The sequence below is a fragment of the Halanaerobium congolense genome (assembly GCF_004366375.1).
GTDB classification, from domain to species: Bacteria; Bacillota; Halanaerobiia; order Halanaerobiales; family Halanaerobiaceae; genus Halanaerobium; species Halanaerobium congolense.
Window position 1 is genome coordinate 1 of record NZ_SOEF01000001.1, and the last position, 57671, is coordinate 57671.

Annotated in this window: 51 protein-coding genes, 9 tRNA genes, 1 riboswitch and 2 other annotated features (1 of these 63 running past the window's edge); of the genes, 4 read left to right on the forward strand and 56 right to left on the reverse strand. The window is 33.7% G+C overall.

Annotated features, from left to right (window positions below; translation table 11 throughout):
• Positions 1-69: 69 nt before the first annotated feature.
• From C7954_RS00005 to C7954_RS00070, 14 genes are all read right to left on the reverse strand, one after another.
• Positions 70-480 carry a type IV pilus biogenesis protein PilM gene (locus C7954_RS00005; protein WP_134058348.1) on the reverse strand — a complete coding sequence of 137 codons (411 nt, stop codon included), beginning with the start codon at positions 478-480 and terminating at the stop codon, positions 70-72.
• 25 nt (positions 481-505) lie between these two features.
• Positions 506-2230: a pilus assembly PilX N-terminal domain-containing protein gene (locus tag C7954_RS00010; protein ID WP_114474590.1), complete on the reverse strand. Its 1725-nt coding sequence runs from the start codon at positions 2228-2230 to the stop codon at positions 506-508.
• 5 nt (positions 2231-2235) lie between these two features.
• The gene (locus tag C7954_RS00015) at positions 2236-3009 is read right to left on the reverse strand and encodes a type IV pilus modification PilV family protein (protein WP_134058351.1); all 774 of its coding nucleotides are present in this window, start codon (positions 3007-3009) and stop codon (positions 2236-2238) included.
• 1 nt (position 3010) lies between these two features.
• Positions 3011-3514 carry a type II secretion system protein gene (locus C7954_RS00020; protein WP_089716656.1) on the reverse strand — a complete coding sequence of 168 codons (504 nt, stop codon included), beginning with the start codon at positions 3512-3514 and terminating at the stop codon, positions 3011-3013.
• A 17-nt stretch (positions 3515-3531) separates the two neighbouring features.
• Positions 3532-4275 (reverse strand): prepilin peptidase, encoded by a 744-nt coding sequence (locus C7954_RS00025; RefSeq protein ID WP_114474592.1) that lies wholly within the window; start codon positions 4273-4275, stop codon positions 3532-3534.
• Positions 4276-4309: 34 nt separating this feature from the next.
• Entirely contained in the window at positions 4310-4747 is a 438-nt protein-coding gene (locus C7954_RS00030; RefSeq protein WP_089716654.1) for a prepilin-type N-terminal cleavage/methylation domain-containing protein, read from the reverse strand.
• Between the two features lie 19 nt (positions 4748-4766).
• Complete coding sequence (locus C7954_RS00035; RefSeq protein ID WP_134058354.1) at positions 4767-6518, reverse strand: O-antigen ligase family protein; 1752 nt, start codon at positions 6516-6518, stop codon at positions 4767-4769.
• A 54-nt stretch (positions 6519-6572) separates the two neighbouring features.
• Positions 6573-6968, reverse strand: coding sequence for a prepilin-type N-terminal cleavage/methylation domain-containing protein (locus C7954_RS00040; protein ID WP_134058357.1), 396 nt, complete (start codon positions 6966-6968; stop codon positions 6573-6575).
• Positions 6969-7052: 84 nt separating this feature from the next.
• Positions 7053-8297: a type II secretion system F family protein gene (locus tag C7954_RS00045; protein WP_134058360.1), complete on the reverse strand. Its 1245-nt coding sequence runs from the start codon at positions 8295-8297 to the stop codon at positions 7053-7055.
• 30 nt (positions 8298-8327) lie between these two features.
• A complete protein-coding gene (locus C7954_RS00050; RefSeq protein ID WP_089719195.1) occupies positions 8328-9389 on the reverse strand; it encodes a type IV pilus twitching motility protein PilT in 1062 nt (353 codons plus the stop codon).
• Positions 9390-9412: 23 nt separating this feature from the next.
• Entirely contained in the window at positions 9413-11113 is a 1701-nt protein-coding gene (locus C7954_RS00055) for a GspE/PulE family protein (protein WP_110301362.1), read from the reverse strand.
• A gap of 192 nt (positions 11114-11305) precedes the next feature.
• Positions 11306-11391, reverse strand: a riboswitch (cyclic di-GMP riboswitch).
• A 76-nt stretch (positions 11392-11467) separates the two neighbouring features.
• Positions 11468-12358 carry a shikimate dehydrogenase gene (locus C7954_RS00060; protein WP_134058362.1) on the reverse strand — a complete coding sequence of 297 codons (891 nt, stop codon included), beginning with the start codon at positions 12356-12358 and terminating at the stop codon, positions 11468-11470.
• Positions 12359-12480: 122 nt separating this feature from the next.
• Complete coding sequence (locus C7954_RS00065) at positions 12481-13173, reverse strand: Crp/Fnr family transcriptional regulator (protein WP_089716647.1); 693 nt, start codon at positions 13171-13173, stop codon at positions 12481-12483.
• A gap of 80 nt (positions 13174-13253) precedes the next feature.
• A complete protein-coding gene (locus C7954_RS00070) occupies positions 13254-13682 on the reverse strand; it encodes a Fur family transcriptional regulator (protein ID WP_089716646.1) in 429 nt (142 codons plus the stop codon).
• A 201-nt stretch (positions 13683-13883) separates the two neighbouring features.
• Between C7954_RS00070 and C7954_RS00075 the strand changes: the two genes are divergently transcribed.
• Positions 13884-14138 (forward strand): AbrB/MazE/SpoVT family DNA-binding domain-containing protein, encoded by a 255-nt coding sequence (locus tag C7954_RS00075; RefSeq protein WP_073155909.1) that lies wholly within the window; start codon positions 13884-13886, stop codon positions 14136-14138.
• A gap of 128 nt (positions 14139-14266) precedes the next feature.
• Here the strand turns inward: C7954_RS00075 and C7954_RS00080 are convergent, their stop codons facing one another.
• The 10 genes from C7954_RS00080 to tyrS form a co-directional block, all read right to left on the reverse strand.
• Positions 14267-14956 carry a cell wall hydrolase gene (locus C7954_RS00080; RefSeq protein ID WP_089716645.1) on the reverse strand — a complete coding sequence of 230 codons (690 nt, stop codon included), beginning with the start codon at positions 14954-14956 and terminating at the stop codon, positions 14267-14269.
• A 255-nt stretch (positions 14957-15211) separates the two neighbouring features.
• Positions 15212-15433, reverse strand: a complete 222-nt coding sequence (locus C7954_RS00085; RefSeq protein ID WP_089716644.1) for a DUF4911 domain-containing protein — start codon at positions 15431-15433, stop codon at positions 15212-15214.
• Position 15434: 1 nt separating this feature from the next.
• Positions 15435-16664 carry a peptidase U32 family protein gene (locus C7954_RS00090; RefSeq protein WP_089716643.1) on the reverse strand — a complete coding sequence of 410 codons (1230 nt, stop codon included), beginning with the start codon at positions 16662-16664 and terminating at the stop codon, positions 15435-15437.
• Complete coding sequence (locus C7954_RS00095; protein WP_073155918.1) at positions 16657-17301, reverse strand: O-methyltransferase; 645 nt, start codon at positions 17299-17301, stop codon at positions 16657-16659. Before C7954_RS00095 ends, C7954_RS00090 begins: the two co-directional genes overlap by 8 nt.
• Before the next feature lie 51 nt (positions 17302-17352).
• Positions 17353-18375, reverse strand: coding sequence for an endolytic transglycosylase MltG (gene mltG, locus C7954_RS00100; protein ID WP_243833625.1), 1023 nt, complete (start codon positions 18373-18375; stop codon positions 17353-17355).
• A gap of 72 nt (positions 18376-18447) precedes the next feature.
• Entirely contained in the window at positions 18448-18714 is a 267-nt protein-coding gene (locus tag C7954_RS00105; protein WP_073155923.1) for a DUF1292 domain-containing protein, read from the reverse strand.
• Between the two features lie 104 nt (positions 18715-18818).
• Positions 18819-19226 (reverse strand): Holliday junction resolvase RuvX, encoded by a 408-nt coding sequence (ruvX, locus tag C7954_RS00110; protein ID WP_073155926.1) that lies wholly within the window; start codon positions 19224-19226, stop codon positions 18819-18821.
• Between the two features lie 159 nt (positions 19227-19385).
• On the reverse strand, positions 19386-19646 hold the full coding sequence (locus tag C7954_RS00115) for an IreB family regulatory phosphoprotein (protein ID WP_089655012.1): 261 nt from the start codon (positions 19644-19646) through the stop codon (positions 19386-19388).
• A 120-nt stretch (positions 19647-19766) separates the two neighbouring features.
• Positions 19767-22403 (reverse strand): alanine--tRNA ligase, encoded by a 2637-nt coding sequence (gene alaS, locus C7954_RS00120; protein ID WP_134058364.1) that lies wholly within the window; start codon positions 22401-22403, stop codon positions 19767-19769.
• A 384-nt stretch (positions 22404-22787) separates the two neighbouring features.
• A complete protein-coding gene (tyrS, locus tag C7954_RS00125) occupies positions 22788-24008 on the reverse strand; it encodes a tyrosine--tRNA ligase (protein WP_073156326.1) in 1221 nt (406 codons plus the stop codon).
• Positions 24009-24157: 149 nt separating this feature from the next.
• Between tyrS and C7954_RS00130 the strand changes: the two genes are divergently transcribed.
• Positions 24158-26614, forward strand: a complete 2457-nt coding sequence (locus C7954_RS00130) for a penicillin-binding protein 1A (protein ID WP_110301168.1) — start codon at positions 24158-24160, stop codon at positions 26612-26614.
• Positions 26615-26756: 142 nt separating this feature from the next.
• Here the strand turns inward: C7954_RS00130 and C7954_RS00135 are convergent, their stop codons facing one another.
• The 22 genes from C7954_RS00135 to C7954_RS00240 form a co-directional block, all read right to left on the reverse strand.
• Positions 26757-29132 (reverse strand): endonuclease MutS2, encoded by a 2376-nt coding sequence (locus C7954_RS00135; RefSeq protein WP_073155936.1) that lies wholly within the window; start codon positions 29130-29132, stop codon positions 26757-26759.
• A 27-nt stretch (positions 29133-29159) separates the two neighbouring features.
• Positions 29160-30899: a DNA polymerase/3'-5' exonuclease PolX gene (gene polX / locus C7954_RS00140; protein ID WP_133618190.1), complete on the reverse strand. Its 1740-nt coding sequence runs from the start codon at positions 30897-30899 to the stop codon at positions 29160-29162.
• A 62-nt stretch (positions 30900-30961) separates the two neighbouring features.
• Positions 30962-31453 (reverse strand): CvpA family protein, encoded by a 492-nt coding sequence (locus C7954_RS00145; RefSeq protein ID WP_073155940.1) that lies wholly within the window; start codon positions 31451-31453, stop codon positions 30962-30964.
• Positions 31454-31804 carry a cell division protein ZapA gene (locus C7954_RS00150; protein WP_133505329.1) on the reverse strand — a complete coding sequence of 117 codons (351 nt, stop codon included), beginning with the start codon at positions 31802-31804 and terminating at the stop codon, positions 31454-31456. It lies immediately after the preceding gene.
• Between the two features lie 72 nt (positions 31805-31876).
• Positions 31877-34306 (reverse strand): phenylalanine--tRNA ligase subunit beta, encoded by a 2430-nt coding sequence (gene pheT, locus C7954_RS00155; protein ID WP_089655006.1) that lies wholly within the window; start codon positions 34304-34306, stop codon positions 31877-31879.
• Between the two features lie 104 nt (positions 34307-34410).
• Complete coding sequence (pheS, locus tag C7954_RS00160; RefSeq protein ID WP_073155949.1) at positions 34411-35436, reverse strand: phenylalanine--tRNA ligase subunit alpha; 1026 nt, start codon at positions 35434-35436, stop codon at positions 34411-34413.
• 68 nt (positions 35437-35504) lie between these two features.
• Positions 35505-35725, reverse strand: a binding site (T-box leader).
• Between the two features lie 62 nt (positions 35726-35787).
• Positions 35788-36597, reverse strand: coding sequence for a TrmH family RNA methyltransferase (locus C7954_RS00165; RefSeq protein WP_134058367.1), 810 nt, complete (start codon positions 36595-36597; stop codon positions 35788-35790).
• Between the two features lie 4 nt (positions 36598-36601).
• Complete coding sequence (gene rplT, locus C7954_RS00170; protein WP_073155954.1) at positions 36602-36961, reverse strand: 50S ribosomal protein L20; 360 nt, start codon at positions 36959-36961, stop codon at positions 36602-36604.
• Positions 36962-37067: 106 nt separating this feature from the next.
• Positions 37068-37262, reverse strand: coding sequence for a 50S ribosomal protein L35 (gene rpmI / locus C7954_RS00175; protein WP_073155957.1), 195 nt, complete (start codon positions 37260-37262; stop codon positions 37068-37070).
• A 77-nt stretch (positions 37263-37339) separates the two neighbouring features.
• Positions 37340-37897, reverse strand: coding sequence for a translation initiation factor IF-3 (gene infC, locus C7954_RS00180; protein ID WP_134058370.1), 558 nt, complete (start codon positions 37895-37897; stop codon positions 37340-37342).
• A gap of 375 nt (positions 37898-38272) precedes the next feature.
• Positions 38273-40273, reverse strand: coding sequence for a methyl-accepting chemotaxis protein (locus tag C7954_RS00185; protein ID WP_089719212.1), 2001 nt, complete (start codon positions 40271-40273; stop codon positions 38273-38275).
• A gap of 1 nt (position 40274) precedes the next feature.
• The gene (locus tag C7954_RS00190; protein WP_134058373.1) at positions 40275-40961 is read right to left on the reverse strand and encodes an aspartate/glutamate racemase family protein; all 687 of its coding nucleotides are present in this window, start codon (positions 40959-40961) and stop codon (positions 40275-40277) included.
• A gap of 123 nt (positions 40962-41084) precedes the next feature.
• Positions 41085-43010, reverse strand: coding sequence for a threonine--tRNA ligase (gene thrS / locus C7954_RS00195; RefSeq protein WP_073155965.1), 1926 nt, complete (start codon positions 43008-43010; stop codon positions 41085-41087).
• A gap of 78 nt (positions 43011-43088) precedes the next feature.
• Positions 43089-43331: a binding site (T-box leader), on the reverse strand.
• A 165-nt stretch (positions 43332-43496) separates the two neighbouring features.
• A tRNA-Leu gene (locus C7954_RS00200) sits at positions 43497-43585 on the reverse strand.
• Between the two features lie 12 nt (positions 43586-43597).
• Positions 43598-43674: transfer RNA gene (locus C7954_RS00205), tRNA-Val, on the reverse strand.
• Positions 43675-43775: 101 nt separating this feature from the next.
• A tRNA-Leu gene (locus C7954_RS00210) sits at positions 43776-43864 on the reverse strand.
• A 66-nt stretch (positions 43865-43930) separates the two neighbouring features.
• Positions 43931-44005: transfer RNA gene (locus tag C7954_RS00215), tRNA-Cys, on the reverse strand.
• A 16-nt stretch (positions 44006-44021) separates the two neighbouring features.
• Positions 44022-44096: transfer RNA gene (locus C7954_RS00220), tRNA-Gly, on the reverse strand.
• 6 nt (positions 44097-44102) lie between these two features.
• Positions 44103-44178 (reverse strand) — tRNA-Phe (locus C7954_RS00225).
• Positions 44179-44183: 5 nt separating this feature from the next.
• Positions 44184-44260 (reverse strand) — tRNA-Asp (locus C7954_RS00230).
• Positions 44261-44349: 89 nt separating this feature from the next.
• Positions 44350-44425: transfer RNA gene (locus C7954_RS00235), tRNA-Val, on the reverse strand.
• Positions 44426-44609: 184 nt separating this feature from the next.
• Entirely contained in the window at positions 44610-45464 is an 855-nt protein-coding gene (locus C7954_RS00240; protein WP_073155969.1) for an LCP family protein, read from the reverse strand.
• Positions 45465-45655: 191 nt separating this feature from the next.
• On the opposite strand from C7954_RS00240, the gene C7954_RS00245 reads away from it, so the two are divergent.
• Positions 45656-45742: transfer RNA gene (locus C7954_RS00245), tRNA-Leu, on the forward strand.
• A gap of 204 nt (positions 45743-45946) precedes the next feature.
• Here the strand turns inward: C7954_RS00245 and C7954_RS00250 are convergent.
• The 10 genes from C7954_RS00250 to C7954_RS00295 all read right to left on the reverse strand — a co-directional run bounded on the left by C7954_RS00250 (position 45947) and on the right by C7954_RS00295 (position 57446).
• Positions 45947-47299: a radical SAM/SPASM domain-containing protein gene (locus C7954_RS00250; RefSeq protein ID WP_134058376.1), complete on the reverse strand. Its 1353-nt coding sequence runs from the start codon at positions 47297-47299 to the stop codon at positions 45947-45949.
• Positions 47300-47371: 72 nt separating this feature from the next.
• Complete coding sequence (locus C7954_RS00255) at positions 47372-47923, reverse strand: TetR/AcrR family transcriptional regulator (RefSeq protein ID WP_166667660.1); 552 nt, start codon at positions 47921-47923, stop codon at positions 47372-47374.
• Between the two features lie 154 nt (positions 47924-48077).
• A complete protein-coding gene (locus C7954_RS00260; protein WP_134058382.1) occupies positions 48078-49418 on the reverse strand; it encodes a phenylacetate--CoA ligase family protein in 1341 nt (446 codons plus the stop codon).
• Between the two features lie 254 nt (positions 49419-49672).
• A complete protein-coding gene (locus C7954_RS00265) occupies positions 49673-49852 on the reverse strand; it encodes a hypothetical protein (protein ID WP_073155981.1) in 180 nt (59 codons plus the stop codon).
• 133 nt (positions 49853-49985) lie between these two features.
• The gene (locus C7954_RS00270) at positions 49986-51113 is read right to left on the reverse strand and encodes a YibE/F family protein (RefSeq protein ID WP_073155984.1); all 1128 of its coding nucleotides are present in this window, start codon (positions 51111-51113) and stop codon (positions 49986-49988) included.
• Between the two features lie 92 nt (positions 51114-51205).
• Positions 51206-52723: an alkaline phosphatase gene (locus tag C7954_RS00275; RefSeq protein WP_081374478.1), complete on the reverse strand. Its 1518-nt coding sequence runs from the start codon at positions 52721-52723 to the stop codon at positions 51206-51208.
• Positions 52724-53127: 404 nt separating this feature from the next.
• On the reverse strand, positions 53128-54450 hold the full coding sequence (locus tag C7954_RS00280; protein ID WP_134058385.1) for a sigma-54-dependent transcriptional regulator: 1323 nt from the start codon (positions 54448-54450) through the stop codon (positions 53128-53130).
• Positions 54428-55813 carry a sensor histidine kinase gene (locus C7954_RS00285; protein WP_073155989.1) on the reverse strand — a complete coding sequence of 462 codons (1386 nt, stop codon included), beginning with the start codon at positions 55811-55813 and terminating at the stop codon, positions 54428-54430. Before C7954_RS00285 ends, C7954_RS00280 begins: the two co-directional genes overlap by 23 nt.
• 68 nt (positions 55814-55881) lie before the next feature.
• Positions 55882-56733, reverse strand: a complete 852-nt coding sequence (locus C7954_RS00290) for a phosphate/phosphite/phosphonate ABC transporter substrate-binding protein (RefSeq protein ID WP_073155992.1) — start codon at positions 56731-56733, stop codon at positions 55882-55884.
• A gap of 191 nt (positions 56734-56924) precedes the next feature.
• Complete coding sequence (locus C7954_RS00295) at positions 56925-57446, reverse strand: peptidylprolyl isomerase (RefSeq protein WP_134058388.1); 522 nt, start codon at positions 57444-57446, stop codon at positions 56925-56927.
• 221 nt (positions 57447-57667) lie between these two features.
• Here C7954_RS00295 and C7954_RS00300 point away from each other — a divergent pair, with 221 nt between their 5' ends.
• Positions 57668-57671, forward strand: the start of a protein-coding gene (locus C7954_RS00300; protein WP_089722678.1) for an ABC transporter substrate-binding protein. Its footprint extends 971 nt past the window's final position; 4 of the gene's 975 nt are visible here — the first part of the coding sequence; the start codon lies at positions 57668-57670; its stop codon lies beyond the right edge, outside the window.

Sequence of the window (57671 nt, forward strand, 5' to 3'; positions counted from 1 at the left end):
GTTTATTCCTTTCATATTTGTTGTAGGTAACAAATATTATATCAAAAGAAGGAATAAGTCGCCAATTTTTTATCTAATTTTTTTGTAAAGTGGTGTAATATAATCTAAAGCAATTTTTTCCACCTCAATATCCATAAAATCCTGAACCTCCCAGACCAAGGCCTCTTTTAACTCATCTTCAGGCATTTTAGGCATTTTAAGATTTCTAACAAACTCCTGTCCAGAAGCTGGTGTAACCAATAAAACACCTGGTTTCATATCTTTTTCATTAAAAATATCTGCAATAATTTTTGTTAAAAGATGAGTATCGATAATCTTACCATCTTTAATTGTTCCAGGAGGTAATTCTCTCCTACCAGATGCAAGCAGCTTTAGCTTGCCATTTTTTGCTCTGCTGCTTAAATATTTAATACTATTGTGTCCAAAATCAAGACTAACATACTTTATTCCTTTGATTAAAGATAATGGACTTACTGCCATATAATTCATCTCCCTTCTATTTTATTTATCTAATTACGCTCCAGTCTAATCTGATAGGACCAGTTTTATCACTATTATAGCTATAGTTACCACCATGAACTCTTGTTAAATCTGCTATACCAGGATCTATACTTCCCCTTAGAGGATTATCTTCAGAGTAAGTTTTAACACTTGAAATATCCTGATCTGTATAATTTATTTCATTAAATATCATTGAAGAAGCATAACCACCACTAAAATCATTACTTGTATAAGTTGCAAAAGGAGCAAAATATGCTAAATTAATATCAGATTCCCAAGGCATAGTAATATGACCATTTTCAAACGAAACTGTCTCAGCAGTTGTATAAAAAATTATATTTGCATTTCCATCAAGAGAAAGATTTGCATAAGGACTTATTTCTCCATCAACTAAAATATGAAGTACATCATCTGCTTTTGAAAAATCCATACTTGCTGCTACATTAGGTGTCAAATCTCCATCAATGTAAATATAATTTCCATCATTGTAAAATTGGTTATTGTCATCTATAAAAGCCTGACCTGCATTCATTTCTACCCAATAATCTCTCCAACCATTATAATCCTCTGAATCAGGTTCTAAATCAGGTTGTGGTTCAGGCTGAGGAATTTTATATATCGGTATTCCAAAAACAGTACGATAATTATCTTTAGCAACCTTATACACTTTACCATTATAATTAATTTTTGTACCAACAGAATAAGATTGATTACTCCAATTACTATAACTTCCCTGATCATCTTCATAAGTGTAGCCGCCTTCTTCATCTAATCTTCTCTTAAATTCTTCTACAATTTTTTCTTGATAATCATAATCTTTCGGATCAGGAAGTGATGTTTGATTATAATCAACCTTTCCCTTAGCAAGTCCTACTTTTGATATATCTGGATCATTTATTTCCCAATAATCATTATTAGGATTATCAGGATCCGGTTGTGTTTCATTATCATTAACTTTACTTGTATAAATTTCGTTATCATAAATCACTTTTTCTCGTGATCTATAAATCTTATCATTATTCCATTCTTTAAAAGAATTATCAATCATCCAGTTATCCTGCCAGTTATCTTCTCCAGGTTCTACTGCTTCACCTGCAGAATAATCACCTTTGCTGACATAAACCTTATTATCATGGACTACTAATTCTCCCTCAAAATAAGAGGAACTGTTAGACCATTTACTATATAAAACTTCAGCAGTTCCAAAACTGTGATCATCTACATTATAAAATCGATTATACCCATTGAGATTAATTTTATTTGCAAATCTAGAATATTTAAAATAATCAATTAAATGCTCAATTAAATATTCAACTCTAATAGTCTCACTTTCATTACCATTATCAGCTGTAATTTCATAGATATAAATATTATTTTCTTCATAATTAGAATGTGGATTAAATTCAATAGTAATACCATAACCCGCAATATTTAAATCATCTTCAAATTGGCTTTGCAATTTCTGCAGCTCTTTATAAATTTTTTCAGCTGAAAAAAAACCTTTACCAGCAATATTATCTTGATAAAATTTATTTAACTTTAAATCAAGATAATTTGCTCCACCTTCAGCTGCATAAAATGCCTGACTGCGTGCAGCTGCATCCTGTACTAAACCTATATTTGAAGAATACATAAGCATCATAGCAGTAGCTAAACTTCCAACCAAAGCTAATAATAAAATAACCATTACTAAAGCTATACCGTCATTATTTTTAATATTTTTTTTCATAATGATCACCTCCAGAAACTAAAGTTACGAGGATATACAGTTTTTAATTCTTCAATAACATTACCATTTCCTAAATCTACTCTTATCTCAAATTCAAATGCATTGTTATTAAAATCAATTTCTATACCATCAACAATAATTTTTCTAACATTATCTCGATTTATTTTTGTGTTATCTTCCAATCTTATCTCATTACCTTCAATAAGCCTTATTTCGGTACCACCTGTAAAAGTTTTTTCTTTATTATTACCACTACTATCTACATATTTTATTTTAATATCATCAGTGAATTTTATCTTGTCATCTTCAAAAACTATTGTGGTTCCATTTTTAAATTTGATTATACCAGTTCCATCTTTGTATCTTTTATAAAGAATAATTTTCTCACCTGCATAATTTTTTAACTTAAATTCTACTAAATTGGTTAGAGCCCTTTCTTTATTTAAAGGTAGATTTTCAGCTACTTTCTTTTTTAATTCTAATTTATTAGTATTTTTTAGAATTACAAAATCTGCATTTTCAGCATCTTTATCAATTTCATCATACCAAAATTTCCAAGTATCAGGAGTAGTAAAATCAAAATATTTATATTCTCTAATATTCTGAGTAATATCTTCAATCATAATTTGGGTTAAACGATTATTACTAACCCGCTCTGTGCTATCTCTAAAAATATCAAATGACTGAACTAAAATAGCAGCCATCAAAGTCAGAACTATTAATAAGATTGTAAAGGTAATTAACACTTCAACTAAAGTAAACCCTCTATTATTTTTCATTTTAATCAGCACCCATCATTGTTTCGATTTCGTATGTCCCTTCCCCCTGCTCTTCCTCCCAAAAAATAGTTAATTTAATGTTATATAAATCTAAATCATCAGAAACTTCTGATTCAGAAATTTCTATTTCTGATTTTTCTAAATAATTAAATCTATTATTAGCTATATGATCATCAAAAATATCTGAAAGTTGTTGCTGTATTATAGAAGGCGAAACAGTATCTAAATCATCTTCTATAAAACTCCTTATATCACTTGAATAACTTCCACTGATTAGATCAACTCCATCTGAATTTATAATATTTTTCAGATTTTTAGAGTTAGCTAAATAATCAAGTATACTTGCAGACATTGAAGAAGCCAGATCTATATTTCTGGTAGTTCTTTCACTTCTAAATCCAACAAGAACAGCCCCAGCAAATGTTGTAATTAAGAGAATTATTATTGTAAAAGCTAATATAACTTCTACTAATGTAAATCCTTGATTATTTTTTAAAATCTTCATTTAGGCTTCTCCTCTCATTAAAAAATAAGTGATAAATACATAGCAAATAGTTCTTCTGAATAAAACCAAAGTATTAAAGAAGCCACAGCCAAAAATGGTCCAAAAGGTAATTTAGTTTTCATACCAGTTTTTCCAGAAATAACACCAGGTAGATGGGCCATCAAAGCAATTAAAGCACCTAAAAAGACTGCAGTTACAGCAATTACTGGCCCTGTAAAACTACCAACCATTGCCATCATTTTGATATCTCCTCCACCCATACCACCTTTACTTAAAAAAGCTATTAAAAATAGTAAACCTCCAGCTGCTAAAATACCCAATAAAGAATAAATAAAAGTTATATCAGTTCTAAAAAAGCTAAAACTTAATCCTGCTACAAGGCCACCAAGAGTTAATTGATCTGGAAGTATTTGATGATCAAAATCAATCATTGTCAGTACTATCATCAGCGACGAAAATACTAAACCTGCAGCTAATATGATTAAATCAGATATATAAATATAATTTATAATAAATATAATTCCGGTTAACAATTCGATAATAGGATATCTGATTGAAATATCTGCTTTACAGTTTTTGCATTTCCCTCTTAAAAAGATATAACTTAAAACTGGAATTAGTTCCAGCGGGCTTAACTTATGTTCGCAGTCTGGACAGTGCGATGGTGGATAAATAATTGATTTCCCTGTCGGCAGTCTATAAATAACTACATTTAAAAAACTACCAATTACCAATCCTGTTATAAATAATAAAAATATCATATAAACCTTCCATTCATTTTATATATTTAAATAATTATTCTAAATTTAAATGACTGTTTAAACCTTCTTCTAAATCACCGTTAGATTTAATACCTACATATTCAGTTTCACTTTCACCTGGGAGTTTAACTGAAAAAACAAAACTATCACCATCACTGTTATAATGATATGGTTCATAACTTTCTATTCCTATTTCCTGAACTATACTATCTAATGCATTAAATTCATCTCTAAAATTAGTAATAAAAGTTGAAGTATTGGCAGCAGTAGGATATGTTCCTTCTTTAAATCTATATACTTCTATCTCTGTTAATAAGGTCCTGGTATTAAAAATTACAGCTTCTCGTCGAGCTTCTTCTCTAATCCCCATTAAATTAGGCATGGCTATTGAAGCTAAAACTCCTATTATAACTATTACGATTAATAATTCAATTAAAGTAAAACCACTATTACTAGTTATAACTTTAAACATAAATCAACCTCCAAATAATCTAATTTCCCTTTGCTAAAATCGTTAAAGAAATACCTAAACCTAATATAATCCAGAAAACAGGAGCTACAGATATAACACTGTCATTAAAAAATCCTGCAACTAAATAAGCACTAACTGCTCCCAGCAGTGCAATCCCCAATCTATTCTGCCAGCTGCTTAAATCACTATTATTATACAAAACAAATGACGAAAATATATAATTCCCCCATAAATACAATAAAACTAGTAGTGAAATAATACCTGTATTAATAGCTATCTGTAAATATAAATTGTGGGGTTTATCCACTATAATTTTAGGATTACTAAAAAATTTAAGTTTTCCGATTACATCATCTTGGGGAAAATACATTGCATAAGTATCAGGACCGTGGCCAATGAAAATTGTATCTTTTAGTAATGGTAAAGTTCTTGACCAGATATAGGCTCTGGATGAACCTAATCTTTCATAACCCTTAAAGCCAATGCTTTCAACTTTCTTTAAAGGATATAAATTATTATGCATTCCTGCCATTAAAATCTGCCCATCCTGATAATAAAACTGGGCACTCTTAGCACCATAATTCCAGATTAGATAATTTTCCTTTTCATTTATCTGAAAGCTGTGATGAAGATATTGTTTACCCTTAAAAATAATTTCTTTAACTTCATCTTTTGAGTTGTAAACATTGAGCGGCTGTTTATTCAAAACTTTAATCTGATCTGAAGCCATTATTATCTCAAATTCTGCTTCAGCTGTTTTTAATTTCAATTTACCAGCTTCAGAACTCACTTCTGTTATTGGCGGCAAAATCTCCCCTTCTAGATATTTTTCCTGCTCAGTTTTGGGAAATAGAACATCACTAAAAATTTCATCCAGATTTCTAGCATTCATGGTAATAAAAACTAAAGTAAAAACAGTAAAAATAACAAAAATTCTTATCCAGTGTTTTTTTAAAAACTGCCGCTGCATATATAATATAATTACTGTTCCAGCGATAAAACCCATAAACCCAGCCCGGGAGCGAGACCCAATTAAAAATGCAAATAACAGTGTACTCAAAATACCTGATATAAATAATTTCTTTTTCTTTTGAGAACTGCTGTATAAACCAAGTGCTAATATTCCCACCATGGAAGCATAACTGCCCACATAATTGGGATTATACATGGTTGAATAAATAATTCTTCTCCCAATAAAGCTCAGACGGTCTACAAAAAAATCCAGTCCATCAGGTGTAATTAATTTTCTACCAAATTCTGTTGTCAGTAAATCATAGTTATAAAACTGAAGTATACCGTGAATAGCTAAAATAAAAGCTGATATAAATAAAGCTTTTAAAATCAGTTTAAATGATTTTTTATTGTCAACTATATTAACAGCCACTACCACCAGCAGTAAATATCCCAGTAAAACAAATATATTTTCATAGCGATCCGGAAAACCCTTAATCACTATTTCTTTATATTCTGCCTTAAATGAAGACAAAACTACGAAAATACTGTAAACAGCTGCTGGAAGATAATAATTTGTCTTTTTGATTCCGTTTAAATCAACATATTTAAGAAAAGTGATTAAAAGAAAAAATGAGGCAGTTAAGAAAAATATCATTTTATAATATGAATAAAAATCAAGATTAATGAAACTGCCCCAAAATTGTGTTACTTTACCATCTAACATTACTAAATGACATCTTACTATATAAATAATTAAAGATGTAATAAATATAAAAAGAGCAAGATTAATAACTTTAATTGTATTTTTTAAACTCAATATTAATAGCCCTTTCCAATTAAGATTATAAAACTTAAAGAATCATTAATTTTATTATTCACCAGTAGTAATAGTTCCACCTGTTGTGATTTGACCTCCTGAACTTAGTGTATATGAAAAGTCACCATTATTTTCTTCTACTACAATGTTGTATCCATCATATGTGTTCTCACCATTATTATTAACTGAAATACTATCCATATTATTTAACTCATTCCAACCATTATAATTTTCTAAACTGAAATTATCACCATTTGCCCTATGAGATTCAATTTCAACAGCTAAAGTTCTTAAATTTGCTCTAACAGCCTCTTCATTAGCACTATCTCCCAATCCAGCTATATTAGGTACAGCTATTGCCGCCAGCACACCGATAATAACAATAACAATTAACAACTCAATTAAAGTAAAACCTTCATTTCTTTTTAAAATATCTCTTATTTTCTTCATTTTTTATTCCTCCTCATTTTGTTAAAAAATTAACTGAAATTTCAACTACAAGCTCTTTTTTTGTCCTTCACCTCCTTTTTTAGCTTAGAAATTACTGTAAATACTGAACAGCGGCAAAATAACCGAAGCTACAATTCCACCAACAATTACAGCTAAAACAATTATCATTACCGGCTCAATTAAAGAAATACTGCCTTCAATTGCATTTGCAACTTCCATGTCATAATAAGCGGATATTTTATTCAACATATCCTCTATATTACCACTTTCTTCACCAACTTTTAACATCTGGACTACCATTGGTGGAAATTCTCCGCTCTGACGAATTGGTTCCGAAAGTGTTGATCCCTCTCTAACTCTCATTCTGGTTTCTAATAAAACATCTGCAAAAACTTCATTATCTACAACTTCTTCAATAACAGGCAGTGCATTGATTATATTAACTCCACTTTTAATTAAAAGTGCCATAGTACTGGCAAATCTTGCTATTACAACTTTTCTAATCAAATCTCCTATAACAGGAATTTTCAATAATAACTTATCCTTATTTAATTTACCTTTAGGAGTTTTAATATAAGTGCTCAGTAAAAATAACCCTGCTAATAAGACAATTAAGATTGCCCACCAGTAAGAAGAAATAATATTACTGACAAAAATTAATATTTTTGTTGGCAGAGGAATCTCCCCTCCAAAATTAACCAGCATCTTTAAAATATTTGGCAGAACAAAACCAATCAATATAAATACAGCTATAACAGCAACAATCACTATCACAATTGGATAATAAAGAGCAGATTTAACCTGCTTATTAGTTTTATCACGCTCACGATAATACTCTACTAATTCAGATAATACTTCATCTAAAACACCACCGGTTTCCCCGGCTTTTATTAAATGAATAAATAATTTAGGAAAATATTTAGGATGTTCTTTTAAAGCAGAAGATAATGTCTCTCCGGCTTCAACTCTGGATAAGAGTTTTTCTAACATATTTTTTTCATGTTTAGAATTTGACTGCTTTTTAATTATGGTAATGGATCTGACAATGGGTATCCCGGCTGTGATTAAAACAGAAAGCCTCTGAGCAAAATTTGCAAGCTCCGAAATCTTATATCCACCACCAAAAATATTGAATTCAGATAAATTTATATCCCTTGTCAGCCTTGATTCTTTTCTTTCTCTATCACTTTCAACTGCTTTAATAGATACAGCATATAAATTTCTTTCTCTTAGCTGATTAGCGGCATCTTCTCTACTTGCTGCTTCTAAATTTCCATTTAAAACCTGTCCTGACTGTCCACGAGCCTTATAACTATAAAGTTGAGCCATTTTGCACCTCCTTTAACTTAGAAGATAAAACTACCGCAGGTTTTCATTAACATATTTAATATCATTACAGTGATGTAAAACTGATTCCCTTGATATTTTTCCCCGCTTATATAATTTTAGAAGAGAATTATCCATTGTAGTCATATTATAGCGACCTCCAGTTTGGATTGCCGAATAAATCTGATTAGTTTTCCCTTCACGAATAATATTTCTGATAGCCGATGTCGCCATCATTATTTCAAAAGCTGCAGCTCTTCCACTCTGATCTCTAGTTGGAATTAACTGCTGAGCTATTACAGCACTGATGACTGAAGCAAGCTGTATTTTTATTTGATCCTGCTGAGCCGCTGGAAAAACATCTATTATTCGATCTATGGTTGCTGGAGCACTGTTGGTGTGCAGAGTAGCCAGTACTAAATGTCCCGTTTCTGCTGCTTCTAAAGCAATCTGAATTGTCTCTAAATCTCTCATTTCTCCTACTAAAATTACATCAGGATCCTGTCTAAGACAGGCTCTTAATCCTCTCTTAAAATTATTAGTATCACTGCCAATTTCTCGCTGATGAACAAGGCTTTTATTATGTTTATGAAGATATTCTATTGGATCTTCTAATGTCATAATATGCAGCTGTCGATTATGATTTATTTCATTAATTATTGCTGCCTGGGTTGTAGATTTACCACTTCCAGTTGGACCAGTGCTTAAAACAAGCCCCATTCGCTGATAGGCAAGCCTTTTAAATACATCCGGAAGATTCATGCTGTCAATTGTAGGTACCTCATTGGGAATTATTCTTAAAGCAATTCCTACACTACCTCTTTGATGATAAGCATTAACTCTAAATCTAGATGTACCAGGAATTCTATATGAAAAATCAATTTCTCCTTTTTCCTTAAATTCTTTGTACTGTTTATCACTCATCATTTCTTTAGCTAAATTTTCAGTATCTTCAACACTTAATTCTTTATTATACTTATCATAGGGTCTAAGCTTCCCATTTTTCCTAATATAAGGGGGAGAAAATACTGTTAAATGAAGATCAGAAATCTGATCTTCCTGAGATACTATTTTTAATAGCTCTTCAAATTCCAAAAACATCACTCTCCAATCTATTGTTAATATATAATTCTTTCAACCTCAGAAACATCTGTTTCTCCTGCTTTAATTTTGGTAATTCCATCTTCTTTTAAAGTTATCATTCCATTGTTTTTTGCATATTCACTTATTTTTTCTTTAGAAATATTATCACTTATCATTTCTTTTACCCTATTATCTACCTCAAAAATTTCCTGAATTGCTAAACGTCCATTATAGCCAGTATTATTACACTTTTCACAACCGACTGCAAAATATGCTTCTTCAATTTCAGGATCTCCCAGGTATTTTAAATCAAGCTTATCCAATTTTCTTTTTTCTTTACAATGAGGACAGAGCCTTCTAACAAGCCTCTGAGCTACTACACCATTTAAAGAAGCAGCTACAAGATATGGTGCTAACCCAATATCAACCAATCTAGTAATTGAACTAACGGCATCGTTTGTATGGAGAGTACTAAAAACGAGATGCCCAGTTAAAGCAGATCGGACAGCTATTTCTGCAGTTTCTTCATCTCGCATTTCTCCAATCATTATTATATCTGGATCCTGTCTTAAAATTGACCTAAGTGTTTTAGCAAAAGTTAATCCTGCCTTTACCTTAGCCTGAACCTGATTAATACCAGAAATTTGATATTCAACTGGATCTTCAATTGTAACGATATTTATTTTAGGGCTATTAAGTTCATTTAAAGCTGCAAAAAGAGTTGTTGACTTTCCACTCCCAGTTGGTCCAGTTAGTAATAGAACACCATTCGGTTTTTTGATTAAATTTCCAAATTTAACTCTATTATAATCTGATAAGCCTAAATTATCTAAATCTAGAAGGTTCGTATTTCTTGCTAAAAGACGAATAACTACCTTTTCCCCTTTAATTGTTGGTAAAGTAGAAACACGCATATCCAGATTTTCTCCTTTAAAAATCATCTTTATTCGGCCATCCTGGGGTACTCGATGTTCGGTAATATCTAGATTAGCAATAATCTTAATTCTGGAAACTAAAGCTCTATGAGAAGATTTTGGTGCTGTCATTTCCTTTTTTAAAACACCATCAATTCTGAATCGAACTCTAATATTATTTTCTTCAGGCTCAATATGAATATCACTTGCACCTTTTTGATAAGCTTTAGAAATAACATAATTTGCCAATTTTATTATTGGTGCTTCATCAACCATTTCTCTGAGCTCTGCCTCTTCATATATCTCTTCATTTTGGTTGTCAGATACATCTTCTACATCATCTAAATTAAAATCTTCGAAAATATTGGAAATGTCTATATCTTCACTACCATACAGCCTATTTATAGCTGAACGAATTTGATTAGGAGCACCATAAAGTGGTTCAATAGTTAAATTGCTTAACATTTCTAAATCATCTATAGCTACCAGATCTGTTGGATCTGCCATTACAACCTTTAATTTGCTTTCTCCTTTTTTTTCAATAGGAACCGCTAAATATCTTCGTGCCATATTTTCAGGAATTAATTCTGATAGAGAAGGATCAAAAAAATATTTATCCAAATCTGCGTGTGGAATTCCTCTTTGAAATTCCAAAACTTCTATTAAATCTTCTTCCCGAATATACCCTAATTCAACTAAAACTTCTCCAATTTTTTTGTCAGTGTTCTTCATCTTTTCTAAAGCTAGATCTAACTGTTCTCTATTTATATATTCATGGTCTAATAAAAGTTCTCCTATTTTTTTGCGGTTTCCGAAAGCCAAATTATCACCCCACAATAAAATTTTTTATCGATTTTTGAAATAATTTGTAAATTATTTTGCTATTATAACAAAATTCGACAGAATATTAATTTTTCCTGCACTTTTCTAATTTAATTTTAATCTTTTTGATAATTTAAGTTTATAAAGCAAAAAATTGCCATTAGTATATTCACTTTGGCAATTTTTTACACCTGAGGCAAACATAACAATCATAGGAATCATCCCTTAGACTTATGTTTTTGCGTCACAGCCTTTAAACTGCTTTGCTTTTAGTATTTAATTTATAATTCCCTCACTTTAATTTAATTATAAAATATTTTTTTATAAAAATATATTACCCAAAAGAGTAATTTTTTAGGATTCAGCCTCTATTTTAGCTACTGCTGCCTCTGCTATCTGATACCATTTTTTCTTAGGTGGCATCTCCTGTGTCCAGAGTTTAAATGAAGCTTCTGCTTGATAAATCAAAGTCGGCAGTCCATTTCCAATCTGAGCTCCTCTTTTTTCTGCTTCCTTTAAAATCTCAGTCTTTAGAGGATTATAAACTAAATCGATTACCAGCTGATCTTTGTGTAGGTACTCAGGATTGATTACTAAATTATTTTTGATATTATTACTATACATCCCAACTGGAGTTGTATCAACTACCAGATCGGCTGCTTTTAGAGGGTCTGCATATTCCTGCTCTTCCAAACTGCAGAAATCAATATTTTGCTTAGGATTATCTTCTCTGAAAAGTCCTGCTAATTCTTCTGCATTCTCTACAGTCCGGTTAATTATCGTGATATCAGCTAAATCAAGCTGGATTAAAGCTGCAATTACTGCTCTTGCTGCTCCACCGGCTCCAATCACAACTGCCCGCTTATCTTTAGCAGCAAAGCCTGATTCTTCTACCTGTCGCTGAAATCCAATCACATCAGTGTTATAGCCGGTCAAACGGCCTCTTCGATTTAAAACAGTATTGACAGCTCCTGAGGCTCTGGCTAAAGAAGAAAACCCATTTAAATAGGGGATTATACTTTCTTTATAGGGAATGGTCACATTCCAGCCGGAAAAACCCAGGGTTTTTAGTGAATTAATATACTCTTCTAAGTTCTTTTCTTTTGTTTCCAGCATTAAGTAAACAGCGTTGAGTCCTAAGTCTCTAAACCCATTATTATGCAGGGATGGCGAAATCGAATGGCTTAAAGTTTTACCTAATAAACCATATAACTTTGTTTCACTATCTGGTATAAAAATACTCATCTTCTGCCTCCTAAAATCTTAAATTAAAAATGTTTAAAAAATCAAAACACGCCAGAATGATATACTACCAGCGTGTCTGTTATGTATTATTTCAGACCACAGGAATTATCTCCAACTGAAAGTTAAAAAATTGTCTGCAGTCTTTCTCCCAGTGATTCAAAGTCTTTAATAATAATTTTTCTTTTTTTAATTGTAATCATGCCGTCATCTATAAACTTATTAATCAACTTAGTAACTGTAACTCTGGAAGAACCAATTAAATTAGCAATCTCCTGATGTGTTAAAACTAAATCGATAACTGTTCCCTCTTCAATTTCTCGGCCAAAATCTTCGGCCAATCGGGAGAGTAAACTGGCTAATCTTCCTGCAGCATCCTGAAACACTAATTCTCTAACCTGACTTGTTAAGAGGCGTGTCTTTTTGGATAAAGCCTCAATTATTTTAATTGCCAGAGAAGGTCTTTTAATAATCATTTTTTCCATTTCATTCCAGGGAATGATTAACAAACGGGCATCATCCATTGCCTCAGCGGTAAGAGGGTGAGGATCTTCATCAAATAAAGAAAGCTCACCAAAAATATCTCCCTCCTGCAGAATTGTCAGCACTTTTTCTTTACCTTCTGCAGAAAGCATAGAGAGTTTAACCTTACCGTTTATTAATAAGTATAGTTTTTTTACACTGTCATTTTCAAAAAAGATGATCTCATCTTTTTCGTAAAGTTTAGCATAAGAATTTTGACATAATAATTCTAATTCTTCTGGATCCAGGTTTTGAAATACGATTAAATCTTTTAAACACTGTTTTGTCTCTTTCATAACTCAACCTACCTCTCTTTACTTCTATATTATCATATTCTTTATAGATGAATAAATTCCTCTTTTCTGAATAAATTTCTTTACTTGCAATCTCTACAATAACCGTAAAATCTTAATTTATGCTCTGTAACCTTAAAATCATACTTAGCTTCCAGCTCTGATTCTAAATAATCTATATCTTGATCGCTGAACTCTACCAGTTTACCACATTTTTTGCAGATCAGATGGTGATGGTGTGATTCTTCTGAGTATAATTCATAGATGCGAGAATCTTCATTAAAGTCGTGGACATTTATAATCTTCAAATTCTGCATTAGCTCCAGAGTTCTGTAAATAGTGGCCATTCCGATATCCTGATCTTTTTTCTTGACAGCAGCAAAAAGATCCTCAGCTGTAAAGTGCCAGTTTTTATTTCCCAGAATGGTTCCTAAAATAACTTCCCGCTGTTTTGTTAATTTATAATTATTTTCGGCTAATTTACGCTTAAACTTTTCTTTTAGATTCTCCATAATTAACACCTCTTTTAAATGACTATTTACATTCTATCATAAATCTACGCAGATATTAATAAGTTTTTTTAATTTTTCCGCTTAAATATCCATATTTTACTTTAAAAAATAACATTTGGCTATTGACTAAGGGTCTATTTAATTATATAATGTAATAAATAGAAATATTTTGTCGAAATATGTTAAGAAAGGAGAATTAACATGAAATCTACTGGTATCGTCCGTAAAATTGATGATTTGGGTAGAATGGTAATTCCAATTGAGCTCAGAAAAACTATGAATATCAATAAAAAAGATCCTATGGAAATTTTTGTTGATGAAGAAAAAATTATTCTAAAAAAATATGAGCCTGCCTGCATATTCTGCGGTAGTGCAGATGACACTATAGAATATAAAGGTAGAACTATCTGTGGCGAATGTATGGAAAATATGAAAGAACTGCAGGAAGAAAAATAAATTTTTACCTAGATAACAAAAATTGGATATCAATCTCTTAAAAAATAGCACCCTATTAGGGTGCTATACTTTTATTTATCTGTATTTTTTATTTTAAAATTCATCTTTTTTATAGTTTTTTTATAGTCTTATCTCAAAAATACATGTCCACCGATTCGGGTCACAAAGTTTCGCTGAGATATCCAGGCTGTATTTGTAGCTATATCCGGATTATAGAAATAGATCGAACCCATTGTTGGATCATAACCCAATAAAGCCGCTCTTGCCGCCTGCAGTTCTTCTTCTCCTGGATAGTAGTTAGCCTGACCATCCATTAAACTGCTGAACTGTCCCTTCTGTAAGATAACATCTCTAATAGAATTGGGAAAGTGGTTACTCTTAATTCTATTTAAGATTACCGAACCAACTGCTACTTTACCTTTAAAGTCCTCACCTCTGGCTTCTCCGTGGATTATTCTGGCCAGCAAGATTATGTCATCTCTTGATATGTTATAATTTAAATCTGCCTGCAGTTCAGGCAATTTATCAAATGAACTCTGACCAAAAACTCCATCAACCTGAAGCTTATTGTCTCTCTGGAATTTTTTGACAGCTTCGACTGTGCCACCACCGTAAATACCATCTATACTTCCCTGATAATAATTTAACTGCTTTAATTTCTGCTGTAAAACTGCTACATCTATTCCTTCGTCGCCTCTGCTCAACGCTCTGCTGCCAAATTCAGCTAAATCCAGAGCTTCTGCTTCCTCGAGATTGACAAAAGACACCATTATGAGGAGTAACATTACCGAGATTAAAACTTTATTTCTGCTCAGCATGATATATTACCTCCCTGTTGTAAACTGATAGTAAAATGTATAATATAATCTTCCTCCTTTAATTTTCTTCTGACAAAACATCATTTCCTTATAAGCTTATTAATAATTATATGTGATTAGTAACTTAATAATAAACAATTAACTGCTGCTTGTCAAATGTTCTTATTTTACAATTTTACAGCCTTTATTTTTTAATTCTATGATGCCTGTCAAATCAGGCTTCAAGCGGATAAATTATATTGCAGTCAGCATTGACTATTCTTCATAAATTAATTTAACCTTAAATTCCTGCCCTAAATCAGCCATTACCTCTTTTACTTCTTTTTTAGTACCTTTAGTGACATCAATCCAAATTTGGCCGGGTTTATTATGGTCTACATTAACCTTACCTATTCCTTCATAGGCCTTAATTATCATGTCTATATAGTTAATTTCTGTGGGGTCAACCTCATATCTTAATTTTAGAGTATCTTTCATTCTAATTCTCCTTCTGGCGGCGAAGTAAGGAACCGATTGGAACTTCTTCAGTCAGCGGTATTTTGATCAGCTGTTTTGGATGCGGAGCTGCTTCAATTTCTGCTCCCTCTTCATCTAAGAGATAATCAGCTCTGATAGTAAAGGTTTTCTGGCCAGGAACTATAAATTCCAGTTCATCACCTTTAAAAATCTTATTTCTAACCTCAACCACTGCTTCTTGGGCTTCAGGATCATAAGCTTTTACTACTCCCATAAAATCGTAAGTTCTTAAATAGGAAGAGCTTTCATATCTCTGACCTTCTGAACCAGGTTTACCGTAATAAAAACCTTTGGTATAATCCCTGTGGCTGATCTTTCTGAGCTCGGCTAAAAGTTTAGGATCAGCCTGATAGTTTTCCGGATCAGCATAGTACTGATCAATTAGCTGCCTGTAGGTGTTAACAACTGCAGCTGCATAGTGGACACTTTTCATTCTGCCCTCTATTTTGAGGCTGCTTAAACCGATTTCTATTAGCTCAGGTATTTCTTCTGCCAGGTTTAAATCCCGGGAGTTCATAATAAAAGTTCCCTGATCGTTTTCCTCAATTGGATAATATTCTCCTGGCCGCTTTTCTTCTACCAGATGGTACTTCCAGCGGCAGGACTGGGCACAATCACCCTTGTTTGCATCGCGACCGACAAAGTAGTTGCTCAAAAGACAGCGGCCGGAATAAGAAATACACATTGCTCCGTGGACAAAATATTCCAGTTCAACTTTGCCCTCTGTTTTAGCTGCAATCTCCTTAATTTCATCTCTATCCAGCTCACGAGCCAGAATAATTCTTTCCGCACCCTGCTCAGCCCAAAATAGAGCTGAAGCCCAGTTAACATTATTAGCCTGGGTGCTGATGTGAATTTCCATCTCCGGCATTTCTTTTTTGACAAAGGCAAAAACACCGGGATCAGAAATAATTAAAGCATCTAAATTAAGTTCTCTAATTTCTTCTATATACTCTGGAAGTTGAGCCAGTTCCTTATTGTGGGGAATCATATTTAAGGTCATATACACCTTTTTATCACGCTGGTGAGCAAATTCTATTCCCTCTTTTAGTTCCTCAACACTAAAGTTATCTGCTCCGGCTCTTAAGCCAAAGTTTAAACCTCCACAATATACAGCATCTGCCCCAAACAAAATGGAAGTTTTTAATTTTTCTAAACTTCCCGCCGGTGCCAGTAATTCTATTTTATTCATTTATATCTTTCCTCCTGCTAATTGCCATCCCATCACCTGCAGTTACAATTGTTGAATCAAGTTCTGGGTGGTTCATTATTATTTTTAAATATTTTTTTAAATTTTTTACCATTGTTCTAATTTTAGGCCGCTGTTCTTTCTTTTCTAAAACCTTTCCTTTATATAGAACATTATCTGCAATTAAAATTCCACCAGGAGCTAAAAGCTCCATTATATATTCAAAAAGATAAAAATACTGCCCCTTAGCAGCATCAAGAAAAATAAAGTCATAATCATTTTTTAAATACATTAAAACATCAAAGGCATCTCCAAGTTTTAAATCTATTTTTTTCTGATAATTATATTTAGCAAAGTTTTCTCTGGCCTTTAATGCCCGCTGTGAATCTAATTCGACTGCAGTAATCTTAGCAGTCTCTGGGCTTGCCTCGGCTAAAAGCAAGGTAGAAAAACCGTGAGCGGTGCCAATCTCTAAAATTCTTTGGGGCTGCTTTAATTTAAGCTGCAGCTTCAAAAGAGCCGCCGCATCTCGATCGATAATTGGAATATGATTTTTTCTGCATTCGTTTTCTACCTTTTTAAATTTAGGCTCAATATATTTGCTTTCCGAAAATTTGCTGTTGATATCAGTCAGTTTCATAATCTACTTCCTTTATGTTTTAACAATCTTAATTATTTGCCGCAGCTTAATTTAATTTGACAGTTCCCGCTGTTTTCTAAGGTGTTCTTCGTATGTTTTAGTAAAAACATGGCTGCCGTCTTCTTTAGCAAAATAAAAGAAATAATCAGTTTCTGCAGGATTAACCGCAGCTTTTAATGCCGGATCACCTGGGCTGGCAATCGGAGTTGGCGGCAGCTTATTCATCTGATAAGTATTATAAGGAGAATCAACCTTTAAGTCAGAATATAAAACTTTATCTCTCCGCTCAATTAGAGCATACTGCACAGTTGCATCCAGCTGGAGGGCCATTCCCTCAGCTAAGCGATTATAGATTACAGAAGCAATAGTTTTCTTTTCCTCTTCTATTTTGCCTTCCTTTTCAATTAGAGAGGCGATAATTAGAATTTCATAAGCTGAATATTCACTTTCAGCTGCTGCTTCTTTTAAAAAGGGAAGTCTGTTATTTTTAAAATAATTGATTAGAGAAACAGCTATATCTTCTTCCTGATAGCTCATTGGAAAATTATAGGTAGTAGGCACAATAATTCCTTCTGCCGGATAAATTAATTCTGGATCAGCTTCGACTGACTCCAAATTTTTTTCTAGATCCAGTTTTGAAATTTCCAGATTAATTTTTTCCCGCAAAAGCTCTTTTTCGTATTCGGGAATTATTAACCCTTCAAAGCGGTTTAAAATCTCTGCCAAAGTAAAACCCTCTGGTATTGTAACATTAAAATTTTCTTCATCTCCCCGACGCAGCTTATCTATGATTTCCAGAGAGGAATCTGAAGTTGAAAAACGATAATATCCGGCCTGTAAATTATTAAAATTCTGCAGACGCAGCAGCAGATAAAAGGTCGTCGAAGATTTAATAACTCCCTCTTCTTCCAGCAGATTGGCAATTGCTCGGCCGCTCATCCCTGGTTCTATCTCCACCATGATGTCAATCGGCTCAACCTCATTTATAGGCTCAATTAAAGAATAAACCCTCAGCGAAAAGCTGAGTATTATAATAAAGATTAAAAATATAAAAGCTGCTCTTTTCAACTTCAAAATCTTCCTCTCATTTAAATTAACTAAAACTGCTGACCTGCTTTAAAGTGCTGCTGGCTTTAATGCTTAAATTTATTCCATATCTTCTAAATAGGCTGCCTGTACCTTTTCGAATTCTTCTTTTTCTTCAACCGGAACTATAATTTCTTCTTCACCTTCATTTAAAATCTTAATTACTGTTGCATCTGCATCTTCGCCGGCTCTAGCATCAACAATAATTAAATACTTAACTCCATCAATCACTAAATCATCTTCTATAATAAAACGGCTTTCACCTGTGCCATCTGATAAAACTAATTCCTTTTGATCTTCATCGATCCAAAACTTACCATTACTCATCTTAAAATACCCCTTTCATTTTGTTGGTTTGTGATTTAATTCTTCTGTACCAGGTACAAATCAGCTGATTTGTACCTGGTACCTATCGTTTGGTACCTATCGTTTTACTTTGAGTTAAGATAGGACTGCAGAATTAAAGCAGCTGCCATCTTGTCTATCACTTTTTTTCTGCCTTTACGGCTGACATCTGCCTCCAGTAAAATGTTTTTTGCCTGACTGGTTGTCAATCTTTCGTCCTGAATTACAATTGGAAGCTCCAAATTATTTTTTAAAAAATTAATAAAAGCCTGAGTTATTTCTGCTCTCTTGCCCCGGCTGCCGTCCATATTGAAGGGCATTCCGACCACTATTTTTTCTACATCATATTTTTCTAAATAAGCTTTAATCTCTGTTAATAACTCCTGATGTCCATGCATCGCAAGAGTATCCAGCGGCTGAGCCGTCCAACCCAGAGCATCACTAACAGCAACCCCCACTCTTTTATTTCCATAATCTATTCCTAAAATTCTCAAATCAAATGCCTCCAATTTCATACTTCGATAAATTATTATATAATCATTTGCAGCAATAAGCAAATTTATCGACTTTAAATTTTTGCTGTATTTTGAACAATATACTATGACAAAAAAATTAGCAGCTGAAATTTCCAGCTGCCTTTAATCTGTCTGCTGCTAGTCATTTAAATAACTGCGCAGTAATTCTTCTATTAACTCATCTCTATCAATAGTTCTAATCATTGTCCTGGCATCCTTATAACTTGTTATATAAGCTGGATCTCCAGAAAGTAAATATCCGACAATTTGATTAATAGGATTATATCCTTTTTCTTCCAGGGCCTTAGATACCTTATTCAAGACAAATGCGGCTTCACTTAATTCTTCTTTATTGATTTTAAATCGCATTGTTTTATCACTAAAATCTTCTGCGGCCATTTATATCACATCCTGTATTTAAATTTGTCTTATTTTAATATTTCTGCAGTCAGCTTAAAAATCCTTGTTTTTTTAAAAATTTAATTTTAATTTAATTTTAAAAAGATGCCTTAGAAATGATTAACCAGCTATTTCTTTAACAATTTTTTCTACTTCTGCCAGTGCCGCAGCAGTTTTTTCCGGTTTTGAACCTCCTGCCTGGGCCATATCAGGACGTCCTCCACCACCACCGCCGGCAACTTTAGCTGCTTTGGCAATAATATCTCCAGCTTTAAAGCCTTTTTCGATTAAATCCTTAGTTACCGAAGCAACAAAAATCACCTTATTTTCGCCTTTGCTGGCCAGTACAATCACTGCAGAATCAATTTTATCTTTCAGCTGATCATTTAAATTCCTCAAAGCAGAGTTATCTAGATTTTCAAGTTCTGCTGTCAGCACATTAATTCCTTCAATCTGCTGCAGCTGATCGATTAACTCATCTTTTTTAGAACCCGCTAACTTTTGTTTTAAAATTTCAAGTTCTTTTTCCAGCTCTTTTTGGTTTTTCTGCAGCTGTTTGACTCTGTTTAAAAGATTATCAGGGTCTGTTTTTAATTCAGCTGCTGTCTGATCCAGAATTTCTAGTTTTGAATTAAAATAATCCAGAGCATATTCCCCGGTTAAGGCTTCAATTCTTCTGACACCTGCTGCAATACCGCTTTCAGAAACTATTTTAAAAGCTCCAATATCTCCGGTTGCATTGACATGGGTTCCTCCACATAATTCCATGCTGAAATCTCCCATTCTGACAACCCTAACTTCTTCACCATATTTTTCACCAAAGAGTGCGGTTGCTCCCATTGCTTTGGCTTCATCCAGGGTTTTGTATTCAGTTTCTACCGAATAGTTTTCCAGCACAGCCTGATTTACCTTTCTCTCTATCTCATCAATTTCCGCTTCTGTCAGAGCAGAAAAATGAGTGAAGTCAAAACGCAGTCTGTCAGGAGCTACCAGAGAACCTGACTGGTTAACATGGTCACCTAAGACTTCTTTTAAAGCTTTATGCAGTAAATGGGTTGCTGAGTGATGTCTGGCTGTTGCCTGACGTCGATTATTATAGACTACAGCTTCTACCTCATCTCTGAGCTCAACCTGACCTGATTTAACCTCAACCCGATGTACAAAAACTTCTGCTTTTTTTACTGTATCATTAACTTCTGCTTCGAAGTTATCAGTTTTGATTACACCTTTATCACCGATCTGGCCTCCACTTTCTGCATAAAATGGAGTTTTTGCAAGTATAATCTCTCCCTGATCTCCCTCTGTCAGTTTACTTACTTTCTGATTATCCCGAAGCAGCCCTACAACTTCGGTTTTTTCCTTTAATGAATGATAACCGGTAAAGTTATCTTCTTTAATTTGATCTTTAAATTCAGCGTATAATTTTTCTACTTCTCCACTGCTGAAAGAAGTTTCGGCTCTGGCTTCTCTAGCTCGCTTACGCTGAGCTGCCATTTCTTTTTCGAAACCTTCCTGGTCAACCTTAATTCCAGCTTCAGCTGCAATATCTTCTGTTAAATCAAGTGGAAAACCATAGGTATCATATAATTTAAAGGCACTTTTTCCACCTAAAATTTCTTTACCTTCTGCTTTGAGATCATTCAGCATAGTTTCTAAAATATTTAGACCCTGTTCTAAGGTTTTGAGAAAACTTTCTTCCTCAGATTTTAAAACATTTTTAACATGGGCCAGCTGTTTTTTGAGATTAGGTGCGACTCCTTTAACAACTTCAGCAGTTTTTTCTACCAATTTATATAAAAAAGGTTCTTCAAAACCTAATTTGCGGCCGTAGCGGGCTGCTCTTCTGATTAAACGGCGGATTACATAGCCGCGACCTTCGTTTGAAGGTAGTGCTCCATCAGAAATAGCAACAGAGGCTGAGCGGATATGATCAGCAATAACCCTGTAAGCAGTTAGACTTTCCTCATCCTTTTGGTAAGGAATACCTGCCATGTCTACTGCCTGATCAATTATCGGCTTAATTAAATCTGTTTCAAAGTTGGTTTCTGTTTCCTGTAAAATAGAAGCTACTCTTTCCAAACCCATCCCTGTATCAATATTTTTATTAGGGAGTTCCTTGTATTCTCCCTCTTCAGTATAGTTGTACTGAGTAAAAACCAGGTTCCAAATTTCTAAATATCTATCTCCCTCACCACCAAGTACATCTTCTTTACTGTCACCGGCTTCTGCACCGCGGTCATAATGAATTTCAGAGCAGGGACCACAGGGTCCAGTTCCAATCTGCCAGAAATTTTCTTTTTTACCCATTCTAACGATTCTTTCTTTGGGGAGGCCAACTTTATCGTGCCAGATAGCAAATGCTTCGTCATCATCCTCGTAAATTGTAATCCACAATTTATCCGGATCAAGCTCCAGCACTTCAGTTACAAACTCCCAACCCCAGATAATAGCTTTTTCTTTAAAGTAATCACCAAAAGAAAAATTACCCAGCATCTCAAAGTAGGTGTGGTGGCGTGCTGTTTTACCTACATTTTCTATATCATTTGTACGGATACACTTCTGGCTGGTAGCAATACGTTTTTTAGGTGGCTCAAGACTGCCGTCAAAATAAGGCTTAAAGGGAGCCATCCCCGCATTTATCCATAACAGACTTGGGTCATTCTTTGGAACCAGGGGTGCACTATCTAAAATCAGGTGTCCCTTTGATTTAAAAAAATCAAGATAAGCCTGTCTTATTTCATCTCCACTTTTAATCATTTAAACCTTCCTTTCAAATTTATTTATTTCTCTCAGATATTAATCTCCACGACGCTTTTCATGAAAAATTAATTATGAATTGTTCTAACTCCTTCGCTTTTATTAAACTCAAAACTATTTAAAAAGCTCAGTTTGACGCACCGCTGTGCAAATGCAGAACCGTCCATGCGTCTATAAAAGGAGGTTCAGTGAGACATCGAACAATCTATTCCATAATTAATTCTATTCAAAGTTGTTCCGATTTAAAATATCTAAGAGAAAGCAAAAATTTATCCTTCTCCTTGTTCCTTAAGTATATATTCTTCTCCTAATAACTAATGCAGCTGACCTTTTGATAACGGCTGCAGCTAAAATTCAATTAGTTACATTAAAGTTATATTTATTTTAAACTAATTTAATTTTAGCGAAGCGGCGCTTTCCAATTTGAATAATCATTCCATCTTTCACTTCAAGGTCCAGATTTATTTTTTCATATTTTTCGTCATCTATTGTTACAGCCCCCTGTTTAATCAGCCGGCGGACCTGACTGTTGGAATCAACTAAACCGGTAGCAGCTACCAGCTTAACTATCCAGAGTTCACCATCTTCTAAATCAGATTCTGCAATCTCAATCACAGGAATATCTTCCGGTAAATTACCCTTAGAAAAGACACTTTCAAATTCCTGACGAGCCTCAACTGCAGCTTCTTTATCATGATATTCTTCTACAATTTGAGCTGCCAGTTCTTTTTTGAGCTCCATTGGATTAAAGTCATCCCGCTTAAGTGCTGCTTTAATCTCATCAAGACGCTCAATTGAAATATCGGTTAGAAGTTCAAAATAACGGACAATCATATCATCCGGAATTGACATTACCTTACCAAACATGTCGGCTGGCTCATCGTAAACTCCTATATAGTTGTCTAAACTCTTACTCATTTTATTGACACCATCTAAACCTTCTAAGAGAGGCATCATTAATACAACCTGAGGCTCCTGACCGTATTCCTGCTGCAGCTTACGTCCAACTAAAAGGTTAAAACGCTGATCAGTTCCACCAAGCTCAACATCAGCTTCAATTGCAACTGAATCATAACCCTGCATTAAAGGATAGAAAAATTCGTGAATACCAATTGGCTTACCTGCACTATAGCGCTTGGAAAAGTCATCACGCTCTAACATTCTGGCAACTGTATAATGGGCTGAAAGTTCTAAAACATCGGCAAAATCCATTTTACCTAACCACTTACCATTAAAAACAACATTAGTCTTTTCCGGATCTAAAACTTTAGAAAACTGTTCCTGATATGTATGCGCATTTTCTAAAACTTCCTCTTTGGTCAGCTGGTTTCTTGTTTCAGATTTGCCGGTTGGATCTCCAATCATACCGGTGAAATCTCCAATAATTAGATAAACCTCGTGACCTAAATCCTGAAACTGCTTTAACTTGCGCAGAACCACTGTATGACCTAAGTGAATATCCGGGGCAGATGGATCAAGTCCGAGTTTAACTTTTAAAGGTCTCCCTTCTTTTTTAGCTTTTTTTAATTTCTTTTCCAATTCTTCCTCAGAGATAAGATCACTTACCCCTCTTTTTAGTATCTTTAACTGTTCATTAATTTCCATAAAAAACACCTGTTCCATATTCTGAGCAACAGGTACTTCACCTCCTGTATCCTTTGTCTTTACATTATAACAGATAGATTAATTAACAACAAGGGGTACCATAAACAGCTGTTTTATGTTATAATATTTTAGTGACGGGAGGTTAAGTAATGAAGAAAAAAACAAAGGCAATATTTTTAATAAGTTTTTTAATTATTTTTGCCCTGGGAGCAGGCGCTATCTTAGGTGCTGTCACCTGGATTATTCAGGATTCTCCTGATATTACAGATTATAAGGGTTCAAGTGAGGCAACTATGATTTATGATGCTGAGGGTGAACTTTTAACAAAATTATTTAAAGAAAATAGAGTTTATGTTCCTTTAGAAAGAATTCCGGAAGATTTAAAAAATGCAATTATAGCTATTGAAGATACTAAATTTTATGTGCACCACGGTATTGATTTCTGGGGCATCGGAAGAGCAATGATCAATAATATAATTAAGGGAGATCTCACAGATCAGGGTGCAAGTACAATCACCCAGCAGCTGGCGAGAAATGCTTTTTTAAGTCTGGATAAGACCTATCTGCGTAAAATTCAGGAGGTTTATCTGGCGATTCAGTTTGAAAGGCTGTATACCAAATCTGAAATTTTAGAGATGTATTTAAATGAAATCTTTTTAGGCCACAGTGCTTATGGAGTTGAAACTGCTTCTCTGCAGTATTTTGGCAAAAGTGTAGAAGATTTAACTCTGGCTGAATCAGCTTTAATTGCGGGACTGCCGCAGTCACCGAATAATTATTCTCCCCTGCGCAACCCAGAATTAGCAGTCAAAAGAAGAAATGTTGTTCTGGATAGAATGTATGAACTAGATTATATTACTGAAGCTGAAAGAGATCAGGCTAAAAACGCAGAATTAAACTTAGATACTGCAGAAGAGGAAGAAAAAGAAAATATAGCTCATTATTTTATTCTTTATGTTAGAGATCAGCTAATTGATCGTTTTGGTGCTTCTTTGGTCTATAATGGTGGTTTAAAAGTACATACAACTTTAGATCCCAAGATGCAGAGATTAGCAGAAACTACAATCAAAAATAAGATTAAAAATGGCTTTATTCCTTCTTTTCAAAGCAGAGGCAGTCAAAATTTACAGCCACAGCTCTCACTAGTCAGCTTAGATGTTAATTCCGGTGCAGTTAGAGCGATGGTTGGGGGTCGAGGTACTGATCAGTTTAATCGTGCCTATCAGGCGGTAAGACAGCCTGGTTCAGCTTTTAAACCCTTTGTCTATTCTACAGCCCTAATTGAAGGGGGTTATACAACCGGAACTATAATTAATGACCTACCGATGCTGGCTTCTGACAGCAATAAAGGTGATAACTTAAGTATCTGGCCCAGAAACTATGGTGACCGCTATCGGGGTTTAATTAATGTCAACACAGCTCTTACCAATTCTGTTAATGTGGCTGCAGTTAAGTTAATCAAAGATGTTGGAGTTAAAAGTGTAATTGACTTTACCGAAAAGTTAGGTATTTCCACCTTTACTAAGTCAGATGGACATAGTGACCATTATTCTCTGGCACTTGGTGGCTTGAATCGAGGGGTAACTCCGATTGAAATGGCTGCTGCTTATAGTGTTTTTGCAAATAAGGGAATTTACACTGAGCCACATGCCATCACAAAGGTTTATGATAAACATGAAAACTTAATTTACGAAGCAGAACCTAAAAGTAAAATGGTAATGTCTCAGGCTGACAGCTATTTAATTAAATCAATGTTAAAAAGTGTTGTTGATAATGGAACTGGACGTAGAGCTCAAATGGACCGTGATGTTGGCGGTAAAACAGGTACAACTAACGATTATACTGATGCCTGGTTTGTCGGCTTTACCTCCCAAATTGCAACAAGTGTCTGGATTGGTGAGGATACAAGACGCTCAATGGAATATGATATTAAAACTGTTGGTAGTGGTGAAGCAGCTCAAATCTGGGGAGATTATATGCGGGCAGCTGTTAAAGATATGCCGATCATTAATTTCCAGATGCCGGATAATGTAATTGAAGTAGATGTTGATCCATATACCGGTTTACTTTCAAATGAATATTCACCAAGAATCGATGTTTTACCATATAAAAAAGGAACTGAGCCAACTGAAAAAGAGAGCCTGCACGGTCCTGTAGAAACTGTTAGAGTTGACCGCCAAAGCGGCCTTCTGGCGACAGCTGACTGTCCTGCTGATCAGATCGAAGAAAGACATTATATCAGAAAATCTGGAATCAGAATAGGACCAGCTCAAAAATCTTTTAGAGAAGTCAATTCTGCCAAAGATAGTGAGGATCTGGTAAAAGGTACTTATACCATAGCTGCCGGAGAACCGGTTCAGCAGATTGATCAGGAATACGGAATTCCAAAAATGCAGAGAAATGGTAATCCACGTTATGAAACTAAACCAACTCGAAGCTGTAACATACATTCGGGTGGTGGATCATCAATTCCTTTCTTAAATAATGATAGTCAATCAGAATCAGAATCTGAACCAGATTCTGGTGGTGGCTCTGAATCAGAAAGTGAAGAGGAAGAAGATGAAAGTCCATTCAACAGTATCTTTGATATTTTCGGTAATGATTAATTAGACTAAATAATCTTTGATACTCTTCGGCCAATAAAGTCTAAGCTATTTTTAAATCAAATAAAAATAAAAGGGATTTCCCAGTTTTAAAGCTGGTGAAATCCCTTTTTAACAGCACTTAAATTTATTTAAATTAAGCTGATTATTGGATTTTAACTATAGTAACTCCCATTCCACCTTCTTTTTGCCTTCCCAGACGGTAATCTTGAACGTGAGAGTTTTTTTCTAAGACTTCTTCAACAGCATTTCTTAAAGCACCAGTTCCCTTTCCATGAACAATTTCAACTTCATTTAAGCCGGCCAGAAAAGCATCATCTAAGTATTTATCAACCTTATACTGAGCCGCTTCATATCTTTCACCTCTTAAATCAAGCTTTGGCGAAACATGCTGGGCTTTTTTAACACGATAATTTTTGAGCTGTTTTTCTTCACTATCATCAGGAATATCTACCTTTACCAGGTCGGCAAGTGAAGCTGTAACCTGCATGATTCCTGCTTGAATTTGAGCTTCTTTTTTGTCGCGGTCAATGGATGTTATCTCACCTTTGCGGCCGATACTGCGGACCCTGACCTGATCTCCTTCTTTAAATTCATCTGCATCGATTTTTTCTTTTTCCTTTTCATTTTCAGCTTCTAAAATCTCGCTCAATTCTTTTAAGTTCTGGTTGGCAGAAGTTTGAGCTCTATCAACCTCAGATCGCTGGGTAAAATCTTTTGATTTCAGATTAGAAATTATCCTCTTAGTTTCTTTTTTAGTTTCTTCTACAATGGCTTCTGCTTCTTCCCGAGCAGCCTTCATTTCTTTCTCATGTTTCTGCTGCTGTTCTTCGATCATTTTTTCGTATTTTTCTTTTAATTTTTTTTCATGATCTCTTAATTCTTCCATTTCCTCCCGCAGCTTCTGATAGCGATTTCTTTCCTGATTTAATTCATTTATAATATCTTCTACTTTAATTGATTCATCACTTAAAAGGGTTCTGGCTCGGTCAATTATTTCCTGAGGAATCCCTAACCTTAGTGCAATCTCAAAAGCATTTGAACCACCTGGAACTCCCATGATCAGCTTATAGGTTGGTTTTAAGGTCTCAATGTCAAATTCAACCGAAGCATTTTCTACCTCATCAGTTGTATAAGCATAACTTTTAAGCTGGCTGTAGTGAGTGGTAGCAATGGTCACTGCATTTTTCTGCTGCAGTTTTTCTAAAATTGAGATACCTAAGGCAGCACCCTCTTCCGGGTCTGTTCCTACTCCCAGCTCATCCATTAAAACCAGAGTCGAATCATCAGACTCAGCTAAAAATTCTCTAATCCTGTGCATATGAGAAGAAAATGTACTTAAACTCTGTTCGATGCTCTGTTCATCACCGATATCAGCAAATATCTTTTTAAAGACTGCTACTGTAGAATTAGCAGCTGCCGGAATATGCAGTCCAGTCTGGGTCATTAAAGTCAGCAGACCAACTGTTTTTAAGGCAACTGTTTTACCACCTGTATTAGGACCGGTAATTACTAAAGTCGTAATATCATCACCCAATTTTAAATCTATAGGTACCGGATCTTCCTTCAGCAGTGGGTGGCGGGCCTGATTTAATTCGATTAAACCTTTTTCGTTGATCTCAGGTGCATTACACTCAAAATCAAGGCTGAATTTTGCTGCAGCTGCAATACTGTCCAGTCTGGTGATAATCATTAAATCTCTTTTGATTATTTTTTCATCCTGGGCTATTTTAGAGCTGAGCATCTGTAAAATACGCTGAATTTCAGCACTTTCTTTGGCTCTAACCTCCCGCAGCTCATTATTTAAGCGGACCACTGCCATCGGCTCCATAAAAAGGGTTAAACCACTGGCAGACTGACCGTGGACTATTCCATCAAAGTTATTTCGCTGCTCCTGTTTAACTGGAACCACATATCTATTTTCTCTTCTGGTCACGATATTTTCCTGCAGCATATCCTGATAATGATTGCTTTTGATGATCGAATCCAGCTTATCTCTAATAGAATTTTCTATAGAATCCATTTTAGAGCGCAGTGACTTTAGTTTAGCGCTGGCATCATCTGCAAGCTCACCGTATTCATTAATACAGCGGTCGATTTCTCGGGCCAACCCTGGTCGGTTCTGCAGATCAGAGCATAAGTCATAAATTAGCTGGTATTCCCTCTCTACTATTCTGGGATCCAAATCAGCTTTGATACTTTCTAAATACCGCTGCAGCTCTGAAACTCCCCTGAGCGTACTTCTAACCCTGCTGATTGCATCTGTGGAAAGAACTGAGCCCTTAGCTGCTTTCTTTAAGTCATCTCTAATATCACGCACTCCACCAAAGGGAGGAGTAGAAAACTCAGCAATCATCGACTTCATGGCGGTAACTTCAGCTAATCTCTCCTGAATATAGTCGGCATTATTTACCGGCTTTAAATTATTAACAATTTCCTGACCTATATTTGTAGCTGCTCTATCGGCTGTCATTTTTATTATTTTTTTGTATTCTAATACTTCCAGACTGTGCTCTTTCAACTTAAATACCTCCGGAATAAATTACTTTTATTTTTTTGAATTTAAAAACTCCATTAATTCTTTCACAGAATAAGTGTTAATTACATCTTCTTTTTCCAGCCAACCGCGGCGGGCTGTGGCAATTCCCAATTCCATATCAGCATACTCTTTGTAGTGGTGAGCATCTGTATTAATAGATATTTTGCCTCCCGCTTTTTTAACCTTACGGGCCCACTCAGCATTAAGATCCAGCCGCTGAGGTGAGGCATTGATTTCTAAGGCGGTATTATATTCAGCTGCAGCTGCAATAACTTTATCTAAGTCAACTGCATAAGGCTCTCTACCGCCAAGCATTCTGCCGCTGGGATGGCCGATTAATTTTACATGGGGGTTTTTAACCGCTTTAATTATTCTGGCTGTCATTTCTTCTTCTTCCAAATTAAAGTAGCTGTGGATAGAAGCGATAACAAAATCAAGCTGATCTAAAAGGTCGTCTTCAAAATCAAGTTCCCCATTTTTTAGAATATCAACTTCTACTCCTTTCAATACTTTGAAATTTTCTAATTCTTCGTTTAAAGCGTCAATTTCCTGGAGCTGTTCTTTTAATTCTTTGATGCTCATCCCGCTGGCAACAGTTAAAGACTGAGAGTGGTCGGTTACTGCAATATATTGATAGCCCATTTGATCTCTGGCAGCTTCTGCCATTTCTTTGATCGAAAAAGCTCCATCACTATAGCGAGAGTGGAGGTGCAGATCCCCTTTAATATCTTTGAGTTCAATACTTTTTGGCAGCTCTCCTTTTTGAGCTGCTTCAATCTCACCCTGATCTTCTCTTAGTTCAGGAATGATATAGTCCAGGCCCAATCTGTTAAAGATATCCACTTCAGATTTAATTTTTTCCTTTGTTCCATCTTTTTGAAAGAGGCCGTATTCACTTAATTTTAAACCGTTATCCTTAGCCAGCTGCCGCATCCGCACATTATGAGCTTGAGAACCGGTAAAATAGTGGAGGGCAGAAGGAAATTCCTCCTGGCTGACCAGACGAAAATCAGTCTGCATACCTTTGTCAGTTCTGATGCTGATTTTGGTATCACCAGCACCTATTACTTCGGCTGTAAAATTTAAGTTTTTAAGTTTTTTAGAAAGTTCTTGCGGCTGATCGGTGGCGATTAAGATATCCAAATCACCTGTTAATTCTTTAGCTCTCCGGCTGCTGCCGCAGATTTCAATAGTTGAAAAAAGTTTGGAGTCTAATTTATTTTTTATTGTTTCAATAATTTTTTTGGCTGTTTTTAAGGCCTGGGCCAGCATTATTTTATCAACATATTTCTCATGATTTTTTAAAGCATTTAAGAGCTGTGCTTCCGATTTCTTACCAAAACCCTTAAGTTTCTGCACCCTCCCCTCAGTCAGAGCCTTTTCTAAACTGATTAGATCTTCGATTTCCAGCTCATAATAAAAGCGGTGAGCAGTTTTGGGTCCTAAGCCCTGAATATTTGTCATCTCAATGACCCCGGGTGGCAGCTCCGCTTTGATTGCTTCCATCTCTTCAATAACTCCATTCTGCAGCAGCTCCTGGATTGACTCGGCAATTCCACTGCCAATCCCCTTAATCTCTTTTAACTGATCTGCTGCTGCCAGCTCTGCAATTGCTTCCGAATAAGACTCAATTTTACGCGCAGCATTAGTATAGGCTCTAATTTTAAAATCATTTTCTCCCTTAATCGCCATTAAATCAGCAAATTCAGAGAGAACTTTAGCAATTTTTTTGTTGCTCATTTCCTGCATAATTACACCTCAATTTCTTTAAAATATAGATTCAGTTAAGATGGCAAAAGGCCATGAATAGCTCATGGCCGAAAAATTTCTTCAATCTTTGATTGTATTAATGGTGATGCCTCAATGATTCTTTCAGCAAAAAATGACTGGCTTAAAACATCATCAACCTTTGGGTGTGGTATTTGGGCCAGAATTAGAATCAATAAATAAACGATTATTCCGGCTTTAAATATACCCAACAAAAAACCGGCAACCCGATCCACCGGCTGCAGAAAAATAGCATCTACAATTTTTTTGAGTGTAATACCTAAAACATGAATCACAATATTAACTACAATAAAGATTACTGCAAAAGATATAAACTGAAGCAGTGAAGTAGATAAATCTAAATATGGTTCTAAAAACTGGGTAAAATAAACATACTGTCTGACTGCAACAAATAGAGCGGCCAGCAGTCCGAGTATTGTACTTGTCTGGTCTATAAAACCTCTTCTAAAACCATTATAAGCGAAAAAGAGTGTAAGAACTAAAATAATGATATCGAGGAAATTAATGATATCCAATTAATCTACCTCCTCAAGTAGATTAGTTAACTCCTCATTTTCCTGACGCAGCTTTTTTAACTCCTGATGCAGGCTCTGATTAGCTTCTTTGAGTCTTTCTTTTTCTTTGCTCAAATCAACACACTGACTTCTGAGCTTAAAATATTCATCAGCCAGATTGATCATCATCAGATATGAGAGGCGCCTAAAAGGAAGCTTGGGATAGGCGTTTCTAATCTCGAGACCAGTTTTTTCTACATGACCAGCCAGTTTTTCGATATATTCTTCACTGAAATCTCCGGTTACAGTAAAGCTTTCTCCCAAAATATTCAATTTAAACTTCTTTTTATCTTGATTTTTTTCTTCTAGCATTAGCAACATCTCCAACTATAGTAGTCTACATTATTATATTCATTACAAAAGTCTAAATTCCTGCCTGAAATTTTAATTTCCTCTAATTTCTGCGGAATATTCTTCTTTAAGATGTTTTACAATCTGATTAAAACGCCTATTTACCTCCTGATCGGTCAAAGTTCTGTCATCTGCCTGAAACTTTAATTCGAAAGCTGCACTCTTATGACCTTCTTTAATTTGGTCTCCCTGATAGATATCGAAAAGCTCTAAGTTTTTAAGCATAGCTCCCCCAATATTTTGAATTGCCTGATGAATTTCTCCAACTGCGATTTCTTCTTTAAGCACTACAGCTAAATCACGTGCAAGTACCGGGTACTTGACCAATTTTTGGTAACTGTATTCCTTAGCAGCAGTTACTTTAAATAAGAAATCTAAGTCCAATTCAAAAATAGTTGTACCTTGAGGTAAGTTATTCTGATCAGCCAGTTCCGGATGGATTTCACCAATAAAACCAAAGGTCTGAATCTGATTATATTTAATCTCAGCTCTGCGGCCCGGATGCAGAAAATCTCTATTATCATTATCAGGGATAAACTGATAATTATCAAGCTGAATTCTTTCAAAGAGCATTTCTAAAACTCCTTTTAGAGCAAAGAAGTTAGGAGCACCCTGCTGCCAGATATCATTTTCTACTCCAAAAATTCCCCCACCAAGCATATTTAGTTCTTCCGGTCTGTTATTTCCACCTTTATTTCTAAAGACTGTTCCCGTTTCAAAAATAGCCATCTCAGATCCCTGTCGGCGGGCATTGGAGGATAAAACATCAATTAATCCCGGCACCAAAGTGGTTCTTAAAACAGCAAAAGCTTCACTCAGCGGATTTTTTATGCTGACAAACTTAGCGTAATCTTCAAACTGACACAGATTTAAGTCATCATAGCTTTTCTTAGCCTGCAGACTGTAGGTGATCACCTCATCTAAGCCACCTGCCTGCAGCAGTTCTTCTACTCTTTTTTCAAATTTCTGTTGGGGAGTTCTTTTACCCCGCTGCTTGGAGATTGGCCTGGTAGAAGGTATTTTATTATAGCCGTAAACTCGGGCAATTTCTTCAACTAAGTCAGCTGCCTGTTCAACATCTGTTCTATAAGAAGGGACTGTTACTTCAAATTTATCTGCTGCAGCTGCTTTAACTTCAAATCCTAAACGTTCCAGACTTTTTCTAACATCTGCTGCTTTTAATTCGATTCCTAAAAGTTCATTTACTCTTGCAGTTTCCAGCTTAATTACAACCGGCTCATATTTTAGCGGATATTGATCAATAACCCCCGGCACAACTTTAGCACCATCACACTTTGCCAGCATCTGGCAGGCACGGTTGTTGGCCTCAACCGCCTTTTCAATATCTACTCCTCTTTCGAAGCGGTGAGAAGAATCGGAATGCATTCCTAATTTTTTAGCAGTTTTACGGATGCTGACAGGGTTGAAATAAGCGGACTCAATTAATACATCAGTAGTTTCTTCGGTTACCTCGGTGTTGGCTCCACCCATAACTCCACCAACTGCAACTGCTTTTTCTGGATCAGAAATTACGAGCATTTCGTCATCTAAAGCTCTTTCTTCATCATCTAAGGTCATTATTTTTTCTTCAGCTTCAGCCCGGCGGACAACAATTTTTCCGTCTTTAATTTTATTATAATCAAAGGTGTGCAGAGGCTGATTGTATTCCATCAAAACAAAGTTAGAAATATCAACTACATTGTTAATTGGTCTGATTCCGGCTGCTTTAAGTCGACGTTGAATCCACTCCGGTGATTCTTTAATTTCAACATTTTTAACTAAACGAGCTGTATAGCGAGGACATAAATCAGGGTCTTCTATTTCTACCTCAACATAATCATTAATAGTTCCCAACTCTTCCGCTTCTTCAAAAGAAATTGGAGGTGTATTTAAAGTTTTTTCCTGTGCATATAATGATTTAAGTTCTCTGGCTACACCAATCATCCCTAAACAGCGGGCATAATTTGGTGTTAAGTCCAGTTTGAATACATAATCATCCAGCCTTTTATATTTAAGAAAACTGGCTCCCAGTGGTGCAGATTCTTCTAAAACCATAATACCTGCTGCTCTTTCTTCCTGCAGTCCTAACTCATCTTTGGAACAGATCATTCCCTGGGAAAGCTGACCTCTGAGTTCTATTTCTTCAATTTTCATTCCGTTTGGTAGGGTTGTACCTACTTCTGCAAAAGGAACCATCTGTCCTGCTTCAACATTTGGAGCTCCTGTAACAACAGGGATTGGCTCTTTATCTGCTGCAGTTTTTACCATACAAATTACAAGTTTATCTGCATCTGGATGTGCTTTGATTTCCTCAATTTTTGCAATTTTAATATCTTCTAAACCTTCTCCTAAGTACTCTACTCCTTCAACTTCCAGGCCGGCCATTGTCAGCTTTTCTGAAAGATCTGCTGGAGTATAATTTATATCAATATATTTTTTTAACCAGTTATATGATATCTGCAAATTTATCATCCTTTCTCAATTCAACCTTTATCAATTATATTTCAATTATTTAGTGCTGCCTTAATATTTATCTATTTCAGTTATTTTTTTAACCAGCAGTACAATTAAAACTGATGTAAAAAGCGCTTGTCATTTTCATATAAAACTCTAATATCATCAATTCCATATTTCAATAAAACCAGACGGTCAAGTCCAACTCCAAAAGCAAAACCGCTGTAGACATCCTTGTCATAACCGGACATCTCCAGAACATTTGGATGAACCATACCAGCTCCCATAATCTCCAACCAGCCCGTGTGAGAACATAAAGGACAGCCTTCTCCTCCACAGACAATACAGGAAACATCTACTTCAGCACTGGGCTCTGTAAAAGGGAAATAGCTGGGACGGAATCTTACATCACGCTCCTTACCAAATAAGGCTTCTACAATTAACTCAATTGTTCCCTTCAAATCACTAAATGAAATATCCTTATCAATTACCAAACCTTCAGTCTGATGAAAAATTGGTGAATGAGATGCATCTAATTCATCTGAACGGTAAACTCTACCTGGAGCAATAATTCTGACCGGCGGCTCTTCTGCTTCCATTGTTCTAATCTGAACCGGTGAAGTGTGGGTTCTCAGCAAATAATGGTCATCAATATAGAGCGTATCCTGCAGGTCACGAGCCGGGTGATGAGCCGGAATATTTAAGGCTTCAAAGTTATAATACTCACTTTCGACCTCAGGTCCCTCTGCAATATCAAAGCCCAAACCAATGAAAATGTCTTCTAATTCTTTGGTTACTAAAGATAAGGGATGGCTTCTACCTGCTTCAACCTCACTTCCGGGTAAGGTGACATCAATTTTTTCTGCCTCAAAACGCTTTTGGACAGCTTCTTTTTCTAATCTTTCCTTATGCTCACCCAGCCAGCCTTGAATTTTTTCTTTTAAAATATTAGCTTCTTTTCCAACTACAGGCCGCTGGTCAGCCTCAATCTTTCCCATCTGTGAAAAAATGGCTTGGATTTTTCCTTTTTTACCTAAATACTTAATTCTCATTTCTTCTAGTTGGTCAAGATCGGCAACCTCTTTTAATTCTGCCTCTGCTTCTTTTTCAATCTTTTTTAGATCATCTAATAGATCCAAAACTAACACCTCCATGTTATATGTATGTGATTAATATTTTTATAGCCTAAATACAAAAAATCCCGCCCTAAAGGGACGAGATACCGTGTTACCACCCTGATTATCCCACAAAGATTGTGGAATCACTTTTATTTGTTAACGAAAGCATTTACTTCCGGACAAGCCTACTGATTTCAGCTCTCAGCTCCAGAGCGAACTTCACTAAATTCAATATTTTAACTGCTTTCAGCTGCTGCAGTTAATCTCTCTTAAAATCTTATTTAGTTACTTTCTCCTTCTCTGCCTTTAAATATTAGATTCTTAAACGATTATACCATAGAAAAAAATATCAAACAAGCTAAAAATATAAAATTACTTATCTTTCTGCAGCTGCTGAGAAAGTATTTCAAAAGAAATTACCGATGCTGCAACCGCTGCGTTCAGTGATTCAATTTCTCCAGCCAATGGAATCTTTATTTTAAGGGTAGCGGAGTCCATTAATTTAGAATCAAGGCCATTTGCTTCATTGCCGATCATTAAAATTAACTTATCCTGATATTGATGTTCAAAATAATATTCTTCTGCCTCAATGTCAGCTGCCAGCAGCTCGTAATCTGCTGCCTCTGCTGCAATTTCTGTTAAAAATTCTTTTTGACTCAGCTTCTGCCTAATAGCTATTGAAAAAATTCCGCCCATAGTAGAGCGTATAACCTTCTGATTATAAATGTCTACAGATCCTTTGAGAGCAATTATGCCGTCAAAGCCTGCAGCGACAGCTGTCCGAATCATGGTTCCCATATTGCCGGGATCTTGAATTCTATCCAAAAGCAGTATTTTATCTGCCCGCCTGTAAAAATCATCACCTTTAAAAATAGATTCTTCAACCACTGCTAAAATCCCCTGGGGATTAACCGTAGAAGCTATCTCTTTTAAAAGATATCCTTTAAGATAAATAAATTCTGCCTTTGATTTTAAATCAGCCAGCAGTTCATCATTTTCAGCTGATTTAAAAAAAGCAGGAGTGAGAAAGACCTGCTTAAAATCTGCTCCTCCTGCTGACGCAGCCTCAATAAGTCTTTTACCTTCGAGAATAAAGACACCTTCTTTGCGCCTGTTTCTACTCCGATAAAGCTTATTTAGATATTTTACTTTATCATTTTGAGAACTGCTAATTATATTCATCTAATTAATTTCCTAACTTCTCTTTTGCTAAATCTACTAAATCAGCAAAACCATCAGAATCATTAACTGCTAAATCAGCTAACATTTTGCGGTCAATTTCCACATCTGCCTGTCTTAAACCATTGATGAAACGGCTGTAAGAAAGACCTTCATTTCTAGCTGCAGCATTGATTCTGGTGATCCATAATCTTCTAAAATTTCTCTTTTTAGTTCTTCTATCTCTATAAGCATAATGTAGAGACTTCATTACCGCCTGGTTTGCAGGACGATATAATTTACTGCGGGAGCCAAAATATCCCTTAGCCATCTTTAAAACTTTTTTTCTACGCTTACGCGCTTTATTTCCTCTTTTTACACGTGGCATCTTAAATGACACTCCTTCCAAAAATTTAACATTTATTATTTTTTATCTTATTTTTATTATTTACATTTAGGACAAATGTCCTTATTTATAGTATTAAAATTACAATCTATCGATGTAGTAACTGCTTGTAACGCTTCTGATATGATTTGCTTAATAATTTAGCTTTACGCAGTTGTCTTTTTCTATTACCGGATTTCTTGGTTAAAATATGACTGTGAAATCCTTTATGGTGCTTAAGCTTACCATTAGCTGTAGTCTTTACTCTTTTAGCAATACCTTTGTGTGTTTTTTGCTTTGGCATGATTTAACCTCCTAATACTGTAATAATTATAAATATAAACAGCAGCAATCAATGAATAATATTGGCTATCTAATTATTTATTGTTTGTCACTTTCTGGAGTTAGAAACATCATCATATTTCTACCTTCCATCTTCGGCTTGCTTTCTACCTTACCGATATCTTTTGTCTGTTCAATTAGACGCTCCATTAGATCATAGCCTAATTCTTTATGCATCATTTCTCTTCCTCTAAACCGAATTCTTACCTTAACTTTATCCTTGTTGTTGAGGAATCTGCGGGCCTGCTTTAATTTAACATTAAAATCATGATCTTCAATTTTAACACCCATCTGAACTTCTTTTACATTCATTACATTCTGGTTCTTTTTGGCTTCTTTTTCTTTCTTAGCTTGTTCGTACTTATACTTACCATAATCCATAATTCTGCATACAGGTGGATTAGCCTGTGGAGCAACTTCTACTAAGTCCAAACCCCGTTCTGCTGCACTATCCAATGCTTCATTCAGTGACTTGATACCAATTTGCTCTCCTTCTTGATCGATCAGACGAACCTCTTTTGCTCTAATGCGATCATTAACTCTTAAATCATTAACGATATTTATGCACCTCCTGAGTGATATAAAAACGACAAATATACAAAAAACGAGTGGTAGAAACCACCCGTTAAATTCAATAATCAGCTAAAGATAGACTATCCTAAAGATAAGCCTACTATTCCCACAGAAAGCCTAAAGCTCCGGCGAAAATACTGATATTAACCAGTTCTGACTGGTGAGAAACAGGTGTTTCTACTTTCTTTTCCTTAATTAGTATAGCACAGCGGTCTGACTCTGTCAAGAAATAAAAGACCAGTCTGAATTTTAATAATAATGTTAATCATAAATTACATGAAAATTAAGATGTTATACTACAGCTTAAGATATATAGGAATTAACCAAAATATAAAAGATCAATCAACAAAAAACTTTTATTTATAAAAAGCCAGGGTTTAAATCCCTGGCTAATTTATATTAAATATCGAATTTTTTAATTATCTCTTCAAGGTTTTCAGCTCTACTTGATAATTCATCTGCAATTGAAGACATTTCTTCAACTGTAGCATTTTGTTCTTCACTGGCTGCTGCCACTTCTTCAGCAGAAGCAGAAGTTTCTTCGGATACTCCAGCAATATTTTGAGCTTCTTCTGATATTCCAGAACTTAACTTATTTGTTTTCTTAAATTCTTCTACAGAATTTGACATTCCCTGATTTATTTTTTCTAAAGTTTTTCTAATATCCTTAAATGTTTTATTAGATTCATTTACAAGTTTTTCTCCACTTAAAATTTCTTCTTCACTTCTATTCATTTCTTCTCCAACTTTATCGGTTGTTTTTGAAACTTCATCGATTAAGTCTTTGATTTGATCAGCAGAATTAGAAGATTCTTCAGCTAAATCTCTAATTTCATCAGCAACAACGCTAAATCCCCTACCAGCTTCACCAGCCCTTGCTGCTTCAATAGCTGCATTTAATGCTAATAAATTAGTTTGATCTGCTATATTATTTATTAAATCAATAATGCTTTTTATTTCGTCAGAAATAGATTGTAATTCAACAATATCTGTAGAAACAGTTCTCATTGCTTTAACTATATTTTCCATTTGTTGATTTAAATTATCCATCTTCTGAGAACCTTCATTAGTTACAACATTCATATCGTCTGTATAATTTTGTACTTCTTGATTGTTTTTATTTAAATTGTTTAAGCTATCAACTAACTTTTGAATATTTAAAGATACATTTTCTACACTTTTAGCCTGACTATCTGCTCCTGTTGCAACTTCCTGGATAGACATAGCAACTTGTTCTGATGTATTTCCTACTTCTTTTGAACTAACATCTAATGTTTTAGATGTTTCAGTAACATCTTCTGAAGTGTTTTTAATATTTTGTACTAAAGTTTTTAAGTCTTTTACCATTAAATTAAAAGATTTTCCTAAACTTCCTAGTTCATCTTTTCTGTTCACTTCTATACTGACATTTAAATTCCCGTTAGCAACCTTATCCATTTCTTTTGAGTATTCTAAAATAGGTTTTACTACCTGTTGTGAAATATATAGGATTATAGTTCCTAATAAAACAATTAAAACTATAATAGATAATATTGTGGTTGTTTTTAAAACTTTTTGATTTGCTTGATAAGCTTCTTTAGTTGGTATTTGAGCAAAAATAGTTCCTCCAATTTCTTCAATCGGTAAATATGAAGTTAACATTTTTTTGTTATCATTCTGATATTCAAATACCTCATTATTTGAATTAAAAACATCTTTTAAATTAAACCAATTACTAACATTAAACTTATTCTCTACAAGGTTTTGATCCGGATGTGCTAAAAGCTGCCCCTCTTTATTTACAAGAAAAGTATTTCCTGTTTCTCCCACTTTTGTTTCATTAATTAAAGTGCTTATTTGTTTTAATGAAATGTCTCCACCGATAACACCAGATATTTGTCCTTTATCATTAACTACTTTTTTAGCAATAGTAATAATTAATTCACCAGTTGCTGCATCTGTATAAGTTTCTGTCCAAATAGATGAATTGGAGTTTAAAGCATCTTTATACCAACCTCTATTTCTTGGATCATAATCATCTGCAAAAGTAGCATCAGGATAAGTCAACATTTCCCCGTTTTTAGTCCCAATATAAATTAAATTAAATTGAGAATATTTTTTTCCAATATTAGTTAATGTTTTTTTTATTTCAGGTTTATTTAAATTTTTAAAAATCGTTTCATCTGCTGTATAATTTACAATTTTTTTGCTTTCTCCTAAAAAAGAATTAATTTGTGATTGAACATTTTTTGTTATGTTTTTATTCCTTTGTTTAGCCAAAAATGTTATTTCATCTTTTACTACAGAATTAGTAAAATAGCCTAATGTTGTCAAACCAATTATCATAATTAGTGTAACAATAACAATAATTTTCAAATTAAGTTTTTCTTTAATATTCAAATTTTTAATAATATTTTTCATATTATAGCTCCTCTTTTGATAGATTAATAGTTAAGCTATCTTTTAAAAGCAGCTCCAAAATTTCAGCTGCTGGATCAATAATTTTATTAAAATCAGCTTTAATTTCACTTTTTAGATAAGGCAAATGGGTACAGCCCAATAAAAGCTGATCTGCCCCCACTTTTTGAAAAGAATCAATTAGTTCTTTCAACCCGTATTGCTGATATATTTTTTCCGCCTCAATCTCTGCTTCAATTGCATTAATAATCGGCATAATTCCAGCTGTTATAAATTCCAACTGGGGGTTATTGGCCGCTATAATTTTCTCAATTTTAACTGCACTCTGAGAATTAGCTGCCAGAACTGCTATTTTCTGCGGCTCTGAAATTGAAAGAGCCTGGTAGACATCTAAAGGAGTCAGCAGCGGTAATTTTGATTTTTGAATTAAATCACTCTTATCTAAAACCGCACTTAATGAGTTGCAGTAGATAATAACTGCTTTGGCTCCAGCTGCCTTCAACTTCATAATTTTATTTAATGTAATCTGCTGCAGTTTCTCTGGATTACTGTACTGGAGTCTATTCTGTTCAGCCGGGCTTTCTGAGGTGTAATCTGAAAGAACTTCATATCCCTGAGAACTATAATAACTTTTTCCTAAATATGTATCATAGGGAGTACCTGCAATTACTGCTAATTTAATATCTTTCAAAGGCTCAACTCCTTTCAAAAAGTTTAATTATACCCCGTTCTAAAAAACCGGGGTATAATTAAATTTATTACTTATTAATCAAACAGCTGCTTATTTAAACTGCTGATCATTTATAAGCTATTTCTAGATATTTTCCTGACTAATAGCTTTAGCTTCAATTTCTTCTAAAATTTTAGCATTGAATTCGGAAAGTTTACTTGTACCCAAATCGCCTTCACGTCTGTCGCGAACAGAAACTGTCCCGTTTTCTTCTTCTCTACCACCTACAATTAACATATATGGAATCTGCTTTACCTGAGCATCTCTAATCTTATATCCAACCTGCTCGGAGCGGCTGTCCACTTCCACTCTAATCTTTTCTTTGCTTAGAGCTTCTTTAACCTGTAGTGCATAATCTATCTGATCATCAGAAACCGGAATAATTTCGACCTGTACCGGTGCAATCCAGGTTGGGAAGGCACCTGCAAAATGCTCAATTAAAATTCCGATAAAGCGCTCAATACTACCATAAATTGCTCTATGAATCATTGCCGGACGGTGTTCTTCTCCATCCTGACCAATATAGCTGAGGTCAAATCTTTCCGGCATTTGGAAATCAAGCTGAATAGTTCCACACTGCCAGGTTCTACCGATACTATCTTCTAAATGGAAATCAATTTTAGGACCATAAAAAGCTCCATCACCTTCGTTGATTTCATAATCTAAGTCATTTCGCTCGATTGAGTTTTTCAGGGCTTTAATTGCTCTGTCCCACTGCTCATCAGATCCCATAGCGTTTTCGGGCTTGGTACTCAGCTCAACCTTGTAGTTAAAACCAAAGGCACTATATAATCTATCTACAAGCTTAATAACTCCACTGAGCTCATCTTCAATCTGATCTGGCAGACAGTAAATATGAGCATCATCCTGAGTGAAGCTGCGGACTCTCATTAGACCATGTAAAGCACCTGACATTTCATGGCGGTGAACTAATCCTAATTCGGCCATTCTAATAGGAAGCTCACGGTAGCTGTGCATTGAGTCTTTATAAACTAAAATTCCACCAGGACAGTTCATGGGTTTAACAGCATGTGTATCACCATCTATTTCAGTAAAGTACATATTATCTTTGTAGTGATCCCAGTGTCCTGATTGATGCCAGAGTGATTCATCAAGAATAATTGGTGTTTTAATCTCTTCGTAACCAGCCTTGCGGTGCTCTTCTTTCCAAAAATCAACCAGTTCATTTCTTAAAGCCATTCCTTTAGGATGGAAAAAGGGGAAGCCCTTACCTTCATCCTGAATACTGAAGAGATCTAATTCTTTACCTAATTTTCTGTGATCACGTTTTTTAGCTTCTTCCATTCTATTGATATATTTTTCTAAATCTTTTTCACTGGCAAATGCTGTACCATAAATTCGCTGCAGCATCTCATTGTTTTCATCTCCACGCCAGTAAGCTCCTGCCACATTCATCAGTTTAAAGGCTTTAACATAGCCTGTTGATGGAAGATGAGGTCCGCGGCATAAGTCAACATAATCACCCTGAAAATAGAGGCTGATCATTTGATCCTCTAATTCATCAATTAATTCCAGTTTATATTTTTCATTTCTTTCTTCCATTAAAGCTACTGCTTCAGCTCTCGGCAGAACCTTTCTTTCAATTTCAATATCTTCCTCAATAATTTTCTGCATTTCTGCTTCAATTTCTGCTAATGATTCATCATTAATTGTTTTATCTAAATTAAAATCATAATAAAAACCGTCATCAATGGCGGGTCCAATTGCTACCTGAACATTATCATATAACCTTTTAACAGCTTGTGCCATTATGTGAGAGGCAGTGTGTCTAAGAATTTCTAATGCCTCATCACTATCAATTGTAATAATTGAAAGCTCAACATCTTCTTCGATCGGATAATTAGCGTCTACCTTTTTCCCGTCCACTACACCAGCAACTGCATCTCTACCTAAACCACTACCAATTGAATAAGCTACATCTTCAACTGTTGTTCCAGCATCATATTCCTTAACTGATCCATCTGGTAGTGTTACTTCTACTTTTTCCATTTAATTTCCTCCTCAAATTTTCACTAATCCTTTTTAATGTAATAATCTTATATAAACTAAAAAAATCCCTCATCTCAGATTAGAGACGACGGATTCGCGGTTCCACTCTAGTTAACAATAATTAAAAACTAATAAATTATTAAGCAGCTTAAATTATTATTCACTTAATAAGATAACGGTTTAACCGGACAGAAATACTTGCTTCTTTCTGTCAGCTCCAGGGTGGTTTTCAAATTAATGATCAGTTATGTGCTTTCAGCCGTCGGCACAATTCTCTTTTAACTGCCAAATAAATTTACTCTTCCCTATCAAAGCTTTTATGATCTTTATTTTTTATTATTATATTCCTAATTGCTATAAAAGTCAAATATTTTCTTTAAGATTTTTGACATAAAAAAAATTCAGAGCAGAAAACTACTCTGAAATATAATTTATAATTAAACTATATAACATCACTTCACAGTTCAACAATAATTAACCAAAAAGTGGTGCCGGGGGTCGGGCTCGAACCGACACGGGAATAAATTCCCACCGGATTTTAAGTCCGATGCGTCTGCCAATTCCGCCACCCCGGCTTGTTATTAAAATGGTGTTGGTAAGTGGATTCGAACCACTGGCCTCTACGATGTCAACGTAGCGCTCTGACCAACTGAGCTATACCAACTTAAAAAATTAAGTCAGCATCTTTCCAAAAGTTTTACTTTACAATTATTATTCTTTGATAATATCTGAAATTAAATAATAAAAGTTAAATATGTATAAAAGTGGTGCCGGAGGTCGGGCTCGAACCGACACGGGAATAAATTCCCACCGGATTTTAAGTCCGATGCGTCTGCCAATTCCGCCACCCCGGCCTATAAAATATTTAACTTAGAGCATTATGTATTATATCAGTGAAAACTTGATTTGTAAAGTAAAATTGGAGGCGGCAGACGGATTTGAACCGTCGAATAAAGGATTTGCAGTCCTCTGCCTTACCACTTGGCTATGCCGCCCTAAACTACAAACAAATGGAGCGGGAAACGAGATTTGAACTCGCGACCCTCACGTTGGCAACGTGATGCTCTACCACTGAGCTATTCCCGCACAAGATGGTGGTGGGAGACAGAATCGAACTGTCGACACGTGGATTTTCAATCCACTGCTCTACCGACTGAGCTATCCCACCAAAAATGGCGGAGGAGACGGGATTTGAACCCGCGATCTCCGGCTTGACAGGCCGGCGCGTTAAACCGCTACGCTACACCTCCGTGTAAAGTAAATAAGAAGTAGAATGTAGGAAGTCAATAAGAAAAAGACTCCGAACACAACTTCAAAATATTATATTTAAAAATAAAAATGGTGGGCGAAACAGGGCTCGAACCTGTGACCCCCTGCTTGTAAGGCAGGTGCTCTCCCAACTGAGCTATTCGCCCATCTGCAGTAATCAAAAGCATAATTACCGCATCAGCACTAATTAGTATATATAAAAACATAGTTCAAGTCAAAATCTGATATCAGCTATTATTAGTAATTAAATTATTTTATGTTAAATATACTACTAAATACTTGTAAAATCGACTACAGATAATTTTTTCTTGAAAGCTTATTTTTTCTAATTCATTCAATAAACTCTAACTCTAATTCTGAATTAGAACGTATGTAATTAAAGATCTCTGCTGCAAGAACAGCATTAATATCTGTTTCTACAGAATTATAACTTACAACAATAGTATTATATAGTTCTTTAACATTAAGCATTATATTATCTGTTTTTAATTTAGTTACTACAGCCTTAATTAACATTTTTTGTCTTTCAGATCTTGGAAGATAACTGGAACTGCTCCAGCGAACAAAATTCAAAGCTTCTTTTCCAGACAATAAATTATTACCTGCTTTTAAATCGAGTCCTAAACTTGAAACTTTAACATCTTCTTTTAACCGAAGCTGAACCCCACCTAACTCATCGATTACCTTCTCGAACCCCTGATAGTTAACATAAACATAATAATCAATCTCTGTTTTTGTTATTTCTTCAACAGCAAGCTGAATATCTTCTTTATTGTATTCCTTTAATAATTTATTTTCATGCTCTAAATTTTCATTTATATATTCCAGCTGCAGGCTATTTGCTTCAGGTCGAAGTTTTCCTAAAACTATAGAATCAGCTTCAACAGTCCCTAAAACAACACTTGCTTCATCATCTAATCCGACAAATAAGATATTTAAATTTTGATTAAAATTGTTTTCTCCCATACCTAAAATAGATAAAATTTGATCCAAAAAGGACTGATTTTCTTCCATTTGAGATAAATCATCATTACCATTAACAAGCGGTTTTAACCCACTTTCTAAATAATAACCTGTCAGACCAATAAATAATAAAAGTAAAGCTATAATTAAAATTCCCAACCATTTATGATTTTTAGATGATTCTTGATTATCTTGATTATCATGTTTATTTTTTTCTGCCAATGTTATTGCCTCCCTATTCCCTTATATTCATAATATTCGTGATTATGGGTTCAATTCCTGCATAACATCAGCTTCTTTATTGTTTTTAATTGTTTTTAAAATGAATAATTTGTTTTTTGAAAAATCTCAGCAATAATTTTGAAAATTTTATTGACAAAGAAAAATTTTATGTTATAATTTATAATTGTTATGCCGAAGTGGCGGAACTGGCAGACGCGCAGCGTTGAGGGCGCTGTGGGCCTCGGCCTGTGTGGGTTCGAATCCCACCTTCGGCACCATACTTTAGTTAATGACTAAAATTCCCCCTGGTATACCAGGGGGAATTTTTTAAACCCAAAACTTATATCTTATGGTTTATTATAGTTTTATGGAAGACATAATTTTTTAGTTTAATCCCCCATAAAACATTAACCAATATATTTAATACTAGTTTATCTCTTCATTTTAAAAAATAATTATTTTAAAATCCTTAATCCAATTTGTTATTTATTCATCCTTTCTTCATTAATATCTTTAGAAATTTCATGCCATTCAGCTGACAAATCATCAAGAAAATCAGCTGTCTTACCTTTTAAAATTTCATCTGCTCCATCATGTGTAGGCACAGCACCTGACTCTTCTACTATATCCCTTAAAGCTTTAGGATTATCAATAATTGGGCAGGGACACATTAAATTCTCACTAATGGGCTGCCTCTTTTGATAAGATTTAAACAGAGGATTCTGAAGCACTTCTTTTAATGATTTTTCTTTTATATTATCTACTGCAAAATGAGCAAATGCACAGGGCTCAACTTCTCCTTTAGCATTAATATGAAAATACCTTCTTCCTCCAGCAATACAACCCTGGACATATGTGCCATCATTCCAAAAATCCATAATAAATATATCTTTTTTCTTCCTTAATTCACTTCCTCTCCGGGCCATAGAAGCTCTCTGCTCAGGAGTAATCATCATCTCAAGATTAGGATTTCTACCTATTGGAATATAATGAAATAACCACATGTAAAGAGCACCCTTTTTAGATAAATGATCAACAAATTCATCGGAAAAAAGTTCATCCACATTATTTTGAGTTGCAGTTACACTTGCCCCAAAAATAATTCCTCTCTCATGCAGGCGGTCCATGGCATCCATAATTTTATCATAAGTACCCTCGCCCCGACGTTTATCAGTTTCTTCTCTAAAACCTTCCAGACTAATAGCTGGTGTAACATTTCCCACTTCAAGCATTCTATCAGCAAATTCATCATCAATAAGTGTACCATTAGTATACATCATAAAACCAACATCATCATGTTTTTCAAAAATGTCAAAAAGCTGAGGATAAACTGTCGGCTCACCGCCTGAAAAAACTATAAAATAAATTCCCATTTCTTTAGCCTCAGTAATTATTCTATCAATTGTAGCAAAATCAAGACTATCACTTTTATTATATTCGCCAGCCCAGCACCCTTCACAATTCAAATTACAGGCACTAGTAGGGTCAATAAGCATTGTCCAGGGCACATCTACTCCAAGATCTTCAGAAAGTTCATACTGATATGGTATACCAAAAATAGCTGAATTTATTAAAAAATTCATTAAAAATCCACTTTTATAAGCAGGTGCAATATCATTAATTTTTTTAAGATATTTTTTTATCAAAGGAGTTGTTTTATACTTCTCCTTGATAATTTTAATAGCATTTTTGTGATTATCTCTTTTAGCTAATTTTTCTCCAATATCTAGAATCTGCAAAAAATTTTCTTCAGGATCTTTTTCCAGATATTTTAAAGCCTGTTTGAGCAGCTTATCAGCTGCATATTTTTTTGACAGTTCAAAATTAATACTCATATTAACTCCTCCTCTTGTTTTATTCTGAATTATCTCTTTAATACTTGCTCATTCGCAGTTTTTAATTTTTCTTTAAATTAGATTTGCCATTTTTAAGAGATAAGAAATATTCTTCTCCCGTTCTCCTGGAAATCTCCTGTCCAAAATCAATATCATAATAAGCAGTGCATAAACGCCGCGCTTTCTTTCTGCTTTAGCCCCCTTTTTTATCCCCTTTTTTTCTTTAAACTGTATTAATATCTGATCTACTATCTCTAATAAATCAGATCGCAGCCGGGTTACAATTTTTTTTTCTTTACTATTTATATTTTTTTTAATGACTTCATCTATTACACCTTTTGATTTATTAATTTCATCATAGAGATGGGTAATAAACATTTCCAGATCAAGTTCTTCTTTTTGCAAATATTTATCAAAAATTTTTTTATGATTTTTAATTTTTTCTTCAATAACTTTTATAAATAACTCCTCTTTATTGGTATAATAATTATATAATGTTCCAACAGCAATACCGGTTTCTTCAGCAACAATTTTCATACTAACAGCAGAATATCCTTTTTCAGAAAATAGCTGATATGCTGCTCTAGATATTTTACTCCGTAAATTATTAATGATTTTAGGCACAACATTCACCACCTATTTTTTAAATTTTACCTTATTTTAGTGAACTTATATTCATAAACCTTTATGAATATACATTCATTATACATTATAAAAATAAATATGTCAAATTTTTCTGAAACTTTAAAATATAGGGAGGACTGCAGCTTTAATAAGTTTATTTAAATTCTCTTTTTATCAATTTAAATTTACCGGTAGTACCTGCACCGTCTATATTTTTAACTTTTTTTATCCTAAAATTAACATTTTGCAGATTTTTACTCTGAAGTATCTTTGTTAATTCTTCTTTTATTTTCACTATTACATCTTCATTTTTACTTCCCTTTTTAATAACCGCCTTGAAAATAAAGGAAGTTTCACCCGTCTGTATCACCTGATATTTATTCAAACCTCTAATATATAACTCTACAAATATTATCGGATGAATAAACTCTTTTTTTTCAGCTTGATTTTTAAACCATAATATATCCTCCTGGCGTCCGATAATTTCTTTTACCCTGTTAAAAGGCCATCTATCTTCATTTTTTTGTTCATTTACCGATACCAGTAAATCAGACATTCGATATCGTATAAGTGGTTGGGTATAATTATAGAGATTTGTTAGGTAATAGCCCTCTTCCGCAGTTTCAATATAATTAGCATCATCAAAAATATATAAATGATTAAACTCCTCTTTTTTTACTCCGATCACCAGGGACTCTGAGGCAGCATAATAATTAATAAGAGAAGTATCCCAGGTCTTTTTAATAAATTTCCTGGCTGCTGCCGTCAGCGGTTCACCCCCGCAAATTACTACCTCTGGTGATATATCTATTTTGCCAGTTCTCTGCATTTCAGCTAGAACCTTGATCCCAAAAGGATAACCTGTAAGATTATGAGGACGGCATTCATTTAACCTTTGACAATAATCTTCTAGAGGATGATTAATATTAATGACCAGATACTGTTTATAGAAGTATTCTTCCAGAGCATTAACCGGGCTTAAAAAAAGGCTGATTCCAGCATAATGACCATCTGCTGCTCCAATAAAAGCATATCTTTTTCTCTTAAGACCAAAATTAGTAAATAATCTCAAAGAAAGAGCTTTGATAAAATCCCACTCCTTTGAATTATAAAGAAAATATCCAACTTCGCCTGAAGAACCAGAGCTATGAATAACGTGATATTTATTATTTAACTTGCTAACAGGAGAAGGGGAATTTTCAAGAAAAGAAGCAATCTTATCACAGCTGATATTTTTATCCGTTACTAATTTATCATAATTTTCCATCATTATATTTTTATCAAGAGCAGGAAGATCTGAGTGTTTAATCTCTGACAGGTCTTTTTCCTTAATTCCGTGGGCTGAATAAAAGTCATGATAAAAGGGAGAATTATTATAAGCATAATACAGCAGCTTTCTAAATTTATTTTCTCTCAGTTTTAATATTTCACTTCGACTTTTATTTAAATTTTTATCAAGCTTATATTTATAATATAGGATTCTTGGTATGCTCATAATTTTATCTCCTTGATATTAATTACTCGATTTAATTTAAGACCATCTAACCATCTTCAATTAATTCTATAAAATTTCTAACAGTATTTGGGGCTATTTCAGGGTACAATTCACCCTGATTTCTTCCCCCTTTTCCACTGTTATAGTTATTTCTGATTTTTTATCCATCTAAAACACCTATTATTTATTTTTCTGTTTCTTTTACTAATTACATTATATACAAATTGAACATAAAATTAAAGTTGTTATTTAAATTAGTTTTTTGCTTTGTACAGTTTTTTCTTAAAAAAGAATAAAAAATTGCAGTCTTCCGTTATCTCCGGATGAGTTTCATCAAGCTCATCTATTAGTTCATGAGCTGCCGGCTGCTCTGCATTTGAGGCTGGGGTTACTTTAAATGCTACCTGCAGTTCATATGCTGCATCCACTATCATCTTTTAATTCTTCTATCAATTTATTTTAATAAGTCGACCTTCGGCACCATTTAAATTTAATCAGATAATTCACCCCCAAGTTTTGCCTGGTAGCGCAGGTTTCTTGGGGGTTTTTTGATTTGAAATTTTAAAATTAATCTTTATTTTTTTCTAATTTAAATTTTTTGCTGTAAAGCCAGGCGGCAAAAATCGTAGTAATTGGTGCCACTATTATTAGGCCAATACTACCAACAAGAGTTCTTAATATTTCTGAAACAATAATTCTCAAATTAAAAATTCTTCTTAGAGTTGCTGTTCTAGTCATAAAAGCCATTATTAGTGTTAAATATCCACCTGCATAAGCCAAAAGCAGAGTTGTAGTCATAGTTCCAATTACATCACTTCCTACATTAAAACCAGATTTGATCAAATCTTTCATTTCCATATCAGGTCGCTGTTCTTTTAATTCTTTAATAGTTGTAGCCATATCCATAGCAATATCCATTGCCGCTCCAGAGGCCCCAATGACTACAGCTGCATAAAATATTTCTCTTATATTTAAATTAAAATAACCCGCAGCCATCATCTCTCCTACATAAGGAGAAGACATCCCATCAAGTGCAAGTTTATTTCCAAAAAAGATTGTTAAAGCAATAGTTATTAAAAGACTTGAGCTAGTACCAAAAAATGAAGCAAAACCCTTTTTAGTAAAACCAGCAATAGAAAATAAGATTAAAGCAGATAAAATTAGAAGCACAAAAGATGTAAAAATCAATGGATCTAAACCTTTTAGTAATCCGGGAATTAATATCTTCCAAATAACAAATATACTTCCTATAAAAGAAAACAGAGCTTTTAATCCTATATACCGAGCATAAAGTATTAATAATATAATAAAAAGTGCAATTAATATTAAAATCCAGCCCTGTCTATAAACATCTAAAGCAACTGCAGCTCTAATCTCATTATTTTCTGTTTCTGAAATTGCAACTAAAATTTCATCTCCTTCATTAAACCGATAATCCCAGCCCAAATTTCCAATTAAATGATTGGAAGCATTAATAATTTTTCCTTTGTATTTACCCTCTTTTATTTCAACTCTTACTATTTGTCGCCCAAATTTTTGAACTCCCGAACCACTGATCTCACTATCATCAACTTTTTTTACTACAGCTCTAAGTTCTCTGGTATCATTTTGAAAACTTAAATTATAAAACAAAAATAAAAGTGATGCCGTAATAATAATTATTAGAATAATTGCTTTAATTTTTTTGCCCTTCATATTTATTCCCCCACACTCCCCACACTAAAATTTAAAGAAAGGTGAGGAAAAATTCCCCACCAATCAATCAAAGATTAATTTATATATCTCTTCTAATTAAGTTCTACTTCTAATAGTTCTGCAGTGATTTTAGCTACATCAGTATTATCCATTGAGCCAGTATATCTAGCTGCACCAACACCATGGGTTCTAATAGGAATAATTTGTCCGGTGTGAGCAGAAGAAGTCCATCCAATTCTAGATCTTCTTGAAGTAATGTGAGCTATAGTTGACTGTACTGGGCTTATCCAGGTTGCCTGTGGCCAATAACCGTTAATTTCATCAACGTCTGCTCCGCGACCTTTTGCATCCTGAAGATCCATAGCATTTTCTAAAAGTTCTTTTTCTCTCTCAGTTAATTCTGCTATTCCAAAATCTTCTTTTAAATCAGTATATAATTGTTCTCTATCACCTGTGTACTCAAAGCCTTCCTCAATAGAAGCTTTTACCTCGCGAATAGGTGCTAGATCCATAAAGTAATCATATTCCATACCTTCACTGCTGTTTAAACCAAGACCACCAGTTTCATGGTCACCAGCAACAATTATTAAAGTTTCATTTGGATGTTCTAGATAAAACTTATAAGCTGTTTTAACAGCATCATCAAAGGCTAAAGTATCATGGATGGTTGTAGCAACATCATTATCGTGAGCTGCATGGTCAATTCTTCCACCCTCAATCATCATAAAGAATCCTTCATTATCCTGTTTTAATAATTCTATTCCTTTTGCTGTCATTTCTGCAATACTTGGAACTAATTTATTGTCTCTATCAATTTCGTAAGAAACATGACTCATAGTTGGTGTATAAATGACTTGATCTCCAGCCTGTGGAGTATAATCTCTAAATGCTGCTGTTTGATCACTAGATTCAAATACTTGATAACCTTTATCTGCAAATTCTTCAAATAGATTTCTGTTATCTTCACGCTTAGAGTTATCATTATTACCTGGTAAAAAATGTCTTGCTCCACCACCAACAAGATAATCAATTTCATTTTCTAAATACTGTACTGCTATCTCATTCTCCATTCCTCGATCAGGCACATTAGACCCAAAAGAAGCAGGTGTAGCATGAGTGATTCTAGCAGTTGAAACTAAGCCTGTAGCCATACCTTTATCTTTGGCTGCTATTAAAACAGACTTAAGCGGCTTATCATTAAGGTCCAAAGCAATAGTATCTCTATCAGTCTTAACACCAGTCGCTAATGCTGTTGCAGTTTGAGCAGAACCAGGTACTAAAGTAAATGATCCCGTAGTTCGTGTTGAACCTGCATGATCCAATCTATGCATCATTAATCTGTCACTATGTTCTTCTGCTTTAAGATCAATAAAGCTCTCTCCATACTCTTCATAATCATGATTAACTTCTTCTAAATTTTCAAATTGATTATAGTATTCTGCTAATGTTGCCTGAGAACTGGACATACCATCACCAATAAGAAAAAAAATATATTTTGGATTTTCTGCTTCAGTTCCAGCAGCTAAAACACTACCAGCTAAAAGCATTGCAATTAAAACAGTCATAATCATTCTAGAATAAATTTTTCTTTTTCTAATTTTTTTAAACATTTAATATCCCCCTAATATGATTTAATATTTTTCATTAACAAATAAATAACCAATAAATAAATTAATTTTTTATTAAAATACCCTTTTCTTATTCACCCCCAAAGCTAAAATAATTAATAACCAGGCATGCCACCTATATTTAATGCAATTTTCATACCAGAAAAGTAATATTTAATAAATTAAAATAAAAAATATATTTTTTGAAAATTATCAATAATAAATCTTATTTAAGAAAATAATTTATTGAAATTTATATCAATCTTTTTATATTTAATGCTTTATTTTTATTTTTAAATAAAAATACCAGTAAAAACTTTCCTTAAAAAAGAGTCTTTACTGGTTTAAATATTATAATATTCTTTATTTTGTGTATTCTTAGTAATCTTCACATTTTTGTTGTGTAATTACTCAACTAAGTCTGCAACTTCTTTGTCATCTTTATACTTTTTAATCCAGTTATATAAAGTCTTTCTAGAAATCCCTAAAATTTGAGCTGCTTTAGTTTTATTACCACTGCTTTTTGTTAAAGAATTAATAATTTTTTCTTTTTCACTTAATTTATTTTGATCAAAATTAACTTTTTCTATAATTTCCGGGGGCAAATCTTGAACAGTAATCTCCTTATTTTTAGAAGTAACAATTAACCTTTCTGTTAAATTTTCTAACTCTCTAATATTTCCAGGCCAGTTATATTTTTTTAATAAATCAACAGCCTTATCAGAAATACTTTTTCGAGCAACCCCTTCTCGGTCCGATATTTTTTTAATAAAATGATCTATTAAAATCTTAGTATCTGATTTTCTTTCTCTAAGAGGAGGAACATTTATGGGAATAACATTTAAGCGATAAAAAAGATCACTCCTAAACTCATTTTCTCTGACCATTTTCTTAATATCTCGATTAGTAGTTGCAATTACTCTCACATCGATATCTCTACTTATATTTTCACCAACTCTTTCAAATTTTTTCTCCTGTAATACCCGCAGTAGTTTAGATTGAGTATCAAGGCTAATTTCAGTAATTTCATCTAACATTATAGTCCCTTGATCTGCCAATTCGAACTTTCCTTTTTTATCTTTAATAGCCCCTGTAAATGAACCTTTTTTGTGTCCAAATAACTCAGATTCGATAATATTGTGATTAAGTGCTGCACAATTTACTGCAACAAATTTATTTTCTCGGCGCTGACTCTGATAGTGTAAAGCTTTTGCTACTAATTCTTTTCCAGACCCGCTTTCACCCTGAATTAAAACCGTCGAACTATAATCGGCTGCCATATTAATTGTTTCTAGCAAATTATAAACTGCTTTACTTTCCCCAATTATTCTCTTATATTTTTTCCTTATTTCATCTTTTTCATCAATTTTACATTGCCCAATTAAATTTCGAATCTTGATTTTTAACTCATCATAATCCAAGGGTTTAGTTAAAAATTCTGATGCACCTAATTTCATTGCTTTAACAGCCATCGGAATACTGCCATAAGCAGTCATAAAAATAAATTTACTTTTAATATTCTTTTTTAACATTGTTTCATAAAACTCAATTCCACTCATTTTTGGCATTCTTATATCCGATATAATTAGATCCGCATTCAAGCTTTTTGCTTTTCTAATTGCCTCATCTACATCATTTGCATAATCAACTATATAATTTTCAGCTTCCAATATTGCTTTTAGAACCTTAGATATATTTTCTTTGTCATCAACTATTAGTATCTTTTTCATTATTGCTATCATCCTTATAAATAGGTAATTTAATTTTAAAAACTGTATTATTATCAGTATTCGCTTCAATCTTTCCTTTGTGTTTTTCAATAATTTCTTTTGAGATACTTAAACCTATACCACTACCACTTTTTTTCGTTGTAAAAAATGGGTTAAAAATTTTATCAAGATCTTCGTTTTTGATTCCGCAGCCATTATCTTCAATATTAATCAAAATATAATTTTCATTATCGTCAACTTTTATTTTAATATAACCAGATTTTTTAATTGCTTCAATAGAATTTAAAATAATATTGGTAAAAACACTTTTCATTTTATTAATATCACCTTTAATATACTTATGTTTAGTGTTAAATTCTTTAATTAAAGTTATATTATTATTATCAGTCATTGCCTCTAATAATTTGGATATATCATTTAGAAGATTTATTATATCAATTTTTTTAAATTTATATGATTTAATCCTGGCAAAATTTAAAAATTCATCTAAAAAATTATTTAATGTATCAATTTCTTCATTTATTATTTTCAAAAACCCATTTTGAGAATTTAATTCTTTTTTTAATTTTATTACTTCGACAGCTCCAGAAATGGCTTCTAAAGGGTTACGTATTTCATGTGCTAGATAAGCTGACATTTTACCAAGAGTAGCCAGCTGTGTTTTTTCAATTAAACTTTTCCTGATGATCAGCATTTCTTCATACATCCAGATTACAGAATTATAAAGTTCTTTTAATTCCAGAGGAGGGTTTTTAGACTTTAATTTAGAAATATTAAAATCACTTTCTGGAATTTTGCGAACTATTTTAGCTAAATTAGTAATTGGTTTTAAAATATAATCAGCAGTAATATGAATTATAAATGCCAGCAGCAAAAAAGCTGCTGCTAAAATAATAATCATCATTCTAATCGAATAATTTATCTTATCCTTTAGAGTTTGTTGAGAAAGTGTAATTATTGTCCTGCCGATCACCTCCCCATCTATAATAATATCTTTGCTAGTTATTAACTTATCATCATCTAAATAACTCTGCTTTTCTTCAAAACTATTTTCAATAAATTTTCCCTCTAAATCTCTATTTAATGCTGCTAAAATTCTACCATTATTATTTATTATTTTCGCTTCAACAACATCTTGTTCGCTATTAAAAGAAGTCACATTTTTAGAAAGAGTGCTAAATTCATGCACCAGCAGTGCTTCTTTACTAATTTCTGCTAAAGTCCTTGCTAAAAGTACACCTCTTCTCTCAATTTCCTCCTGAAATATGTCCTTTTGCTGAACAATTAATACATAGGCTACTAAAATCATAATTATTAAAAATATTAACATTGTATAAGTAATCAATCTTTTTTTTAATGACAAAATTAATCATCCTTATTTTTAAAACTTCATTCAGCTGAAGTTCTATGAAGTTCTATTATAACTAATAATTATTTTGAATAATCTACTAAATATTCTCTAACAATGTCATACATTTGATCATTACTAACAGCAAAACCATCAAAACCAGATTTTTGCATTGCTTTTAAACCTTCCTGATCAGTATCAAGACTTAAAAAAGCTTTTCTGAGTTTATTTATTATATCTTTTTTTATATCTTCTCTGGCTGTAATAGAAGATGTTGGTAGATAAGAAGATTTAGCAATAATTCTAATTTGTGAACTATGTTCTTTATTAAGCTCATCTTCTAAAATGAATAACTTTATTGCTCCTGCATCAACTAATCCATAACTTACACTTTTTAAAACATTAATATGTTTGCCTGTGTATACAACATTTAAGTCATCTTTATAATTTATGTTATTTCTATTTAAAATAGCTATTGGTAAATAATAGCCTGAAGTAGAATCTCTTTTAGCTGTGAGGGCTAGTTTTTTACCTTTTAAATCAGTTAAATTTTTAATTTTAGAATTTTTATGTACAATAAAACCTCCTCGATAATAGGGACTACCCAGCCTTTTTTCTAAGACTATTGGCTTACAGTTTAATTCATTACGTGCTTTTACATAAAAGACTGGAGAAAAATAACCTAAATCAATTTTTTTGTTTCTCATTAAATCTATTAATGTTTGATGATCTTTTGCAACTACCAATTCAATATCTATTCCACTTCTTTTAGACACTTCATCCAGGATAGACTGCCAACTTTCTAATTTTGATAAAGCAATTTTTTTGGAAGTGACACCTAAGGTTATAAACTCCTCGGCCTGTATTGAAATTGTAAATATTATAAAAAATAAAATTAGCAGAACTAAATAAAGATATTTTTTTAAATATTTCATTGTCCATCTCCTTAACTTACTTTTATTCTATATATATTTAAATATTTAAAATTAATTAAATAATCTGAAATTTAGTCACCTATTTTTATTATATACAATTAAGAAACAAAAAACAAAAATATTTAAGAAAGGCTGACAGAATTATCTGCCAGCCAATTTTTATTATATATAATTTTTAATTTTAATACATTTTAAAGCTTTTCTGGAGACTTATATTCTACACCAAAAGTTTCTACCTCGACAGATTTCATTACCTGTTCTTCTTTCGGCATATCTCTAGCGCCTGTTTCTACTTCAGCTATTTGATCAACAGTTTCCATACCTTCAACAACCTCACCAAAAGCTGCATATTGGCCATCTAAGTGAGGAGAATCTTTGTGCATAATAAAGAACTGTGAACCTGCAGAATTAGGGCTCTGACTGCGGGCCATCGAAATAACTCCACGTCTGTGTTTTAAATCATTATCATAACCATTAGCAGAAAATTCACCTTTAATTGAATAACCGGGATTACCCATTCCTGTGCCATCAGGACAGCCACCTTGAATCATAAAACCTTTTATTACTCGATGAAAAATAAGACCATCATAATACCCATCTTCAGCCAGCTGAATAAAATTTTTAACTGTATTTTCAGCTTTTTCTGGGTAGAGTTCTAATTTGATTTGATTCCCACTTTCCATTATTATTGTTATTTCTGGATTTTTTGACATTTATAACACCTCAATTTAATTTTTAATCTTTCTTTCATTATTATATATAATTTAAGCTGATATTTAAAGCTGATATTTTAAAATCTTATTAATCAACACGACTTATTTTAAAATCTGATCTTCTTAATTTCAAAAAGTTAAAAATTGACAAGCTGAAGCTATTAATTATATAATTGATTTAAATAATTTGATTTTTCAAAAAGAAGGGAGTAGAAAAAAGTATGA

Coding starts and splice junctions, on each gene's coding strand:
- C7954_RS00005 (WP_134058348.1), bottom strand. CDS start 480: ATGGCAGTAAGTCCATTATCTTTAATCAAAGGAATAAAGTATGTTAGT.
- C7954_RS00010 (WP_114474590.1), bottom strand. CDS start 2,230: ATGAAAAAAAATATTAAAAATAATGACGGTATAGCTTTAGTAATGGTT.
- C7954_RS00015 (WP_134058351.1), bottom strand. CDS start 3,009: ATGAAAAATAATAGAGGGTTTACTTTAGTTGAAGTGTTAATTACCTTT.
- C7954_RS00020 (WP_089716656.1), bottom strand. CDS start 3,514: ATGAAGATTTTAAAAAATAATCAAGGATTTACATTAGTAGAAGTTATA.
- C7954_RS00025 (WP_114474592.1), bottom strand. CDS start 4,275: ATGATATTTTTATTATTTATAACAGGATTGGTAATTGGTAGTTTTTTA.
- C7954_RS00030 (WP_089716654.1), bottom strand. CDS start 4,747: ATGTTTAAAGTTATAACTAGTAATAGTGGTTTTACTTTAATTGAATTA.
- C7954_RS00040 (WP_134058357.1), bottom strand. CDS start 6,968: ATGAAGAAAATAAGAGATATTTTAAAAAGAAATGAAGGTTTTACTTTA.
- C7954_RS00045 (WP_134058360.1), bottom strand. CDS start 8,297: ATGGCTCAACTTTATAGTTATAAGGCTCGTGGACAGTCAGGACAGGTT.
- C7954_RS00060 (WP_134058362.1), bottom strand. CDS start 12,358: ATGAGTATTTTTATACCAGATAGTGAAACAAAGTTATATGGTTTATTA.
- C7954_RS00065 (WP_089716647.1), bottom strand. CDS start 13,173: ATGAAAGAGACAAAACAGTGTTTAAAAGATTTAATCGTATTTCAAAAC.
- C7954_RS00070 (WP_089716646.1), bottom strand. CDS start 13,682: ATGGAGAATCTAAAAGAAAAGTTTAAGCGTAAATTAGCCGAAAATAAT.
- C7954_RS00075 (WP_073155909.1), top strand. CDS start 13,884: ATGAAATCTACTGGTATCGTCCGTAAAATTGATGATTTGGGTAGAATG.
- C7954_RS00080 (WP_089716645.1), bottom strand. CDS start 14,956: ATGCTGAGCAGAAATAAAGTTTTAATCTCGGTAATGTTACTCCTCATA.
- C7954_RS00085 (WP_089716644.1), bottom strand. CDS start 15,433: ATGAAAGATACTCTAAAATTAAGATATGAGGTTGACCCCACAGAAATT.
- C7954_RS00090 (WP_089716643.1), bottom strand. CDS start 16,664: ATGAATAAAATAGAATTACTGGCACCGGCGGGAAGTTTAGAAAAATTA.
- C7954_RS00095 (WP_073155918.1), bottom strand. CDS start 17,301: ATGAAACTGACTGATATCAACAGCAAATTTTCGGAAAGCAAATATATT.
- C7954_RS00105 (WP_073155923.1), bottom strand. CDS start 18,714: ATGAGTAATGGTAAGTTTTGGATCGATGAAGATCAAAAGGAATTAGTT.
- C7954_RS00115 (WP_089655012.1), bottom strand. CDS start 19,646: ATGGCCGCAGAAGATTTTAGTGATAAAACAATGCGATTTAAAATCAAT.
- alaS (WP_134058364.1), bottom strand. CDS start 22,403: ATGATTAAAAGTGGAGATGAAATAAGACAGGCTTATCTTGATTTTTTT.
- tyrS (WP_073156326.1), bottom strand. CDS start 24,008: ATGGAAATTAATGAACAGTTAAAGATACTAAAAAGAGGGGTAAGTGAT.
- C7954_RS00130 (WP_110301168.1), top strand. CDS start 24,158: ATGAAGAAAAAAACAAAGGCAATATTTTTAATAAGTTTTTTAATTATT.
- polX (WP_133618190.1), bottom strand. CDS start 30,899: ATGCAGGAAATGAGCAACAAAAAAATTGCTAAAGTTCTCTCTGAATTT.
- C7954_RS00150 (WP_133505329.1), bottom strand. CDS start 31,804: ATGCTAGAAGAAAAAAATCAAGATAAAAAGAAGTTTAAATTGAATATT.
- C7954_RS00165 (WP_134058367.1), bottom strand. CDS start 36,597: ATGAATATAATTAGCAGTTCTCAAAATGATAAAGTAAAATATCTAAAT.
- rplT (WP_073155954.1), bottom strand. CDS start 36,961: ATGCCACGTGTAAAAAGAGGAAATAAAGCGCGTAAGCGTAGAAAAAAA.
- rpmI (WP_073155957.1), bottom strand. CDS start 37,262: ATGCCAAAGCAAAAAACACACAAAGGTATTGCTAAAAGAGTAAAGACT.
- C7954_RS00185 (WP_089719212.1), bottom strand. CDS start 40,273: ATGAAAAATATTATTAAAAATTTGAATATTAAAGAAAAACTTAATTTG.
- thrS (WP_073155965.1), bottom strand. CDS start 43,010: ATGGAAAAAGTAGAAGTAACACTACCAGATGGATCAGTTAAGGAATAT.
- C7954_RS00250 (WP_134058376.1), bottom strand. CDS start 47,299: ATGAGTATTAATTTTGAACTGTCAAAAAAATATGCAGCTGATAAGCTG.
- C7954_RS00260 (WP_134058382.1), bottom strand. CDS start 49,418: ATGAGCATACCAAGAATCCTATATTATAAATATAAGCTTGATAAAAAT.
- C7954_RS00265 (WP_073155981.1), bottom strand. CDS start 49,852: ATGATAGTGGATGCAGCATATGAACTGCAGGTAGCATTTAAAGTAACC.
- C7954_RS00270 (WP_073155984.1), bottom strand. CDS start 51,113: ATGAAGGGCAAAAAAATTAAAGCAATTATTCTAATAATTATTATTACG.
- C7954_RS00275 (WP_081374478.1), bottom strand. CDS start 52,723: ATGTTTAAAAAAATTAGAAAAAGAAAAATTTATTCTAGAATGATTATG.
- C7954_RS00280 (WP_134058385.1), bottom strand. CDS start 54,450: ATGAAAAAGATACTAATAGTTGATGACAAAGAAAATATATCTAAGGTT.
- C7954_RS00290 (WP_073155992.1), bottom strand. CDS start 56,733: ATGAAATATTTAAAAAAATATCTTTATTTAGTTCTGCTAATTTTATTT.
- C7954_RS00295 (WP_134058388.1), bottom strand. CDS start 57,446: ATGTCAAAAAATCCAGAAATAACAATAATAATGGAAAGTGGGAATCAA.